General features: G+C 46.8%; 33 protein-coding genes. 24 read left to right on the top strand and 9 right to left on the bottom strand.

All coding sequences use genetic code 11. From position 1 onward, the window contains the following. The 5 genes from B4W65_RS14400 to lysS all read right to left on the bottom strand — a co-directional run. On the bottom strand, positions 1 to 202 hold a 202-nt coding region (locus B4W65_RS14400; protein WP_146697800.1), incomplete at its 3' end, for a hypothetical protein. After that, on the bottom strand, positions 199 to 1,623 hold the full coding sequence (locus B4W65_RS14395; protein ID WP_088655871.1) for a T9SS type A sorting domain-containing protein: 1,425 nt from the start codon (positions 1,621 to 1,623) through the stop codon (positions 199 to 201). The genes B4W65_RS14395 and B4W65_RS14400, both read right to left, overlap by 4 nt. A gap of 42 nt (positions 1,624 to 1,665) precedes the next feature. After that, complete coding sequence (locus tag B4W65_RS14390; protein WP_146697799.1) at positions 1,666 to 2,283, bottom strand: hypothetical protein; 618 nt, start codon at positions 2,281 to 2,283, stop codon at positions 1,666 to 1,668. Between the two features lie 108 nt (positions 2,284 to 2,391). Continuing rightward, on the bottom strand, positions 2,392 to 3,390 hold the full coding sequence (locus B4W65_RS14385; protein WP_088655869.1) for an NAD(P)H-dependent glycerol-3-phosphate dehydrogenase: 999 nt from the start codon (positions 3,388 to 3,390) through the stop codon (positions 2,392 to 2,394). A 6-nt stretch (positions 3,391 to 3,396) separates the two neighbouring features. After that, positions 3,397 to 5,121 carry a lysine--tRNA ligase gene (gene lysS, locus B4W65_RS14380; protein ID WP_088655868.1) on the bottom strand — a complete coding sequence of 575 codons (1,725 nt, stop codon included), beginning with the start codon at positions 5,119 to 5,121 and terminating at the stop codon, positions 3,397 to 3,399. Positions 5,122 to 5,309: 188 nt separating this feature from the next. Between lysS and lipA the strand changes: the two genes are divergently transcribed. The 6 genes from lipA to B4W65_RS14350 all read left to right on the top strand — a co-directional run bounded on the left by lipA (position 5,310) and on the right by B4W65_RS14350 (position 14,852). Beyond that, complete coding sequence (gene lipA / locus B4W65_RS14375) at positions 5,310 to 6,185, top strand: lipoyl synthase (RefSeq protein ID WP_088655875.1); 876 nt, start codon at positions 5,310 to 5,312, stop codon at positions 6,183 to 6,185. Continuing rightward, positions 6,182 to 6,895 carry a lipoyl(octanoyl) transferase LipB gene (gene lipB / locus B4W65_RS14370; RefSeq protein WP_088655867.1) on the top strand — a complete coding sequence of 238 codons (714 nt, stop codon included), beginning with the start codon at positions 6,182 to 6,184 and terminating at the stop codon, positions 6,893 to 6,895. Before lipA ends, lipB begins: the two co-directional genes overlap by 4 nt. Before the next feature lie 71 nt (positions 6,896 to 6,966). Then, entirely contained in the window at positions 6,967 to 8,709 is a 1,743-nt protein-coding gene (gene recJ, locus B4W65_RS14365) for a single-stranded-DNA-specific exonuclease RecJ (protein WP_088655874.1), read from the top strand. A gap of 73 nt (positions 8,710 to 8,782) precedes the next feature. Then, positions 8,783 to 9,616, top strand: a complete 834-nt coding sequence (locus B4W65_RS14360) for a hypothetical protein (protein ID WP_088655866.1) — start codon at positions 8,783 to 8,785, stop codon at positions 9,614 to 9,616. A 280-nt stretch (positions 9,617 to 9,896) separates the two neighbouring features. Then, positions 9,897 to 13,031, top strand: a complete 3,135-nt coding sequence (locus tag B4W65_RS14355; RefSeq protein WP_088655865.1) for a SusC/RagA family TonB-linked outer membrane protein — start codon at positions 9,897 to 9,899, stop codon at positions 13,029 to 13,031. A gap of 21 nt (positions 13,032 to 13,052) precedes the next feature. Further along, positions 13,053 to 14,852: a RagB/SusD family nutrient uptake outer membrane protein gene (locus B4W65_RS14350; RefSeq protein WP_088655873.1), complete on the top strand. Its 1,800-nt coding sequence runs from the start codon at positions 13,053 to 13,055 to the stop codon at positions 14,850 to 14,852. A gap of 95 nt (positions 14,853 to 14,947) precedes the next feature. Here the strand turns inward: B4W65_RS14350 and B4W65_RS14345 are convergent, their stop codons facing one another. Beyond that, positions 14,948 to 16,198 (bottom strand): carbohydrate binding domain-containing protein, encoded by a 1,251-nt coding sequence (locus B4W65_RS14345; RefSeq protein ID WP_088655864.1) that lies wholly within the window; start codon positions 16,196 to 16,198, stop codon positions 14,948 to 14,950. Between the two features lie 92 nt (positions 16,199 to 16,290). After that, positions 16,291 to 16,671 (bottom strand): YbaN family protein, encoded by a 381-nt coding sequence (locus B4W65_RS14340; protein WP_088655863.1) that lies wholly within the window; start codon positions 16,669 to 16,671, stop codon positions 16,291 to 16,293. A gap of 363 nt (positions 16,672 to 17,034) precedes the next feature. On the opposite strand from B4W65_RS14340, the gene B4W65_RS14335 reads away from it, so the two are divergent. From B4W65_RS14335 to B4W65_RS14285, 11 genes are all read left to right on the top strand, one after another. Next, the gene (locus tag B4W65_RS14335) at positions 17,035 to 20,277 is read left to right on the top strand and encodes a SusC/RagA family TonB-linked outer membrane protein (RefSeq protein WP_088655862.1); all 3,243 of its coding nucleotides are present in this window, start codon (positions 17,035 to 17,037) and stop codon (positions 20,275 to 20,277) included. Between the two features lie 18 nt (positions 20,278 to 20,295). Next, positions 20,296 to 22,005: a RagB/SusD family nutrient uptake outer membrane protein gene (locus tag B4W65_RS14330; protein ID WP_088655861.1), complete on the top strand. Its 1,710-nt coding sequence runs from the start codon at positions 20,296 to 20,298 to the stop codon at positions 22,003 to 22,005. A gap of 33 nt (positions 22,006 to 22,038) precedes the next feature. Beyond that, positions 22,039 to 23,286, top strand: coding sequence for a glycan-binding surface protein (locus B4W65_RS14325; protein WP_088655860.1), 1,248 nt, complete (start codon positions 22,039 to 22,041; stop codon positions 23,284 to 23,286). A 22-nt stretch (positions 23,287 to 23,308) separates the two neighbouring features. Further along, positions 23,309 to 25,588 carry a hypothetical protein gene (locus B4W65_RS14320; RefSeq protein WP_088655859.1) on the top strand — a complete coding sequence of 760 codons (2,280 nt, stop codon included), beginning with the start codon at positions 23,309 to 23,311 and terminating at the stop codon, positions 25,586 to 25,588. A gap of 134 nt (positions 25,589 to 25,722) precedes the next feature. Next, on the top strand, positions 25,723 to 27,117 hold the full coding sequence (locus B4W65_RS14315; protein WP_088655858.1) for a glycosyl hydrolase: 1,395 nt from the start codon (positions 25,723 to 25,725) through the stop codon (positions 27,115 to 27,117). A gap of 177 nt (positions 27,118 to 27,294) precedes the next feature. Next, the gene (locus tag B4W65_RS14310; protein WP_088655857.1) at positions 27,295 to 28,191 is read left to right on the top strand and encodes a hypothetical protein; all 897 of its coding nucleotides are present in this window, start codon (positions 27,295 to 27,297) and stop codon (positions 28,189 to 28,191) included. 30 nt (positions 28,192 to 28,221) lie between these two features. After that, a complete protein-coding gene (locus B4W65_RS14305) occupies positions 28,222 to 32,733 on the top strand; it encodes a hypothetical protein (RefSeq protein ID WP_146697798.1) in 4,512 nt (1,503 codons plus the stop codon). Between the two features lie 32 nt (positions 32,734 to 32,765). Continuing rightward, positions 32,766 to 34,022, top strand: coding sequence for a fibrobacter succinogenes major paralogous domain-containing protein (locus B4W65_RS14300; RefSeq protein WP_158522854.1), 1,257 nt, complete (start codon positions 32,766 to 32,768; stop codon positions 34,020 to 34,022). Positions 34,023 to 34,048: 26 nt separating this feature from the next. Next, the gene (locus B4W65_RS14295) at positions 34,049 to 42,217 is read left to right on the top strand and encodes a hypothetical protein (RefSeq protein WP_088655854.1); all 8,169 of its coding nucleotides are present in this window, start codon (positions 34,049 to 34,051) and stop codon (positions 42,215 to 42,217) included. A 234-nt stretch (positions 42,218 to 42,451) separates the two neighbouring features. Then, positions 42,452 to 46,723, top strand: a complete 4,272-nt coding sequence (locus tag B4W65_RS14290; RefSeq protein ID WP_158522853.1) for a fibronectin type III domain-containing protein — start codon at positions 42,452 to 42,454, stop codon at positions 46,721 to 46,723. 6 nt (positions 46,724 to 46,729) lie between these two features. Further along, positions 46,730 to 47,110, top strand: coding sequence for a hypothetical protein (locus B4W65_RS14285; RefSeq protein WP_088655852.1), 381 nt, complete (start codon positions 46,730 to 46,732; stop codon positions 47,108 to 47,110). Positions 47,111 to 47,146: 36 nt separating this feature from the next. On the opposite strand, the gene B4W65_RS14280 is transcribed toward B4W65_RS14285, so the two are convergent. After that, positions 47,147 to 47,413: a hypothetical protein gene (locus B4W65_RS14280; protein ID WP_088655851.1), complete on the bottom strand. Its 267-nt coding sequence runs from the start codon at positions 47,411 to 47,413 to the stop codon at positions 47,147 to 47,149. Positions 47,414 to 47,454: 41 nt separating this feature from the next. Beyond that, positions 47,455 to 47,790, bottom strand: a complete 336-nt coding sequence (locus B4W65_RS14275; protein WP_088655850.1) for a helix-turn-helix domain-containing protein — start codon at positions 47,788 to 47,790, stop codon at positions 47,455 to 47,457. 156 nt (positions 47,791 to 47,946) lie between these two features. Here B4W65_RS14275 and B4W65_RS14270 point away from each other — a divergent pair, with 156 nt between their 5' ends. The 7 genes from B4W65_RS14270 to B4W65_RS14240 all read left to right on the top strand — a co-directional run bounded on the left by B4W65_RS14270 (position 47,947) and on the right by B4W65_RS14240 (position 56,962). Further along, positions 47,947 to 50,610 (top strand): CHC2 zinc finger domain-containing protein, encoded by a 2,664-nt coding sequence (locus B4W65_RS14270; RefSeq protein ID WP_088655849.1) that lies wholly within the window; start codon positions 47,947 to 47,949, stop codon positions 50,608 to 50,610. Positions 50,611 to 50,688: 78 nt separating this feature from the next. Further along, a complete protein-coding gene (locus tag B4W65_RS14265) occupies positions 50,689 to 51,636 on the top strand; it encodes a tyrosine-type recombinase/integrase (protein ID WP_088655848.1) in 948 nt (315 codons plus the stop codon). Next, positions 51,630 to 52,586: a tyrosine-type recombinase/integrase gene (locus tag B4W65_RS17475; protein ID WP_205741292.1), complete on the top strand. Its 957-nt coding sequence runs from the start codon at positions 51,630 to 51,632 to the stop codon at positions 52,584 to 52,586. The genes B4W65_RS14265 and B4W65_RS17475 overlap by 7 nt, the downstream gene beginning before the upstream one ends. A 54-nt stretch (positions 52,587 to 52,640) precedes the next feature. Next, positions 52,641 to 52,853 (top strand): hypothetical protein, encoded by a 213-nt coding sequence (locus B4W65_RS14255; protein ID WP_088655847.1) that lies wholly within the window; start codon positions 52,641 to 52,643, stop codon positions 52,851 to 52,853. Continuing rightward, entirely contained in the window at positions 52,853 to 53,152 is a 300-nt protein-coding gene (locus B4W65_RS14250; RefSeq protein WP_088655846.1) for a type II toxin-antitoxin system RelE/ParE family toxin, read from the top strand. Before B4W65_RS14255 ends, B4W65_RS14250 begins: the two co-directional genes overlap by 1 nt. Positions 53,153 to 54,235: 1,083 nt before the next feature. After that, positions 54,236 to 56,512: a hypothetical protein gene (locus tag B4W65_RS14245; RefSeq protein ID WP_088655845.1), complete on the top strand. Its 2,277-nt coding sequence runs from the start codon at positions 54,236 to 54,238 to the stop codon at positions 56,510 to 56,512. A gap of 9 nt (positions 56,513 to 56,521) precedes the next feature. Further along, positions 56,522 to 56,962: a hypothetical protein gene (locus tag B4W65_RS14240; protein WP_088655844.1), complete on the top strand. Its 441-nt coding sequence runs from the start codon at positions 56,522 to 56,524 to the stop codon at positions 56,960 to 56,962. Positions 56,963 to 57,007: the final 45 nt, after the last annotated feature.

Here is a 57,007-nt window from a genome sequence, read left to right as displayed (position 1 = left end):
AGGAGTCTACGGCATTGTCTGAGGCGTTACCCATAAAGTCGTTAAAGTCATCGTAATAATTGATGTCTATATCGCTGTCCCCATAGGTGTCCTCGATGAAATCCCACCAGTTGGCCTGAGCTGTGCCGAGACAAAGGAGAAGCACAAGCGAAGTTACAACGCTGCGTTGTAACTTTCGAAATTTTCTTTGAAAACTTCTCATAACGCAGCTCCCTTTTTAATGATGACTTCTGATTCTGAAATGGTGCTGCCTGTGACCTGGACAAAATATACACCGGGTGTTCCACCTTCTAATTTTATTGGGAAGTCGTGCGTGCCTTTCTTGAATAGGAAGGGTGCTAGTTTGTAGACGCTTCTTCCTTTGGCATCAAAGACTTCAATAGTGAGAACTTCTTCGCTATTGAGTTTTATTTGTAAACGGAATTCGTTGTAGAAGGGGTTGGGGTAAAGGGTTAAGAGTCTGGTGTCTTGTGTATTGGAGGCCTTGGTTGGTTGAAGGGCAAAGGCCGAGGGAGGCATCCGATCTCCTGTATGGTTGGAGTACCTTAGGGCATTTCCATATAGAATCTTTTGATCATTTTCGGACTGGAGGGTCAGGCGCAGTTGGCGGAAATCAAAGTTTGGCTTTGCGTTGGGGTTCAATGGAATCATCTCTTCCACCTTCCAGCTGTTTTTGTCTTTGATCATTTTTAATCTGAATTGCGATTGTTGACCAAAGTTCCAGGTAAGCCAAAGTTCTTCTCCCGCAGATTGGGCTGATATCTGAATGGGCTCCTCTTGATCCAAGGCTTTCCCTGCCCAATCATAGGCATAGAACGTCCCTGCCCAGTCGCCTTCCAGTTCTTCTGCTTTCGCATTGTTCTCAAAATTTACAAGGGTGTCTAATTTAGAGGTTGTGCCACTTTTTAGTTTACGGTGTCTTTTTTGGTGTTTGGTCTCTTCTTTTGAAAATTCGTTATTTTCTATGAGGTCTTCCACCCATCCATGTCCTTTATGCATTGCCTTTAGGAAATGCTCTTTGCTTTTTTCGGTGTCGGGTTCCGTTCCATAGCCTTTTAGGTGTATTACCCCCAGCATGTAGATGCATTCTTTGTTTCCCAGGGCCGCGCCTTTCTCAAACAAATTGCGGGCTTTCTGATAATCTAACTGGGTTCCAAGTCCTTTCAGTGCCATCTCTCCGGCTTGATAACAGGCTGTTGGATGGCCTTTTTCAGCGGCCTCACGCGCCAGGTGGAAGGCGAGTTCGTAGTTTCTGGATATGCCATCGCCCTTGCGTAAGGCTCTGACGAAGTTGCTTGTTCCATGAAGTGAACCTAATTGGTGGGCTCTGTCGTAGCACATAACGGCTTTTTCTTTGTCAATTTCTACACCCAGTCCTTCCTGATATATTTTTCCCAGTACGTTAAATGCTTCGGCATTATTTTTTTTGGCGAGGTAATTGAGGAGGTTCCTTGCCTTGTCGTAATCTACGGTCCGGTTGATGCCCAGTAGGGCTGCCAATGCGTGCTTCATTACAGCAGTATCTGAGGGAGCCGCTGAGGGTGTCTGGCTTTGTGCGTTGGTTGTGAGAAAGGAAAAAGCAAGCACTAAGGCTGCAAAGCAGCCAGATATATATTTTTTCATTGTATTATTATTTGGTGATTATTAGGTCACAAAAAGTGACTCTTATTTTTCCCACTTAACTTTGCCTTTGTTGGTGCGGCCGTTGTGTTTGAGCTTACGATGGGATTCTGCGGCTTTTAGGTATGGGGGCTGAATGGCTTTTAGGCGATGGATGTTTTCCTTTTGTTTGCTAACATCGTGCTTGTCTCGCATGTAAACTACTTTTTCGAGCATCAGATAATTGAAGATTTGTTCTTCTATTTTCTTGAGTTCTGCCTCGTTGTAAGCTCCCGTTTCCCGCAAAAGATTTAATTTGTCTGCTGTTTTTCTCTTAACATCAGCATAGCCTTTGTTGTAGGCGTATTGTGTTGTTTGCTTGTCTGTTAGAATGGTGTAAAAAGTTTGTGTGAACTCTTTTTCGGCTTTGTTGATTTTGTTTACATAGCTTATGGGGTCGTCTTCAAAATACAAAGCGGAATCCAATTGGAGCTGATAAGTCATGCAGAGTTGCTTAAATTCTGATTCCTGCGCAGACGATAAATCGACAAGCTTTTTAATTTCGGTCATTCTTCTTTCAGCTGCCAGCCTTGTTGTTTCAACTTCAAGGACTTGTGCTCTGATCATTGTTCCTCCAAGGAGCATTATTCCCAGGAGTAAACACATTTTTGTGTCAATTCTCATAACTTTGGTTTTAAGGTTAATATAAATCGACACAAATTTAGGTTTATTAAGCTTTTGAGGGGGGTAGAAAATAACCAAATACAGTAGACGTTTTGGTTTAAAACTTTCTCAGCGCAGCGACTCGGTCAGGAGTTTTATTTCGATGGCCGGAGAGATGCGCTCGTAAATGATGTTGTAAACAGCGTCGGTAATGGGCATGTTCACTTTGTATTTGTCGTTGATCTCCTTGATGCTTTTTGCGGCGTAGTAGCCTTCGGCAATCATCAGCATTTCGAGCTGGGCACTTTTTACCGAGTAGCCTTTGCCTATCATGGTACCGAAGGTGCGGTTGCGACTGAATTGCGAGTAGCAGGTAACCAGCAGGTCGCCCAAGTAGGCCGAGCTTTTGATGTCGCGGGTGATGGGGTGTACGGTATCTACAAAGCGCTTGATTTCCTGAATGGCGTTGGAGATGAGTACGGCCTGAAAGTTATCGCCGTAGCCCAGTCCGTGACAAATTCCGGAGGCCACAGCCATGATGTTTTTCAGTACGGCCGAGTACTCGGTGCCGTAAATGTCGTCGCTCACTACGGTTTTGATGAAGCTGCACTGCAGGCGTTCGGCAAATTCGCGGCCGCGACGGGTATCCTGACAGGCAATGGTGAGGTAGGACAGGCGTTCGAGGGCGACTTCCTCGGCGTGGCAGGGTCCGGAGATGACGGCAATCTGGTCGAGGGGCACTTCGTGCATTTTGTGAAAGTAGCTGCCCACTACCAGGTTGTGTTCGGGTACCAGTCCTTTGATGGCCGAGGCGATGAACTTGTCCTTCAGCGGAACGGTGAGTCCCTGTATGGTCTCGATTAAGAAGGCCGATGGGTTGGCGAAAATGAGGATGTCCGAATTTTCGACCACTTCATTGATGTCGGCGCTGAAATCAATGCGGTCGGTATCGAAGCCGACGGAGGTCAGGTAGTTGGGATTGTGCCCAATGCGCCGGAACTTTTCGATTTGTTCGGGATTGCGGAAGAACCAGCTGATGCGTTCTGAATTGATCAGTACCATTTTGGCAATGGCTGTGGCCCAACTGCCACTTCCTACAATACCTATTCTCGCCGTGCTTAGGTCCATGATGTTTTATTTAATCCAGTCGGCCACCTGCTCCTTCGAGGGGTTGGTCAAGCCGAGCTTGTTCTTTTTGTTTACGCCGCACAAATCCTGGTGGAGTTTGTTGGGGTTTTCTACTTCGCTGAGTTGTTTCAGGGTTTGTAAGCCTGCTTTGCGCAGGGCCGGTACCCATTCGGCGGGAATGCCTTTCTCAATGAATTTTTCGTCGCTGTCTTTTTCGGCTTTCTTCTCGGGCCGCATTTGGGGGAAGAAGAGGACTTCCTGAATGGAGGCCTGGTTGGTCATGAACATGGTCAGGCGGTCGATGCCGATGCCCATGCCGGAGGTGGGGGGCATGCCGTATTCGAGGGCACGCACAAAGTCGTGGTCGATGAACATGGCCTCGTCGTCGCCTTTTTCGGACAGGCGCAACTGCTCCTGAAAACGGCCCAGCTGGTCGATGGGGTCGTTCAGCTCGCTGTAGGCGTTGGCCAGTTCTTTGCCGTTGACCATCAGCTCGAAGCGTTCGGTGAGTTCGGGATTGTCGCGGTGCTTTTTGCAGAGGGGCGACATTTCTACGGGGTAGTCGGTGATGAAGGTGGGCTGGATGTAGTGCCCTTCGCACTTTTCGCCGAATATTTCGTCGATGAGCTTGCCCTTGCCCATGGAGGGGTCGGTTTCTATACCCAATTGCTTGCAGACTTCCTGCAGCTGGACTTCGTTCATGCCGGCGATGTCGATGCCGGTGTGTTCTTTTATGGCATCGAGCATGGTCACCCGCTTAAAGGGGCGCTTGAAGTCTATTTCGCGCTCGCCCAGCTGCACTTTGGTGCTGCCGTGCAGGGCCAGGGCTACACGCTCAATCATTTCTTCGGTAAAGTCCATCATCCACTTGTAGTCCTTATAGGCTACGTAGATTTCCATTACGGTGAACTCGGGGTTGTGGGTACGGTCCATACCTTCGTTGCGGAAGTCCTTGGCAAATTCGTACACGCCGTCGAAGCCTCCTACAATGAGGCGCTTCAGGTACAGTTCGTTGGCGATGCGCAGGTAAAGGGGGATGTTGAGGGCATTGTGGTGGGTGACGAAGGGCCGGGCGGCGGCACCGCCCGGTATGGCTTGCAAAATGGGGGTCTCCACTTCGAGGTAGCCTTTTTCGTTGAAGAATTCGCGCATGGTGTTGATGATTTTACTGCGCTTGATAAAGGTGTCCTTCACCTGGTCGTTGACAATCAGGTCGACGTAGCGCTGGCGGTAGCGCTGCTCGGGATCGGTGAAGGCGTCGTACACCTTGCCTTCTTTTTCTTTGACTACGGGCAGGGGCTTGATGGATTTGGCCAGCAGGGTGAATTCCTTAACGTGTACCGATATTTCGCCGGTCTGTGTTTTAAATACGTGGCCTTTTACGCCTATGATGTCGCCGATGTCGAGCAGGCGCTTGAATACGGTGTTGTAGAGGGTTTTGTCGTCGCCGGGACAAAGATCGTCGCGGCGCAGGTACACCTGGATGCGGCCTTTGTCGTCCTTCAGCTGGGCAAAGGAGGCGGAGCCCATGATGCGGCGCGTCATGATGCGGCCGGCCAGGCAGACTTCCTGGTACTGGTCTTCGTTGCCTTCGAAGTTATCGAGAAGGTCTTGTGAGTAGTGACTTACGGGATATTCTTCTGCCGGAAAGGGGTTGATGCCCAGTTGCTTGAGTTCTTTGAGGCTGTCGCGGCGAATTTGTTCCTGTTCGCTGAGTTCGTGCTGCTCCATGGACGGTAGTTCTGTTTAATGGAATGTAATTAAGCTGCAAAGATAACCGCAAAATCTGCAATTTAAAAAAAGAGGGCAGGTAGATTTGTTGATTGTGAGTGGGATGCCTGAACAAAGCGGGTCGTGATTGGTTATCCCTGCACAAACATTGCGTGTGGATGTGTTGATTTTATGTTATTTTTGTGATTATGGAGCAAGTTAAAAAAAGAAGAGTAGCCAAGCCCGACTGGCTTAAGATACAATTGCCGAATACCTCGGATTATCAGTGGATGAACAAGACCATTCGCGACCACAAGCTGCATACCATTTGTACCAGTGGCAAGTGTCCCAATGCGGCGGAATGCTGGAGTGCGGGTACGGCCACTTTTATGATTTTGGGCGATATTTGTACGCGGGCCTGTAAGTTTTGTAACGTGAAGACCGGTAAGCCGGAGGCGGTTGATTTTAAGGAGCCTTTGCGTATTGCGCGGTCGATTAAGATTATGCAGCTGCGCCATGCCGTGATTACTTCGGTGGATCGCGACGATTTGCCCGACGGGGGGGCCGGCGTTTGGGTGGAGACCATTCTGAAGGTGAAGGAGTTGAACCCGGGTATTACTATGGAGGTGTTGATTCCTGATTTTCAGGGTACGACTTCGCTGGTGCAGCAGGTGATTGATGCACAGCCTGAGGTAATCAGTCACAATGTGGAAACGGTTCGTCGCCTGACGCCGCAAATTCGCTCGCGAGCCAAGTACGATGTGAGTCTGGATGTGCTCCGCTACATTGCTCAGGCCGGAGTGGTGGCCAAGTCGGGCCTCATGCTGGGACTGGGTGAGCAGCCGGAGGAGGTGCTCGAAACGATGGACGATTTGGCAGCTGTTGGGGTGAGTGTGCTGACCATAGGGCAGTACCTGCAGCCTTCGAACCAGCACTTGCCGGTGCAGGAGTATGTGACCCCTGAGCAGTTTAAGTTTTATGAGGAAGAGGGCCTTAAGCGCGGCTTTAAATATGTGGAGAGCGGTCCCCTGGTACGCTCCTCCTACCATGCCGAAAAGCACATCAATGCCTTAAAAAAGTTATGAGCAAACATACCGAATTTCGTGATCTGGGATTGATCGATTACAAGGAAGCCTGGGACCTGCAGGAAAAACTCTTTGATGAGGTGGTGGCGGCTAAGCTGGCCAAGCGGGATGCGCCCGATGCAGCGGTGGAAACCATTAATCATCTTTTGTTTTGTGAGCATCCGCATGTTTATACCCTGGGTAAAAGTGGGGCGCAAAGCAACCTCCTGATCAGCGATGCGCTTTTGCAGCGCATCAATGCCACGTTTTACAAAATTAATCGCGGCGGCGACATCACCTACCATGGCCCCGGTCAGCTGGTGGGCTACCCCATTTTCGATTTGGAGGCCATGGGCCTGGGCATCAGAGAATACATCCATCATTTGGAGGAGGCCATTATTAAAACCGTGGCGCAGTATGGGCTCCCGGCCAGTCGTCTGGACGGGGCCACCGGGGTGTGGCTCGATGCGGACGATCCCAAAAAGGCGCGGAAGGTCTGTGCCATCGGGGTGAGGGCCAGTCGCTTTGTCTCCATGCACGGTTTTGCCCTCAATGTGAATACGAACCTCGACTATTTCCGCCACATTAACCCCTGTGGCTTTGTGGATAAGGGCGTTACTTCCTTGCAACAGGAGCTGGGTCGTGAACTGTCGATGGAGGAGGTAAAGGACGACTTGCTGAAGCATTTAAGTGCGGAATTTGGTCTGGCCGACCGGATTGTTCATAAGTAACAGGCGGCTTTTTGCGCCGGCGGGCGCAAAAAAGCTATCTTTGAAGGTCGAACAGAGCGGTGCCCGAGTACATGGAAAAATGCTGGAACGTAAATGAACGGGGAGACGAGAACCTGATAAAAGAGCTCGAAAGCAGTCTGGAAGTCCCCTCTTTGGTGGCTTCCCTGCTGGTGCAACGGGACATTAGTACCCCGAAGCTGGCCTATGCTTTTTTTGATTCCCGACTGGAGCATTTGCACGATCCTTTTCTGATGAAGGATATGGATGTGGCCGTGGGTCGTTTGATGACGGCCCTGCGCAACGGTGAAAAAATCATGATTTACGGGGATTACGATGTGGACGGGACGACTTCTGTAGCGCTGGTTTACTCTTTTTTGCGTCGTTTTCATGCCAACCTGGAGTTCTATATTCCCGATCGCTATAAGGAAGGTTACGGCATTTCGTCCGAAGGCATTGAAGCCGCAGCCGATGCCGGCTGTCGGCTCATCATCTCACTCGATTGCGGCATCAAGGCGGTGAATAAGGTGGCTTACGCCCAAAAATTCGGCATCGACTTTATTATTTGTGATCACCATACGCCGGGCGAGGTTTTGCCGCCGGCTGTAGCCTGCCTGGATCCACGACGAGAAGATTGTCCTTATCCTTATAAAGAACTGACCGGTTGCGGTGTTGGTTTTAAGTTTATGCAGGCATTTTGTCGCCGCAACCACTATCCCGAAACGGCGCTGTATGCGTATCTCGACCTGGTGGCGGTGAGCATAGCCTCCGACATTGCCCTGCTGAGCGGGGAGAACCGGATTATGGCTTTGTATGGTTTGGAAAAGCTCAACACCGCCCCCCGGATTGGTTTGGAGAGCATCATTCGCGATGCGCACATGGAGCATAAGGCCTTTGTGATTTCTGACATTGTATTTAAGATTGGTCCACGCATCAATGCTGCCGGTCGCATCGAATCGGGGCGCGATGCCGTGGAATTGCTCATCAGCGAAGATGAGGAGCTGGCGCGCATGATGAGCAGCAACATAGGGGTGCAAAACAATACCCGCAAAGATCTGGATCGCCTAACCACCCAGGAGGCCCTGGAAATGTTGGCGGGCAGTCCCGACCTGCAAAAAAGCAGCGCTACGGTCCTGTTTAAAGCCGACTGGCACAAGGGGGTAATTGGCATTGTGGCTTCGCGGCTGACCGACCATTACTACCGCCCTACTGTAATTCTAACGGAGAGTCAGGGCCTGGTTACCGGCTCGGCGCGCAGTGTCGATGGTTTTGATTTGTATGCTGCCGTGGAGTCGTGCAGCGATTTGCTGGTGACCTTTGGGGGACATATGTATGCGGTGGGACTGACCATGAAGCATGAGAATCTGCCGGCCTTTCAGGCGCGTTTTGAAAGCTGGGTGAAGGCACACATTCAGCCGGTGCAGCAGGTACCGCGTCTGGATATCGATGCCGAGATCAAACTTAAGGACATCAACAGCGCATTCAACGGCTGGCTCAAGCGCATGCAGCCTTTTGGTCCGGGTAACCCCAAGCCTCTTTTTGTTACACGACGGGTTTTTGACTACGGTACCAGTAAGGTGGTAGGGCGCGATCGCGAACATCTCAAACTCGAATTGATTGAAGAGTGTTCGGGGGCCATTCTTCAGGGCGTAGCCTTTGGCATGGGCCGGCATTTGCAGGCCATTAAGAGCGGTCAGCCCTTTGATGTGGTTTACGCGCTCGAAGAAACTGTGGTACATGGCAAAACCATGCTTCAATTGATGGTACGCGATTTGGATTTTCCATACGGCGATGAGCACTTTGATTACCTCGACTAAAAATGCCGGGCCTGCCGTGCATAATAAATTATTATCCTTTATATTTGTGGAAACAATAAAAACAGCCATTGCTATGAGAAAACTCTTTCAACCCAAAAGTATGGTGGCCCTGCTGGGAGCGGGACTTATGCTTTTTTCGGCCTGCAACCTTAACCGAAAGTCATCGGGTGAGCAGAATGACGCCGGCGAGAAGCTCGAGAAAGCCCGTGTGGAGGAGGATGTCCGTGAGTTTGTTTATCCCCTGCCCACTTCTTTTGAGGTCACCGAGATGCTCAACCGGGTTGGTGCGTCATACATTCTTACCCTGTCCAACCCCGTTTCCAATGTGGAGCGTTACCTTACAGAAAAATCTAAGGCCCTGAACCTGGGTGTGTACAGTGCCGACCTGAGTTACGCCAGTACTTACAACCAGAAGCAGGCCACCATCGACTATATGGACGTGTCCAAAAAGCTGATTGATGCCCTGAACGTTTCTGCCGCCATCAGTCCCGATATTCTGGATCAGATTGAGGCCCGTCAGGACAATAAAGACGAGTTGGTGGACTTGATTACCAATACTTTTTTCGATACCTACGAATTTCTGAATCAGGCCGATCGTGGGGCTGTTTCGATGCTGGTTTTGGCCGGCAGTTGGGTAGAGGCCTTGTATATTGTTACCCACATCACCGAAGACACCTTTAAAAACAAGGAGATGGTGGCTATTGTAATGAATCAGAAAGCCTCGCTGAATACCTTAATGGGCTTGATGGAAGTGGCAAAGGATAACCCTGCCGTAGCAGATGTGATGAATGATTTACAACCCTTGTACAGCATTTACAACAGTATTGAGGACGGCTCCATTACCGAAACACAAATGTCGCGCATTACCGAAGAAGTGTATAAAGTTCGTACAAAGATTGTGGAATAGCTCTTTGTTGCGCGAATGCATGGTATTAGGGCGCATTGGTTTTTACCAATGCGCCCTCTTTATTGTGAATTTTTGTAAAAAAGTTCAACAATAATTAGGACATGTCGCCGCAGGTCTTTATTTTTGGCATCGAAATATAGCTCACCAAAAAATAGTTTGGAGAAGAATTTAGAGTGTGGAACCGTTCTGCGCTTGTTTTTTTAGCAGGCAAACAGAACAGAACAGACTAAAAGTTGTGTTCAATATAGTGTTCTCTAATTCTTAATTTAACTCTAAAACTATGAAAAGAAAAGAGCTGATTTTGATTCTTTGCTTGTTCTTAGGCTTTACCACTTTTGCCCAAAAAAGGGTCGGTGGTTTGGTTCTTGAGGAACAAGGTTCTCCGGTTCCTGGCGTTACAGTGCTTGAAAAGGGGACGACCAATGGAGTAATCACCGATATGGAGGGACAGTTTAGTCTCGAAGTAGCCGGTGAAACCTCTGTTTTGGTTTTCTCCTTTGTGGGTATGCAAACTCAGGAAGTGGCGGTTGGCAGCCAGGCCAACTTTGAGGTAACTATGCTTGCTACTTTCTCCGACCTGGATGAAGTGGTGGTTGTTGGTTACGGGGTGCAAAAGAAAAAGCTGGTTACCGGGGCCAACATCTCTGTAGGTGCCGAGGACTTGCAGCGTCAGAATTCGACCGAGGCCCTCGAGGCCATTCAGTCCCTGTCGCCCGGTCTAAACATTACCCAGGCTTCGGGTATGCCCGGAGAAGGTTTTCAGGTGAATATTCGCGGTTTGGGCACGGTGGGTAATTCGGCTCCGCTTTATGTTATTGATGGGGTAGCCGGCGGCGACATCAATAATCTGAACCCTGCCGATATCGAATCGATTGATGTTTTGAAGGATGCTGCATCGGCCGCCATATATGGTTCACGTGCTGCCAACGGCGTTATTTTGGTTACCACCAAGAGTGGCCGTAAGGGCAAAATGCAGGTGACTTACGATGGCTTTTGGGGTGTTCAGAATGTGGCCAACATGCCCGACTTGCTCGATGCCAAACAGTTTATCGAGATTTATCAGGAGGAACGACGTGGCGGAGACAATCCGGAAATTGACTTCAATGCCAAAATGCCTGATTTGTACCAGAAGATCATGAGTGGGGAGTGGAAGGGAACCAATTGGATGGAGGAGGTGGAAAATGCCAATGCCCCCATTCAGAACCATGCCATCAACATCAGTGGAGGTTCCGACCAGTCGGTTTTTGCACTTGGTTTTTCTTATGCTTCGCAGGAGGGTGTTTTGGGTAAGCCTGTTCAGCCCAAACACGACAAGTACACTTTTCGTATGAACAGCGATCACGTGATTTATGAAACCAACGGCCTGGAGGTGATTAAAGTTGGGGAGACCTTCAATTACAGTTTCAGAGAGCGCTCCGGTGTAGCCATTGCGGGTATGTATTACAACGACATACGCAATATGTTGGTGGGTAATCCCATGGTTCCTGTTTACAACGAAAGAGGCGATTTTTTTGCCCAGCCCGACATCGATGCTTCCGGCATTGGTAGTATTTCGTCCCGTTTGTACAACCCTTTGGCTCAGATGGTGCTGAATCGTGGAATGAACCAGACCCAAAATTACAACATCAACAGCAATGCTTACTTGCAGATTCAGCCGGTTCGGGATTTGGTATTCAGGAGCAGCTTTGGTTACCGTATGTTTGCCGAAGCCTATCGCCAGTATCAGCCGGAATATGCCTTAGCCGGTGATGCTCGCCTCAGCCCGGGACGCATTTCGCAGCGGGCGAACAGCGGCTATGCCTGGACTGTTGAAAACACGCTGAGTTATGCTTTTGATTTGGACGCCCATCGTTTTGATGTGATGGTGGGACAATCGGCCGAGAAATGGGGCTGGGGTGCTGAAATGGACGTTACCAACGCCAAGCCCACTTTTATTGGGTTTGAGTATGCTTATCTCGATAATACCGACGGCCTGACGCCCGGGGTTACTTCGATCAGCGGAAATCCCATGGACCAGGGCGCCCTGGCTTCGGTCTTTGGTCGTATCAATTACGACTTTAACGAGCGCTACTTATTGACGCTGGTTATGCGGGCCGATGGTTCTTCCAACTTTGCCGAAGGTAACCGATGGGGGTATTTTCCATCTGTTTCTGCCGGCTGGATTTTGTCCGAGGAGGCCTTCCTTACCGACAATGTGGTGGTTGATTTTCTTAAGTTGCGCGCGAGTTGGGGTCAAAACGGGAATGCCGATATCGATGGCAATCAGTTTCTGAATCTTTTTACCTCCGATGCGGAGAACAATTATACTTTTGGTAATACACGCAATCAAATGCAGATGGGTACTTATCAGGCCCATATCAAGAATGAGGACGTTTCCTGGGAGACTTCGGAACAGTTAAACCTGGGTTTTGATGCTTATTTCCTTGGTTCGAGACTGCAGACTACCTTCGATTACTATACCAAAACGACCAAGGATTGGCTGTTACGGGCACCGATTCCGGATATTTACGGACCTATTGGGGCTTTTGTTAATGCGGGTGATATCGAGAACAAAGGTTTTGAGTTGGGTTTGCGTTGGAACGACCGGGCAGGAGAACTTAATTATGGTGCGCACTTCAATATTTCCAAAAATACCAATGAGGTAACCCGTATGGGCGACAACAGTGGTTTCTTGCAAAGTGAAGCCAACATCATCTCTCAGGGAACCGATCCCGTATGGCGGGTTGAGGTGGGTTATCCTGTAGGTTATTTCTATGGTTACAAAACCGAAGGGGTGTTTCAGAATGAGGCGCAGATCGCTTCATGGACCGGCGGGTTTCTGCAGGAAGACGCCAAGGTGGTTCCCGGAGACCTTATTTTCTCTGACACCAATGGCGATGGCGATGTAACGCCTGCCGACAAAACCATGATTGGTAATCCGCATCCCGATGTACGTATTGGGTTTGGTATAAACCTGGCTTACAAAGGTTTCGACTTTTCATTAAGTGGGAAGGGAGCCTTTGGGCACCAAATCCTGAAATCGTACCGTTCGTTTGGCGACAATGAGTTCCATAACTATACGACCGATATCCTGGGCCGCTGGACTGGCGAAGGTACTTCCAACCGCATTCCACGCATGTCGCCCGGTAACAGCCCCAACCGCATCAACATCTCTGAGCTGTATATTGAGGATGGTGACTTTGTGAAAATCCAAGACGTCTCTTTGGGTTATGATTTTGTGAAGCTCTTTCCGAATCTTCCTTTTAGTCAGGCTCGTTTTTATGTGGCCGGTCGCAATCTTTTCACCTTCACCGACTATTCGGGTATGGACCCTGAAGTGGGTTATGGCGACGACCAACCTTTTGTTTCAGGCATTGACCTTGGTTTTTACCCGGCCCCCAAGACTTATTTGATGGGCATTAACCTTAAGTTCTAAAAGATTAAAATGAAAGAGATTATGAAAAGAATCAGCTATATTATTGCGGCACTGCTTTTGTTGAGCAGCTGTGAGGATTTTCTGAGTTTTGATCCCCTGACTCAGAAAACAGATGCGATTTTTCCGCAAACGGCAGAGGATGCCAAGCAAATGATCACCGGGATTTATACCACCATGAGTAATGAGCAGCAACTCTGTGATATGAGCTACCATTTTGTGATGGAGATTGCCTCTGATGAGAAGCTTGGCGGTGGTGGCAACAACGACCTTAAGGCGCAGGCTTATGAAGGCTTTATGTATTCGGATCCCAATATGTTGAGCCACAACTGGGAGACAACCTACGAGGGCATTCATCGTGCCAACTTTGCTATAGAAAAGCTGCCGGGTATGGATGAAACCATTTTGCCGCCTGCCCGCAACAACCAGTATCTTGGCGAGGCGCTTTTTTTGCGTGCCTTTTTCTACTACCGCCTGGTTACGCTTTATGGAAGTGTTCCGCTTAAGCTTACTTCGGAGCCTGTAAATATGGGTGGCGCTGCGGTGGACGATATTTATGCCCAAATTGCCAGCGACTTGACGCAGGCCATTGAATTGTTTCCCGATGTGGCTTATACTGCGGTCGAAGACGGCAGGGCCAACCGTTGGGCCGCTCAAGCTATGTTGGCGCGGGTCTGGTTGTTTTATACCGGATTTTATCAGAAGGATGCACTGCCTTTGGCCGGTGGTGGCTCGGTAAACAAGCAGGATGTGATTGACGGACTGGAGGAGTTGGTATTGAAAAGCGGTCACCGTTTGGTGGGCGATTTTCATGAGTTGTGGCCTTATACCAACTCCCTGACCATTGGTGAGTACGACTACATTCAGGATTATATGAACGAAACGGGCAAAGATCTGCTTTATGCCAGCGATAACGGCGCACGTAATCCTGAAAGTCTGTTTGCCCTTAAGTTTTCTAATTTTGCCGATTGGGACATTCGTCGTGGCTATGCCAATATGTACCAGTTGTTTTTTGGTCTCCGTGGCCTGCAGCCTGTTCAGAATACCTGGCCATTTGCCGGTGGATGGGGACAAGGCAACTCCATTCCCAAGCAGATGGTCGACGATTGGTTGGCCGATGAGCCCGGGGATTTACGTCTCGGTGCTTCGGTGCTCGATATTGAGGCAGAGCTTTACTGGGAAGAAGAGGTGAAGCAAGAAGATGGTTCCTATAAAACCGAGGTGCGTCAGTATGCCAAAGGCCAGTGGGATTTTGTTTGGGAAAGCAATTACTGGGGAAAGAAGTACCTGGGAGCGGCCTATCGTGAAAAAGAAGGCGACAAATTTAAATATTACAACGATTACAGTGTAAAAATGTACGGCAACCCCGACAACAATCAGTTGTCGCATGCCGACGACCTGATTTTTATTCGCTATGCCGATGTTTTGCTGATGTTGGCTGAGTTAAGTGAGGATGTCCAATACATCAATGCGGTGCGAGAGCGTTCTGGTTTGACCGAAGTCCCTGCCTATTCGCTGGAAGCTCTGCAAAAAGAACGTCGTTATGAGTTGGCCTTCGAAGGTTTGCGCTGGAACGATATGCGTCGTTGGGGTGCCGACTATTGCAAGGCGGCTTTGGAGAGTCAGGTGGGTACCCCCGTGCTTAACTTTGGTAATCCCGCTACCTTTAACGGCGTACATCCCGATGGTTATAGTGCCCGTTACGAGGAAACCAAGGGTTTTTATCCCATTCCTCAGGCACAAATTGATCTTTCAGACGGTTTGTTGGAGCAGGTTCCCGGTTACCGCGATGGCAAGGGCCTTTATCCTGGTTTTAGTCAGTAAGCACAAGAGGGCTTAAACCCCCAGGGGTTTCGGCAAAAATAAAAAGGAGCTGTCGATGTCGACAGCTCCTTTTTATTTTAAAATACCCTGTCGTTTTACTTAACCAATACCTTGCTTACCTTTTGGTCCACTTTTACCAGGTAGAGTCCGCCAGGCAGAGCAATACTCAGGTCGCCACTGGCAGCGTTTTGCTCAAACACCTTGGTGCCGGTGAGATTGTAAACAGTAATGCTGTTGTTTTGCAGTCCCGCCACTTGTAAACCACCTGCTTTTGAAAAGACGCTTGCGCCAGAATTTGTTTGTGGTGCATTGGGCAGAGAGGTGGCTGTTCCAACCAGACTTACATCATCGGCATACCAAATGGTGGTCACTTCGTCTTGCGTGCCGTTGCAATTGATGCCGAAGCCAATGAATACAGTACCCTCCAATTCCAGGGTGTTGGTAATGTCTATTTCGGTGTATTCCCAGCTGGTGCTTGCTCCTTTTTCGCGGTTGATACTTCCCAGCAAGGTTCCTGCTGAGCCGTCGTCATCGAAAGCGCCTGAAGGCAGCGTTGACCAGGCAAAAACCTTGATGTGTTTATAGCCTACATCGCCCTGGGCCCAATGGGCCTTAAAGGTAAAGGTACTGTAAGCGGAGAGCTTGTCGCCCTCGGGCAAGGTGAAGGCCAGAACCGGCGCTGAATTGTAATTGTTGGGTGTGAATTTCAGAACCTGGTTGCCGCTGGCCAAGGGGTCCTCTGCAATTACTGCCTCCATGCCTCCCCAGCCAATGGCGTGCTCGGTGTCGCCCAATTGTTTGTCCTCAAAATCGTTGGTTAATTTGGGTCCGCTGTTTTCGGGATAGCTTACGGTGATGTCGTCGAAGTAAATGACGCCTGCCGTTTTGGGCTGAAAAGCCAGTTGCTTGTATTCTGCCCAATTGACATCTCCCGCCAGGTTGAATTCGATGCGGGTCCAGGTGTTTTGCGCCACTGGTTTAAAGGTCTCCGTCTCGTTTTTCTCTTCCCCGGCGCCGCCATTTTCGAGGTAAATTTTAATCTCATTTTCGGCATCGGTGGAGTATACCAATACCGAAATCTTGGCCGACTCTTTGGTCAGGAAGCCGTCTCCCATCCATTTGGCGATGGAGCCCCAAGCTGTCTCCGGGGTCAACTTTAATGCTTTTGATGAGGTGTTGGGCTCTGTTGCAGAGGGGTTGTCCACCACTTCCACGGAAGCTCCCCCTTGCCAGGAAGCCCAGCTGTCCGCGGCACCATCTTCAAAATCATTCAGTTTGATGTTCTGTGCTGTTACGGTGGCTGCTGCAAAAAAAACAGCTGCACAGGCTGCGTAAAATTTTTTCATAAAATAATAATTTGGTTGTTAAAGAATGTGAATAAAATTCGTTTACCTTTAGGACAAATACAAGTATTTTTTCAACAAAAACCAATATTATTTTATTCTTGTGAAGCATTCTTTCTACCATCAGGAACCCACCACCAGATGACTGCTGTTCCCAATATTGCGGATCCGGCAGCCACCCACCTTAATATGGGCTGGGCTAGGAGGAGCATGGACAGGCCAATCATCACCCAAGTGAGGAGTATGGCATAAATTTTTTCTTGTTTGAGCATGCCTTTGTGCTGGTGATAGCGTTTGATACGGGCACCCAGGTACCTGTGGTTCAGCAGCCAGTTGTGTAGGCGGGCAGACCCTTTAAGAAATAGGGTGGCGCTGAGCAACAAGAAGGGCGTAGTGGGCAGTCCCGGCAGCACAATTCCTGTTACGCCAAGCGCCAAAGAAAGGGATCCCAAGAGTATGTAAAGGGTTTTGCGCATATTAATTTGCTTGCTTTTGCTGGGTGCTAAATTACCCTTTTGGCGGGATCGGTTTTTTTATAAAGATGTAATAATATGTAAAAATGATAAAAAAGTATTAGCCTGCTGAGTCAAGTAAGCTTAATTTTACATCACCTATAAAGTGTATTTGTTACACTAACAAAAATTGGATGTGAAGTTCTTCTATAGGTTGTCGGGGCAAAGAAGGGGGTGTTTTTAATGATTGGCGGCATTTATAGAATACTATAAAATTTGGATCGAATTGTATTAGATAGAGTGCAAACTACACCCTATGTTTGTAACATAAATTAACAGTTTTTGATTAGCCCAATGTGAAACCAATTTTCAATTAAACTATTAACTATGACAAAAAATCTGCGTTTGTTGTCTTTATTGCTGCTCCTTTTTGGCCATTTACTGGCTTTTGGGCAGACAAAGACAGTCACAGGTACGGTGACTGACGACAGCAGTTCACCCCTTCCCGGAGTTACCGTTGTGGTAGAAGGTACCGCCATTGGTGTGGTTACCGATATCGACGGCAATTACAACATTAGTATCCCTCAGGAGGCCGAAACCCTGGTGTTCAGTTTTATTGGTTTTGAAAACCAGATTATTGAGGTGGGCGGTCGTTCTGTAATCAATGTAATGATGCAGACTTCCGACTTGCGCCTGGATGAGGTAGTGGTTGTTGGTTATGGAACCATGAAGAGGAGTGACCTTTCGGGTGCTTCTGTTTCTGTAGGTGAGGACAAAATTAAAGGTTCGGTAATAACCAACATCGACCAGGCCCTGCAGGGGCGTGCAGCCGGTGTAACTTCCATGGCTACTTCCGGTGCCCCCGGTGGTTCGGTATCCATCAGGGTACGTGGACAAAGTACCATCAATGCCAATGCCGAGCCGCTTTATGTGGTCGATGGCGTTATTTTGCAAGGCAGCAGCGCCAGCGGTGCTTCTTTGGGTCTGGGTGATCGACTGGGTAATGGTTCCGTTTCTTCGGTCTCTCCCATTTCTTCTTTGAACCCTGCCGACATCGAGTCGATGGAAATTCTTAAGGATGCCTCTGCAACCGCAATTTATGGTGCGCAGGGTGCTAACGGGGTGGTATTGATTACCACCAAAAAAGGCCGCAGTGGCCAAGCCAAATTTTCCTACGACGGGATGTACGGTATGCAGCGTCAGGCCACCCGCCTGGAAATGATGAATTTGCGCGAGTTTGCTGAGTACAGCAATACGGTGGCGATGGACTTCAGTACAAGAGATGAGCGTGCTGAGTTTCAGGATCCTTCTCTCTTGGGTATTGGAACCAACTGGCAGGAGGCTATTTTTCAGTTTGCCCCTATGCAACAACATCAGGTCTCTGCCCGTGGAGGTACCGAGGCGGTTCGCTATTTTGTTTCGGGCTCCTACATGGACCAGGACGGAACCATTGTTGGTTCTGAGTTTAAGCGTTATTCTTTCCGGGCCAACTTTGATGCCGACTTGAAGCCCTGGATGAAGCTGGGTGTCAACACAGCTTATTCGATGACCGATGAGAAACTGGGTCTGGCTGAAGGAACCGAGGGCATCATTACCTTTTCTCTTTTGACCCCTCCGGATATTCCTATTTATGACCTTGAAGGAAATTATGCCAGTGAGGTGAGGGAAGGTTACAGTCGCATCAACCCCATCGCCAAGGCGCATGATGAAGACCTCTTGCTGGAGCGTTCTAAACTAAATGGCAATATTTATTTGGACCTTACACCCATTGAGCAACTCACCTGGCACACTGAACTGGGTTTTGATATCGGAGGCACACGTGGGGAGGTCTTTCTGCCCGAAGTTGCCTATGGCAACTGGTCCAGAGACATCAACGAGAGTTCCATCCAGAGGAACAACAGCAGTTTTATGCAGTTTAAAAACTATCTGACCTATGCAGATTCATACAATCAGCACTCCTACTCCGTAATGGTGGGTCAGGAGGCCTGGGAATCAAAATGGGAGAATCAACGTGTGATTGGTATTGGTTTGCCCGGCAACGAGGTGCGTAATCCGGTATTGGCCAGCGAGAATAAAATCAGCTCTGGTTTTGGCAGTTCTGCCATGGCTTCCTTTTTTGGTCGTTTAACCTACAATTTTGACAGTCGTTACGGCCTTACCTATACCTTCCGTCGGGATGGTTCTTCCAACTTTGGTCCCAAGAACAGGTGGGCTAATTTTCATGCCTTTGCCGGTTCCTGGCGATTTACCGAGGAGGACTTTTTTCAGGGGCTGGACCATATCGTAAGCAATGGTAAGTTGCGTTTTGGCTGGGGACAGACCGGTAACTCCAACATTGGCGGCTATGCCTGGGGCGCTGCCATCAGTCGCATGCCTTCGGGCCTGGGTATGGGTTACCGCCAAAGCAACATTGCCAACCCCTATATCAAATGGGAAACCCAGGAGCAGTTGAACCTGGGCGTAGATGTGGGTTTGTGGCGTGATCGCATTAATCTGGTCGTGGATGTGTACGACAAAACATCTAAGGATATGCTGATGGATTTGCAGTTGCCCTCTTATATGGGAACCCGGGGCAACCAGTCCTCTGCACTTGCACCACCCAAAGGAAACTATGGTACCATCAACAACAAGGGGATAGAGATTTCTTTGAATACCCGAAACATGGTGGGTGCCTTTGAATGGGATACCGACATTCAATGGTCGGCCAATAAGAACACCCTGGAGGCTTTGGATGGAACGGCCAATGCCTTTATAGAAGGCTATGGCCAGTGGAGCGACGTGGTTACCATAACCAATGTAGGTGAATCCTTGTACAACTTTTATGGCTATAAGGTGGTGGGTGTTTACAAAGACCTCGCAGATCTGCAGAGTTCGCCGAAGTCGGCCAAGTATCCTGAGGACGGCCAAACTTTTGACCGCTACAATACGGTTTGGGTGGGCGACTTGAAGTTTGCTGATTTAAGTGGTCCGGATGGTAAACCTGACGGAGTGATTGATGAGTACGATCGCACCAACATTGGTTCGCCCATGCCCAAATTTACTTTTGGGGTAACCAATACCTTCCGTTACAAAAACTTTGATTTGGCTTTGTTTCTGAATGGATCCTACGGCAATAAGATTTTCAATTATACGGCCATGCAACTTTCCAATATGAAGAGTGTATGGGACAATCAGCTGGCGGTGGTTAACGATCGTGCGCAGCTGGTGCCAAAAGATGATCAAATTGCTTATCCCGGTCTGGCCATTGACGGAGTCACTGAGGTGTATGCCTGGAATGAAGACATCAGCAATATTCGGGTGGCCAATCCAGGTACAAAGGTGCCCCGGGCTATTGCCAACGACCCCAACGACAACGACCGCATCAGCGATCGTTACGTGGAGGACGGTTCTTATTTAAGGATCAAGAACATTACGCTTGGTTATACCTTGCCCGGGCACTTGACCCGACGCTATCAGGTAGATAATGTTCGGATCTATGTAAACCTGCAAAACCTGTACACTTTTACCGAATATTCGGGCTACGACCCGGAGGTGGGCGTAAGCACCTTGAGTAACAATGTGTATGGCCTCGATAACGGTCGTTATCCGGCACCCCAGGTTTACACTGTGGGCTTGAATTTGTCTTTCTAAACAAAAAAACACAAACAGATGAATAACAGAACATTAAAATATCTGGCATTGTCTCTGGGGGTACTGGTAGGCTTGAGTTCTTGCGAGGACTTTCTCGATCGCCCTACGGAAGACAATTACAATGTGGATAATTTTTACCAGACCGACGAGCAGTGCTTTCAGGCGGTAAATCCCATCTACAATTCGCCCTGGTACGACTTTCAGCGTGGCTTTTTCAAAGTTGGAGAGGTCCTGGCAGGCAACTATTACTGGGGTGGGTCGCCCTATATGACCTACACCATGAATTCGAGCGACGAAGATCTGGTAAATATGTCGGCCTCTTTGTGGTCGGTGAATGCTTATTGCAATGGCATTTTGGAAAACATTGATCTTAAGTCGGGCCCCGAGGTAAGCGAAACGACCAAACAAACCGTTAAGGGTGAAGCCCTTGTTTGGAAGGCGATGACCTATTTCTACCTGGTTCGTGTTTTTGGAGAGGTGCCCATTGTGCACAATAATTCTGCGGAAATTGCCGCTGGCAATTACAACGAAAAGTACAAGGCCACGATTCCCAATATTTACGATTACATCCTCATGACCCTCGATAAGGCCATTGAGTGGTTGCCCGAAAAGAATGCGACCGGTCGCATTGACCGTTATTCGGCCTATGCCTTAATGTCGAAGGTTTATCTGACCAAGAGTGGTTACGGCATGGACGGCAGTCGCAACCAGGACGACCTGGATAAGGCAGCGGCTTATGCTTTGAAGGTGATTGATGAAAGTGGTCGGGAATTGGTTCCCGTGTTTTCAGACATCTTCCGCTTGCAAAACAACTTTTCTTCAGAAAGCCTTCTGGCCTGGCATTGGCGTGGCGATCGGGATCCCTGGACCCAGCAAAACACCTTGCAGTCCGATTTGGCCTTAACCGGATTCACCGAGTTTGGCGACAGTTGGGGCGGTTATGCCGGTCCCTCCGTTGACCTCCAGGAAGCCTTTGGTGAAGACGCTCTGAGTCTGGACCGGGTGAATCGGGATACCCGACGTAAGGCCACCATGATGATGTATGGCGATAAGTACGAGTACTTCTGGGCCGATAAGGGTGGTTTCGACTGGGCCGATTACAACTTAAATGTTTTGGAGGAAGTGCAGAGCGGAACCGGAGCCAACCAGGTGAAGCACCTGGTCGGCAACAACAACGACCATGTACTTGGTCTGGGCTATGGTATGGCCAATATGGCAACCGGATTGAGTACGCATTTGATTCGACTGTCTGATGTTTATTTGATTTATGCCGAAGCTGTTTTGGGCAATCAAGGTTCCAGCAGCGATGCCAAAGCCCTGGAAGTATTCAACCGCGTACGGGCGCGTGCTTTTGGAAAGCCTTATGACGAGTTTCTGAATACTTCGGATGTGGCGACTTCGCTTACCTTCGACCTTATTTGGAAGGAGCGTCGTTTGGAATTGGCCACAGAGGGCGATCGTTGGTACGATTATGTGCGTCTGCACTACTTCAACCCCAATAAGGCCATCAATGAGCTGCGCGATCAGGCCCGAGGTACTTACAACGGATTGAAGGCCTTTTATGAGACGGGAACATTGGATCCTTCGACCACCTATTACAACGAGGTGCCCAAGCCCAATATCAACGATTCTCACTTTAAGCTGCCCTTCCCCGATACGGACCTGACAATGAACAAGCATTTGTTGGAAGAGGCCGTTGAAGTGGACATCTCTCAATTCAGTTATTAATGGGTCGTGTTGTTAATGTTTAAAATGATTTTTATGAAGCGATATAATAGCAATCATCTGGGTCGTTTGCTGCTGATTGTGGCGGTGGCTCTAATGGGAACTGCCTTTCATTCGTGCGAGGAATACCCTGATGCCTATGAGAGCACAGGTGGGGTCCCCGAGGTAGTGTATGTTCGTCTGCCGGCTCCTGAATCTGCGGATTCACTGATCACAGCCGCCTTTATGGAGAATACGGTTGTTCTGGTTGGAAAAAACCTGACCAGCATTAAGGAGATTTATTTCAACGATCAGAAAGCCATTCTGAACAACAGTTTTATTACTGCCAATACTTTGTTTGTCAATGTGCCCAAAACCATTCCGGAAGTGGTGACCAACAAAATCTATATGGTGACCACCGGAAAGGATACCGTTGATTTTGATTTCTCGGTTTTAGTGCCTGCTCCTGCAGTGAATAGTATTTCTAACGAATACGCCCATGACGGACAGGAAGTGGTGCTGAGGGGGGATTATTTCATTGATGACCCCAACAGTCCCTTATCGATTACCATGGCTGGGAACTTGTCGGTGCCTGCGGAGAATATTCTCAGTGTGGAGAAAAATGCCGTACGTTTTGTTGTGCCTGAAGGCGCCGAGAAAGGCTACATTAATGTGAGCAGCATTTATGGAACCAGTCGCTCCAAGTTTCAGTTTCGCGACGATCGGGGGATGATTCTCGATTGGGACAATCTGAATGCCAACGGTGGCTGGCGTGCCGGTAATTTGCGTACGGATGATCCTGTGGAAGGCATATCGGGTCAGTATGTTTATTTCTCAGGCGCTATCCCTGGTGACCTGAGCGATTGGAACGAGGATGGTTTTTCCTTTAATTTGTGGGGTTCTGCCAATGGGCGACCCGAAGGAGATTTGTTCGACATCGACCCATCTACCGCTCTGCTGAAGTTTGAGGTGAATGTGCTTGACGGCTGGTCGTCCAATGCCCTGCAAATGATCTTTACCCCCTGGGAAACCAACGGAACCAACAGTTACATTGCCGATGCAAGTGTTCCGCGTGGATTGTGGTCGCCATGGAAAAATGAAAGTCCCTTTACTACCGATGGCTGGATGACCGTCGTGGTTCCGCTTAAGGACTTTAAATACGATCATACGGGTAAAGACATTGGTGCTGCAGGTCCCGGTAATTTTGGCGGATTGACCTTCTTTGTTTACCATGGTGGTGTTGAAGGTCCGGCTAGTTCGCCTCAGATTTGCATCGACAACATTCGTGTAGTTCCTGCTGAGTAATTGACTAAAAAAATATTGAATTATGAAGAAGAAAACATATAGTTGGTCGGCATTGCTGCTGATGTGTCTTCTGGTGTTTGGTGCCACTCTTTCCTCTTGTGATGAAGGGGAGGACTTGGATACCAACCAGATTAAAGCAGGCGACATTGCTTTGAATGCCTTTGGTCCCTCCCCCGCCATGCGTGGGGGAGAGCTCCGCTTCATTGGAACCAACCTGGACAAGGTGACCAGCATAGATTTGCCGGGTGCCGAGGGCATTACAGAAATCACTAAAGTTGGAGCGTATGAAATACGGATTATCATTCCGCAAACGGCCCAGCCGGGTGTGATTGTTCTGAATACCCCGGAAGGGAAAATCACAACCAAAACACCTATTGGGTTTTCTGAACCCATTTCTATCTCGGGTATGACCCCTCTTGCCATTAAGGCGGGTGCTGTATTGTCGATTCAAGGCGACTATCTTAACACCGTGGAAGAAGTGATTTTTGCCGACGGGATTCACGTGCTGAAAGCTGATTTTGAGTCGCAAACACGTGCTAAGATTGAAGTTAAAGTGCCGATCACTGCGCAATCCGGGAAGGTCATTGTTTCTGATGGGGCGGATTTGCTTTCTGATGGCGAGGAAATTCCTGCCTGGGTTTACAGTGAAGAGGAACTGGCGGTTACGCTTCCCTCTTTTTCGGAACACAGTCCCGAGACCCCGAAAGCGGGTAATACTATGAGCATTTCCGGTGCCGATCTGGACCTGGTGGCCAGTGTTCGTTTTGTCGATGCAGAGGTGGTGGAATTTGAGGTGGCCGAGGATGCCAAATCATTGACTTTGGAGGTCCCGGCAACAGCCAAAGATGGTGCCGCCAGTCTGGTTGCTTATTCCGGTCTGGAAGTAGCTTTAGGTGATCTTGCTTTTGTAAAGCCAAGCGCTGTTATTGAGGAGATGAAGGAGGCTTACGGAGTGGGTGAGGCGCTGGTCTTGAGCGGAAGCGATCTTGATTTGGTGACTAAGGCTGCCTTTACCAATGGAGAGGAAACCGAGGTATCGGCTACTCAGGATGGAAAGATTAATCTGACCGTAACGGAAGCTGCACAAAGTGGTCTTATCACCTTGATACTGGCCAATGGTGCCACCGTCACTGTGGATGGTTTTGAGACGCTGAAGCCTGTGGCCGAGCTTCCTGCCGATGCTACGCCGCTTGATGAGCTCGATGTTGTTTCAACCCTCGGAAACAGGGTGAAAACTGTGCTCTTTGGCGACCTGGAAGCAGTGGCCACAGCTGGTGGAAGCGGCTTCCTGGTTACTGTGCCACTTGCAGCCGAAACCGGTGACGTGACTTTGGTTATGGACAACGGGGAGACCGTTGCAGCCGGAAGTATTGTAATCAATGCCTATACCTTTGCTGCGATTTCTGAATTTGCTGAGGAATCCACCACGATAGGGAATTTACTGGAATGCTCTGTTGTTAATGGAGAGAGTCTGACCAATGTGTTGCTCAATGGTGTCGAGACCCCATATTTGCTTGTAGGAACCGTGCTTTACGTGGCTGTGGGCGTCAATGTAGGGGATAATGTAATCACCTTGGTGTCGGACGAAACCAACGTGGATTATACGATTAGTGTTGTTGCAGCCGGAGAAGTAGAAACCATTCTGTACAATACTCCAGTTGATTTGACAGCCTGGAGTACCAACTATGAGTTGAATGTAGATTTCTCGGGTGCACCGGAAGATGCCGTGGTGCGTATCAGATACACCAAAACCAACGATGCGCCCCAGTTTAAGGCGTTTAATGGTCACTGGGAACCTCAATACGATGGCTCAGCTGACGGTCATGCTGCCGATGTGGCTGCTGCCGATTACATTGATCTTCCCTTGTCGATGTTCCCTTACAGTGATTGGGGGTATTCGATCATCCTGCAGGGTGATGGTATGATTGTTTCGTCTATTTCCTGGGTGAAGGATTATTCTGCACCAAAAGCAATTTGGGAAGGTTCTTTTGATAATGCAGGATGGGCAGGAAACCAAGACTTAGCTTATGGAGCTTTCGATTGGTCAACTGTAAAAGCGGGACAGACTCTCTATTTCACCTTTACTGTGAATGAGGGAAAAGACTGGGCATGTATATCTCTTAGACATGGTGAAGGATGGGGTAACTTACCTACTCCGGAGACAGCTCAATTTGATTTTGGGCCAGGCGATACAAGTTTGGCGTACACCCTGACTCAAGCTGATGTGGACGACCTTGTGGCGAATGGAGGATTGGTGGTGACTGGTGATGCGTTAACATTAACTAAGATTGCCCTGAAATAACCGGCCATTGGAATTTAATTATAAAAGAGCCACTCCGCTAAGGGGTGGCTTTTTTTATCGCACAATGACGAAATTGTACTAGGGAAAAGCTTCTGCTCCTGTTATTTTTGCCATTGAACATTTTATGCAACAGTATGAAAAAATTTGTTTATATCATTTTAGCCTTGGCTTTGACTGCTGCAGCCTGTGACGATAAGAAGCAGGAGCAGCATGAGGCCCCCGTTTTATTGAGTACCTCCCCCGCCGATCAAGCTGTGGATGTTTTGTCGGATCAGGTGATTCAGCTTCGCTTTGATGAAGTGATTACACCTGCCTCTCCATACAATATTACCGTAAACAATGAGGCGGTGGAAGTCCGGGTTTCCAACTTGTCGCTTACCACCCTGGAACTGGTTTTGGTATTGGAAGCAGGTCGGACCTATACCGTGCAGGTACCTGCCGGTGCGGTGGTGAACAGTTTTGGCGTGGCTTTAGAAAATGCTTTTTCATTCTCTTTTACCACCAAAGCAGTGCAGGTGGTGGCACCCGATGAGCAGCCGGTGGTAGCGAACCCCAGTCCGGAGGTCGTAAAGGTGTACAACTACCTGAAGGAACAGTACGGCAAGAAGTCCCTTTCAGGAACGATGTCTAATGTGTCGTGGAACATTAACGAAGCGGAATGGGTGCATCTGCATACCGGAAAGTGGCCGGCTATGACAACGGTGGACTATGGTCATTTGAATCACTCTCCCGCGAACTGGATTGATTATAACCACACCCAGTTTTTGGAAGACTGGTGGTTGGCTAACGGGCTGGTTGGAGCAGGTTGGCACTGGGTGGTGCCTAAAACCGAGTCGGTGGTTAGCGATCCCTTTACCTACACCTATAAAACTGAGGAAACAGTCTTTAGACCGGGTAATGCGCTTACAGAGGGCAACTGGGAGCATGAAGTCTTACAGGCCGATTTGGCTGAGATGGCCGATTACCTCTTGTTGCTTAAAGAGAAGAACATCCCGGTGCTGTGGCGTCCCTTGCACGAAGCCGCCGGCAACATTTATGAATACAACAATGGTACCGCCTGGTTTTGGTGGGGTGCCGGAGGTGCCGACAACTACAAGGCTTTATGGATACATATGTTTGAGTATTTTGAGTCGCGTGGTCTCAACAACCTTTTGTGGGTGTGGACTACCCAGACCAAAGACGCTGCCTTTTACCCGGGCGATGCCTACGTTGATATAGTGGGGCGCGATATCTACAACAATGGTTCAGGCAGCGATATCGCTGCACAGTTTGCTTCCATTCAGGCCGAGTACCCCAATAAGATGGTGACTTTGAGTGAGTTTGGCTCTTCAGCGTCCTTTTCTAAGCAGTGGGAAGCTGGTGCTTCCTGGTCTTACTTCATGCCATGGTACGATTACCATCGCACCTTAAATCCCGGTTCCGAGGCTTTTGCCGGAAGCAGTCACGAACACGCCGATGTGGCTTGGTGGCAGGATGCCGCTGCGCATGCCGACGTGCTGTGGCGGGAGGATCTCCCCAGTTTGAAATAGTCAGACGCGTAAATGCTTAAAGTTGGATTGAATCTAAATTGTATTTTCTAACTGTTATTCAAAAGGTTGCTGTTGCAGCCTTTTGTTGTTTAATTGACTTTATTGTTAATGAGGGTGTTTGGAAAAATTAAAATAATACTTAATATTTGTATCTGTTATGCACCTTTCCCTTAACGTATGAAACACTTATACCTGATCGCCCTTTTTCTTTGGAGCCTTTCTGTTAACGGACAGGTGAATGCCTATATGGATGACTTCCGCTTGTCTGGCCATTCTGATTTTGAAACAGAACAAGAACTCCTGGCTCAAAGCGAGTCGCTTTTACCTCAGATGCTTCCTTATTTGCAAGATTCTTTGTCGCAGGTTCGGCAAAAAGCTTATTACTTGATTTACCGCAAGGGTCTTCAGCTGCCTTCAGCTGCACGCGACCCCTTTGTTATGACCTTGCTTCAGGGCTGTAATGATGAAGATGGGAGTGTGGTGGGGCAAAATATAATTTGGTTGCAGGGTTTTGATAAGTCAGATTTTTCGCCTCCGGCTCATGATCTGTTGGAAACGTTAATTAGAAAACCGCGCTTGCCTCACCGACAGCACTTGCTGATGTTGGCCGGATATGTGGAAGCCGGCAAGGAATTGATGAATCGGTATTTGCTGCAGTCCGACCTTGTGGCCAGGGACCGTTGGTACATGAATTTGGCTTTGGCCAGGATGGGTAATTCAAACAGTGTTGCTTTTTGCCTTCAGACTTTTGAGCAAATGACGCTCAGCAACGAGTTTGTGGAATATGCGGTTCCTGAAATGATTTACACCCGTCACAAAACCATCGTGGATTTATGTGTTACTTACCTTAACAGCAATGAGCCCCTTTGTTCTTCTGCTGATCCGGATAACGAAGGTGCGATGCTTTGTGGTTATCGAATTTTGGAGTTGGTGGCTCCTGTGATAAAAGACTTTCCGTTGAGGGTAAGTGCTCTGGGGACTTTGGTTACCAATGATTACGAGGCAGCACTCTCCGCCGCCCGTATTTGGTTTGAGCGACACCCCGATTATGTGGTGAATAACGAACGATTTTAATTGAATGACATTGTTAACCTGAACCCGGTTATGCGCTTATTTTCTAATCTTTTCTGGCTGCTTGTTTTAACCCTGCACATTTTTGGGGGGACTGTAAGCTTTGCATCTTCTACACATGACAATTTGTTGGCACGGGTAAAACAAAAGGAGCTGCTTAATGAGGAAAAAGTTGCTGCAGCTTTGGCAGCGATGGAAACGGTTCAGCAGACCGGAGCTTACATTGATGCAATTTCCGATTTGTTTGAAGATGGTGTGGTAACGTTGCCGGTAGGCATTCGCAAAGGCGAGTATGAGCTGATTATTCGGGAACTCTCCTATAATAAAGAAACCGATAGGAATCGGGTGCTGGCCTCTTGTGCTTTTCGGTTTAAAGACGATGGACAGCCTGTTGCTTTTGAAGGTTATGTAGATGTGGAGGGGCAGAAGGGTCTGGGAACAACAGGGATGCTGGAGTTGATTACCCCTGTCAGCAGAAGAATGGGGTCTGAGCTGGCTTTGGTCTTTAATGAGGGAACCCGGGTGAATTTTGGGTGTGAAGGGGTTGAGTCTTTTTATGCAAACATGGTCCTATTGGTCGATTCTGCAAAGATTAAGCCGGTTGATGCTTTGGGGAAACCCACGGGTGGCATGCTTAGAGCTGATTTCGAGGGTTATTTTGAGGATTTTGATAACTTTTCGGTCGACTTTGATTTTGCTCAGTCCTTTGGTTTTGCGGGACTGGACGGTTTTGTCTTTACTTTACACGGTGCAACTCTGGATCAAAGTGATGTGTTTACTCCTACTACCGCACGTTTCCCTGATGGGTACGGCGTGCAAGAGGAGGAGGCCCTTCGGAATTTATGGAAAGGGATAGCCATCAGTAGTGCAAGCGTAACGCTTCCCGCTTTTTTTAAGAAGCCGGATATGCAACTTGCAGAGGGCCAGGGGCCCACCATCCAAGATCGTTTGATGCTTGGATTTGAGCAGGTCATTTTGGACCAGAATGGCTTTTCGGGAAAGGTTAGTACCGATAGTGAAATATTTAGCAGTGAGTTGTTGGACCAGACGCAATGGGACCTTTCACTAAGTGGCTTTTCGTTGGAACTTTTAAAAGGAGCGGTCTCGGGCCTTTCTTTTTGGGGGGATATGAATATTCCCCCTTTCGGAAAAAATTCGCTCCTGCCCTATGAAGCCAGTTTTAATCACAGTACCAACAGCTATGAATTTGAGGTGGGTATATCCGGGGCGTTTGATTTGCCTGTTTTGGGTGCTTCGGTAGATTTGAACCGCAACTCGTATGTAGAAATTGTTGTTGAGGACGGCGGCATTTATCCTACGATAAATGCTTGTGGCTTGTTGTCGATAAACGCTGCCTTGGGTAAGGGTGATGGGGCTAAAAAATTGAAGATTCCTGACATTCCCTTTGAAAATATGCGTATCAGCAGGGCCGCCCCCTATTTCGAAATAGGGTCAGTGGCGCTAACAGGGGATTTGAGATCCCCTGAGTTGGCCGGTTTTGAACTTTATTTGGAGGAGATAGCACCCTTCACTTCTGAAAAGGGTGGCGGCTTGGGTTTTAAAGGAGGAGTAAAATTGAGCGATGTTTTTGGCGGGGAAGCTGGCGTTCAATTGTATGGCGATTATGCAAAATGGAAGTTCGACAGAGTTGGTGTAGATCAGATTTCTGTTGATTTTAATTCCGATGCTTACAGCGTGTTGGGGGCGGTTGAATTTAAGAATGGAGACGAGTTGTATGGCAGTGGATTTCGTGGGGAGGTTACTTTTACTTTATTGGATAAGTTTAAGTTGGATGCCGTTGCTGTTTTTGGAAAGAAAGACGACTACAGGTATTTTTTGACCGATGTGTTTTATGAGACTTCCCCTGCTGCCGGGATTATTATACCCCCGGTACCGATATCTTTTTATGGTTTTGGAGGGGGGCTGTACCGCCGAATGCAACAAACCTACAATCCAGAAATTGACAGCGATTTTGGAAAGTCCTTATCGGGGATTGGGTATATCCCGGATAAGAAAGTAGGTATGGGTTTTATGACTTCTACCAAGTTTGGCATGGCTGGAGTGCCTTCGGCCTTTAGTGCTAAGGTGGGTTTTGAGATACAGTTTAATGACCATGGGGGACTCAACTTTGTGCAATTGAGAGGTGATGCCACCTTTATGGACTCCCCGGATAAGTGGGGGAATTTGGCCGACAACATTAATGGGGCCGTACAAAAGCTGGAAAAGACCGGAGGGGCCATTGAATTGGCTGCCAAAAGCGACTTGAAAGTGCCTGAAAACATCCAAAGTGGGTTTTTGACAGCATCCCTTTTGATGGAGTACGATGCTGCACACAAGGTGTTTAGTGCCGACCTAAACTCCTATTTGAATGCCGGATTTATTAAAGGGGTTGGGGAGAACAATCGAATGGGCTGGGCATCCATACGTATGGCGGAGGATTCCTGGCATGCCTACCTGGGAACGCCAAATGATCGTCTGGGAGTAGAGATTCTGGGCCTGGCACGCACTGATGGTTATTTTATGATTGGCGACAATATTCCGGAGTTGCCGCGTCCTCCCGAGAAGGTGTTACAGAACTTTAGTCAGGCCAAGCAGGATAAGTTGAACAATCGTTCGACCTACGACATGGCCCAAGGCAGCGGTATCGCTTTTGGGCAATCGTTGCAAGTCGGATTTAAAGCTAAGTTGACCCCTTTTTATGCCAGCATGGGGGTGGGCATGGGCGCTGAATTTTTGTTGAAGAATTATGGAGCCAGTGCTTATTGTGCCGGAAGTGAACCTCCTTTGGGGATTAATGGTTGGTACGCACGCGCCCAAGCCTGGGCCTATGTAGAGGCCGATATAGGGATGGAGGCCACTGTCTTTGGATCGACCCGGAAATTCAGCATTTTGGATTTGTCAGCCAGTACCTTGCTGGAGGGTGCCGGTCCCAATCCCTTCTATTTTTCGGGTGCCGTAGGGGGGCGGTTCAGTGTTATGGGCGGTTTAATTTCTGGTAGGTGCAACTTCGATTTTGAAATTGGAGATGAGTGCAAAGTGATGGGGGGTAGTCCTTTTGGCGAAGAAATTATCGCGCAGTTGACTCCTTCTACCGGAGAGAAGGATGTGAATGTTTTTGTGGCACCGCAGGCAGTGTTTAACATTCCTGTGGGCTTGGAGATGGAAGTGGAAGAGGCTGAAGGGAAAAAAGCCTGGTACAGGGTTACCCTCGAAGAGTTCAAATGCTATTACAAAGAGACAGGAGAGGAGATTTTGGGGGCCCAGGAATTTACTGAAGAAGGCCGGGTGTTGGTGCTGGATCCGGAGGAGGCCTTAGAAAGTCAGAGGGACTTGGTTGTACGAGCAAAAGTGGGCTTTGAACGACGCGTAACAGGCAACTGGAGCAAGGTGCTGGGCTACGACGGGAAACCGGTATTTGAAGAAAAGGAAGTGGCCTTTACGAGTGGAGATCGCCCCGATCATATTTTGCCTGAACACGTAAAATACAGTTACCCCCTTGATCGGCAGTACAACTTCTATTCTCAGGAGTACGACCAGGGCTATTTGCTGGTGACTGAGAACTATGCTTACCTGTTTTCTGCCGACATTCCCGAAGGTTATACCCAAACCTTGAGGCTGACCGACAGTGATGGGAAGGCTCAAAATACTTCTTTCGCTTACAGCACGCGTAGTGCTGGGAGCGACATTCGTTTGGAAATCAATTTTTCTACTGCCGGGTTCTCCTTTAAAAATGACGAGGTCTATCGCATGGCCATTTTGAACGTGCCGGAGACTGTTTCGGGGCTCAACGACAATATTGCCACTACCACCACCGGACTTGGCGACTCCGATTCGCTTTTTGTTGAGAAAAAGCAGGCCGAAGGCTCTCTGGACTTGTTGGAAGAGGATCAGATTTATGCCCTCCATTTCAGAACCAGCTCCTACGATACTTTTGTGGAGAAGATGAAGAATGTGAAAAATTTCGAGGGTGGTAAATGGCAACTTTATCCTTATGTATACAGGGTGGTATCTAATCTTAATGAGACAGGCCAAACCCCTGAGATGTTCGATTTTTTTGAACACAATATGCCGCAATCGGAACAGAACCTTATCGGCATCGTCCCTGATTATCGGAATACTCAATGGTATAACTTCCAGGTTAAGGATTTAATCTATGAAAATGAAGCTTTAAAACAGTATTTGGGAGTGGAGTCCTTAAACCCTCCAGTGCAGGAAAAAGTGGTTCTCTTGGCTCTGTATTCAAATAATATCACTTTAACTGATGAATATTTAGGATCAGGGGGCAGACCATCAGTGGTTAATATAGGCGCGATAAATTTTAATGCAGCTAAGTATGTTGATGGTGATTTTGTGGATTTAAAGAATCAATTGGCTAATATGTTGATTGCCAAAGGCAAATCAAATGCCGCGATAGAGGATTTTTTGAAGGTAAACCATGTTCCAAGCCTTGGGAATGGAACCTATGCACTTAGTTTTAATTATCGTTTGCCTGGAAAAGAAATTCAAACGTCAACGGTAAGTCGGCAGATATTGGTGAAAGAGTAATCAGGATTATTGTTGTAATTAAAATGGATAGAATGAAAACATTAAAATGGTTAGTCCTGCCTCTATTATTAATGGGGGTATGGAGTTGTGAGAAAGATCCGGAAACAATTATTGAGATTGAATTGATTTTTCCGAAAATGGATCAGTTACTTCAAGATACCTTGAAGCAAAAGTTTGTGTATACAGCTAGAATGATGAAAGACGGTAATGAGGTTAAGAAGATATTTTTTGATCATATATGGATGGGTACGGATCCTGATAACCTAATGAAGCAATCTGGTGATCTGATTGACTTGGAATCCGGTAGAACTTATTACTGGCAAGTTAAAGCTACGCTAGACAGTGGGAGAGAATTTGTTTCAGAAGTCAGGCGTTTTTATACTGCACTGCCAAATGTGACGAAACTTCAAACCAGCACTGGGAATATGACTCTTAATATTACCTGGGAGGATAGTCCCTTAATGAGATATGTGGAATTCACTTTTAGTCCCGAGTTGCTCGAAGAACCCAATCCCATCAGGGTGGAGAAGGGGGTTGAGAGCCTGGTGCTCAATGGGTTGAGTAATTATGTTGAGTACGACATTCACTATCAAGCGATAGATGCCCTGGGGCACATTTCTTTGCCTGATTCTACCTGGGACGTTGCTTTTGATCCTTCGGTCAGCATACAAGACATTGATAAGAATGTTTACAACATTGTAACGATTGGTAAGCAAATTTGGATGCGCGAGAATCTAAAGGCTACAAGATACAGTGACAGTCGTGAGCCTATTCCAGCTAAATATCATACTGCTGTGACTACACCATCGGGCAATAAAGAGCGGTATTATGATGCATATAGGTTTGGAGAACTAATGGAATTGGGCAACCCCTGCCCCTGTGGTTTTCGGGTGCCTACTGATGAGGATTTTATTGAACTGGAGCGTTACATTCAAATGTCCGAGGAGGATTTGTATTTGATGGAATACCACAGGGATAGGGGGGCTGAACAGCAGGTTGCTCGGTACCTTAAGAGCGAGGAGGGTTGGAAAGCTTATGAAGGGGTTGAGTCAGGAGTGGATTTTTATGGGTTTAATGTTTATCCGGTAGGATTTTATGGAGGCCCTAACGCTAATCAACTCGTAGGGTATGGGGAAACTGCAGTTTACTTAACGCAACCATTGAATGACGAATATGGTACCATATTGTTTCGAGAGTTTTCTTACAAGGACAATGCCATTGAAAGGTGGAGGGTTGCCACTAGGACGAGTGATTATAGTATTCGCTGTGTCAAGGATGTTGAAGAATAAGGATACGCTTCGTAAAACGTAAGAAAATGAAAATTGCTTTTACCCTGCTTCTGCTTGGACTGTGCTTACCCGGAATATCTGCACAAGGGGCTCTTGATGAGGAGGCCTGGTTTAGGTATTGTATTGGGGTAAAGGGGCGGTTTCATTCCGGAAGCGAATGTCTTACGGGTCGAAAACCGGCTTTTGAGAGTCTTAAAATTGAATTATGGGGTGGAAAGGAGGCAGGATCCCTTATTGAGCAAAAGGACGGGCTTACTCAAGATGCCTTGAACGAGGGGGTGTATTTTGATTACTTGCTAAAAGGGGCAGTTGATTTTAGTTCGGACTCGTTTAAAGTCCATTTGCCAGATAATAGAGACTTAACCCTTTATTATGACCTGAGGGTTAGTGAAATTAAGAACGACACGCGTAGTCATGGCACTTTCTTTAATGGCATAGATGGTGTTGTCGGCTTAAATGTCTTAGAGGAAATCAAGGCAAGCGACCCTTGTTCCAACAGCTTTAATTGGCTTGGTAAGGATGAGTTTTATAGCATGTCTTTTGATGTAATAGTGGATGATCCTGTTCCATTAAGTTATTTAAATGGAGAGGACGATAAGGGACTTCGATTGCATCCGGAGCAAGATCAATTGACGTTGATTGTTGGGGACTTTTATCAAAACTCAAATGGAAGTCCCCGCCTGCAGGTGGCGGTTGGTAATGACCTTTCAAAAGCTCAATGGGTGACCATCCCCTATATCAATGTTCTTCCCAATACTACGATTAATTTGGCCTATGCTCAAATTTCCGGAGGAAAGACTTCGGCCAGGTATAAGGATTGGTTGGGAGAAAACCTGATGTTCAGGGTGTCCAAAATATTGATGAATGGCAAGGAGAGTTACAGCTCTCTGGTTACGGGTGTTCAGTTTGATCCGCCCGGTCCACAGTTTTATATTCGGGAAGTTACGCGTAGTGCTTGCGAAAGTTCTATGGTTAATGTTTTTGTTTGTCTTTCTGATGCCCGGGATGCTTGGTACATGAAGGAGGAGAACAGTAAGTTCAAGTGGATGTACGAAGTTAGAAGGCAGGGCGAGAGTTCTCTTGATAATCCATTTAATACTGGAACTTGCACCATGGAATTTGATCGGGTTTTAGAGACCGGTGAAACTCAATATAAGCTGAAACCTCATCCTGAAGGGGGAGGTTTGAGTCCCTTTACAATTGATGAGGAATTGGTGTATTTGTTGCAATTACAAGACCTTGACAATGATAGCGTTAACTACTGCACTCGGGAATTTACTGTGCCTGCCAGACCGGATTCGGTGGAGGTGAGTCAACAAGCTGCAGCTTTTTCACTGAATGGCTCCAGCTACAATTTGCTGAGCTTGGATAAGCCTTATGCAATACTTGATATTAAGGACACCTGGGATTTGGCACACCTTCGTCAACCCTATAAGATCTATAAGGGAACACATAGAGAAGGGGGGCCTTTGCTTCTTGTCAACGGGGCGTCCTCAACTTATGAGGATTTGAGTGTGGAGGAGAAGTACCAGGTATATCTTCTTTTTATGGAGGATTTTAACAGGCAGTTCTATCATGGCACCATGCCAGTTAGCAGGCTTAGTCCATTTGGTCGCTATTTTGAATCGCGTTTTGCGATATGGAGAGCTCAGAAATCAGGGCCAGCTGAATATAAGGGGGACTATACAGAGCCGCCAAGGTCCTATTCTCTGCCTTCCATTAGTAAAGAGATAAAACTGCTTTCCAGTAATAAATTGTTTTTTGTATTTGGAGATATGGCAGACCAATCTTTCGATGCTATTAATTTCTCATTTCCTATAGGGAAAACTGGTTTTGGAGGCTATGGAAGCAGCACCACGAAGGATAGTCACGTTTTTGCTGTAGATGACAATGGGAATGTTTACGATGTATTTGATGGAGCTAAAAAATCTGTTAAAGTGAATATAATCGCTGATGTTTTTGTGGAGGACTATAATGCAGATGTTTTAATTACACGTGATCCCTCGAACACTGCCAGCACAGCCCCATTTTACTGGACAAAGATTAGTTCAGACGGAAAGGTCAGCAAGACAAAAATTGCAGATGCGGGAAAGAATATAAAGTTGACCTCTGATGGGAAATTCTGCTTTTATACTTCCATGGACGGCACGATTCTGTATGTTTTTAATGGGACCAATACAACTACGCTTAATAGTGCTTACCAAATAGCAGAAATTGTGGGAGTGGATGTAAAAAACAAACTGTGCTTATTTCGTAGTGGAGGGATAGTCTATTCCCAAATTTATGACATGAATCATTATTACAATGACTTTTTCCACCTTAGCTACTTTCGCTCCTGGCGCAATGATTTTCAGAATGATTTTTGGAAGCGATGGATTCAAAATAAGTACGGGCATCGCCTTTTAGGGGTAACCCCCAATGTTAAAGAAACCTATATCTTAGTCGACCAGGATGGCTGTGATGTGTCTTTTGATGTTGAAGTACGGATTCCGGAATTGCCCAATCTTGACGTTTCGATTTCAAAAATTCCAACAGATCGTTGTGCGGCAAATGGTGAAGCTGAATTGAAGTATTTTGGAGGTGGCAATCCCCCATATTCTTACGGGCAACAAGCTTTTCGGACTCCGGAAGATGTGATTACCATTGATGATCTCAGATATGGTGAGAATTGGGTGGACTTGTTAAACGATAAGGGGGAAATTGCGGCAAGAAAACTGATTAATATCGAATTGACCGATGGGGCCTCCTCTCATAAGAAAGATGCAACTTGTTATGATGGGGCGGATTATAATGGGCGCATAGAGTTGGTGCTAACCTCAGAATTTGCGAATACCGATAACAAAGTGCTCATTTTAACAAATCTTGCCACCAGGGAAGTGAAAACCCTGGCAGTTGGATCCACTTCTTTGTCGGGGGCCTTTGATAATCTGGATCCTGGCGAGTACGAGATTAAGGCTGAGGTTGGTGGATGTACTGTTCATCAGGAATCTATCGTGATTGAGAATCGCCTGTTTTCGGTTATCTGTCAGGCTGATGATGCTGAGACTTTTGGTGGTACAGGAGCCTTGGAGTTTGATTTTTCACATCGGAGTGGAAATGTGTCCTGGGCTGGTGATTATCCGGTTCAATTAAGAACTGTTTCTGTTCCTAACTTTAGTTTTTCCGATGTGCTACCAGATGTGTATGACGGTATTATTGCCGTTCATACCGATGATTATAATCGGACTTGTGAATATCCCGTGCCTCAGGTTACTGTGCAGGCGCCTATGTTTTCTGCCGAAGTAACACTAAACGCTATTAAAGAGGAGGGTGAGGCTGCTGTTAACTTATCATGTGTTTTTACTCAAGTGAACGAATTGGCTTCTGACGAAGCGAGCGTGTTGTTGTATAAAGATGGAGTCCTTTTTCAACAGAGGGAGGTTGATTTAAGGGAGAATGAACTTGGGTTTTCTAATCTGTCCATAGATGACGGTGCCTACAAGGTCGTTTTTTCGTGTGTAAAGGGGGCGATAGATTTGGCTGAATTTAGTCTTCCCTTGCCTGAAGTTCACTACCGAAGGGAACTAACTCCGGCTGCTTGCCCCAACGGAAGTAATGCGTTGGCCTTAAGTGAGCTGTCAGGAGGATTTGGCTCAGGGAGTTATTTGTTGAGCATTGATGGGAGTACTTTTTCCAAACAAAACAGCTGGTCCTTTTCCGGTTCAAATGCAAAGGTGTATGTTAGGACCAGTGAAGTAGCTACATTTCATGTTCATAACAGCGAAGTCGTTTTTTTTAAAGAATATACACACATTGTTGATGAGGCCTTGAGTTATCCGGAAAGAGTCTCTGCCGATTTCTCAGATTTTGACGTCAGCTGTTTCGGAAGGAACGACGGACATATATCCATCATGAATGCGCAGAACGGCAGTGGCAGCTATCAGTGGCGTTTGGGGAACAGTGATGTGTGGAAGGATACTTTTGATACTTTTGGTTCTTTGTCGCCCGGAGTGTATGAGGTGTTTTTACGGGACAGTGGGAATGAATGTCCGGAAGTAAAGATTGGAACGGCTAACATAACGGAGCCGCCTGTATTGGAGGTGATTGCTAAGGACAGTATTGTCCCGATTTGTGCTGATGGTACCGGCTCTGTGTCTTTGCGCATTGATGGGGGTAACGAATTTTATAAATATCAGTTATTGGTCAATAATGATTCCATTGTGGCGCAATATCCTTCTGGAGGGCAGCTGGACGAAGACAGCGGTGAAGAAGTGTTTTTTGCAGCGGACAGTACTTATGAGGTTTCCGGTTTAACTGCGGGGTCGTACAGAATATTGGTTCAGGATGTGGCCGGTTGTGAACTTGCTGAAAGCTTTGAGTTGCCCAGCTACCAGAATCCTACCGCAGGGCAGGTAAAGGTGGAACCGGCTAAGTGTTTTGCTGATGCAAATGGGTTTATTGAATTGGATGGTGTTTCGGGAAGTGATGTATTAGATAGCTTGTTTTTGACGGCTGATGATGGCAGCCGAATGGATACCCTAAGATGGCCCAATGCTCGTTTTGATGGACTGGCGGCTGGCGGCTACAGCTTGTATTTGAAGGATAAAAACGGCTGTTTGTCCGACCACATGAGGAGAACGGTGCTTCAACCCGAACGCCTAGAAATTCATGAGGACACGATTGTCCCTGTAGTGTACACGGGTGCTGAGACCGGAAAGATTATGGTGCATGTAAGTGGGGGCAACAATCCTGCCTTTATGCATGCCCGCTTGTTGGAGTTTAATGCGGAGGATGGAGAGGAAGTTAATATTGTGGCTGAAAGGGAGGGCCGGATTACCGGCTTTGAGGGTTTAAGAGGCGGGACCTACACGCTGGAGGTGCGGGATGTTAAGGGTTGCCTTGCAAGTATGTCGCCCATAAAGGTTGACGAGCGGGAAGATGCGTTGCGTCTGGAGCAAAGAGTCGTGACCGATGCGCTTTGTAATGCCGGGGTTGGTAGTTTAAGTGTGGAGGCTTCTGGTGGTTGGGGTGGATACACCTATCGGGTGCTTGGCCAGGGAGGGGCGTCCAAGGTGCCTACCTTCGAGTCTTTATATGCGGGCACTTATCTTGTTATGGTTGAGGATTCGCTTGGTGCTGTGGACAGTGTTAGGGTTACCATTAATGAGCCAGGATTGCTGCAGGCCAGGTTGATTGATGAGGTGTTGCCTACCTGTGAAGATAATGGCGCATTGACGTTTGAGGTTTCTGGTGGTGTTGGTCCTTATCAGATGTTTAATGAGGGTGGTACGGCATTGGCCGGGAGTGATTCGGAGGCTTTTACTGCGCCTGAATTGGGGGTTGGAGATTACCGGTTTACCGCCCTCGATGCCAATGGTTGTCGGACTGATTTTACCGGCTCTCTGAATGGTGAAAATCTGTTGGATGTCTCCCTTGTTGCAGTGCATTTTGTTTCCTCACCTGGTGCTGAAGACGGCAGTTTGCGTGCCTTGGTTAAGGGTGGGGTTGCGCCCTATGTGTATCGTTGGACCAACCTGTTTGAACCGGATCTTGCCTTGGATGCTGCAGGCGACGAGTTGAATGGTGTTGGTTCGGGTTATTATAGAGTTCTGGTTAGTGAGGAAAATGGCTGTGAAAAAAGTGCTGCTTTGCTTCTTCCTGACTTTAATGATGGCTTTATGGTGGTGGACACTATTGGACATGAAAGGGGTTTGGGTGCCAGCAATGGTTTCGTGCGTTTGTTGGCACAGCAGGCCGGCCTTGATTCTGCACATGTGTTTTTTCCGGATGATTCTGTTGTTCGTTTGTATGGTGCTGCCGATGGCCTACATGAGGGTGTGCTTGCGATTAATGGTTTAGGGGGTGGAACGTATGCGGTTGTTGCTTATGGGCCTGCAGGGCGCGAGGTGGTTGATTTTGAAGTGATCGCTTATGAGCCTTTTGTGTTTGGCAGGGTGGATGTTTCGCATGTTTCGAAGGTAGGAGCTGGTGATGGCAGTATGGTGGTTTCGGTGCAGGGTGGTGCTCCTGATTTTACTTTTGGATGGGAAACACTTGATGGTGATTTGGTACCGGTTCCTAATGGGGTACTGGGTAATGAGGGCCGGATCTCGGGTTTAGCCGCCGGTACTTACAGGGTCCGTGTGCGCGATCGTTACGATAACGAAATTAACCGGGAGGTAGAAGTTGACGAGCCTCAGTCTGAATTGGAGCTTGTGATTACTGATTCGGCCAATCAGTCTTGCTTTAACTATACGGATGCATGGGTGACTGTTGAGGCGCAGGGTGGCTGGGGTAACTATCATTACCGCCATGCCAGCGAGCCGGAGTTTTTGAAATCGTTCCGTTGGTCCGATTTGCCTGTAGGAGAGCATAAGTTCTTTACGATGGATCAAAAAGGAATCGTGGACAGTGTGGATATAAACATAACTGAACCGGACTTGCTTCGGGCCAATGTGGCATTGGTAGACAGCGTTGATTGTTATGGCGGAGGGGATGGAAAGGTCTATTTTGATGTGGATGGCGGAACGGGTCCTTACCGTTATGCTTTATTGGAGGAAGGGGCTGCCTGGAGGGCATCTACCGCTGTACTTGGTACGGATACTGAGGATGGTTTGTTTTTGTTTGCCGACAATCTGCCTGAAGGGCGGTACGTTTACCGTTTTACGGATGCCAATAATTGTATGGCTGCCGACACGCTTTCGGTGTATGTGCCGCAACCCGATGAGCTGATTTTTGGTGTTGCCGATGTTGTGCATACCACCTGCGATACCGATAATGGCAGCATTGAAGTGCTTATGCAGGGTGGTTCTGCGCCCTATAGGTATGAGTGGACCGACAATTCGGGAACTGTTTTCAGTTCCGGGTCTTCAGTAGATGGCTTGGAGCAGGGAGGTCATTACAGCTTGAGGGTGTGGGACAAAAACAATTGTACAACGGGTTTGGAGCAAACCGTTAATGCATCTACACTTCCTCAAATTTTGCAAGTCGTTACTACTCCTGTGCTTTGTTTTGGCGACAGTAATGGTAAGGCTGCTGTAACCGGGGTTACTCCTGCCGAGCCTTTTGCTCCCTATGGTTTTGAATGGTCGAATAGTGCGGAGGGGGATAGTGTTGATGGTTTTTCTTCGGGACGCCATTGGGTGACTGTACGTGATTCCAATGGTTGTGAAACAACCAGGTATTTTGATGTGGCTAGTCCCGATACGCTGGGATTGAGCCTTGTTGAATTGAGGGATGCGCATTGCTTTGGTTACAGTGACGGTCGCATTGAGATTCGCCCTTTTGGAGGGGTGGGCGACTATCGTTTTTTGTGGAGTAACGGGGCCGACACCCCGGCTGCTGAGAATCTTAGTAAGGGGCTTTATACCTTGTCGTTTACCGACGCCAATAATTGTTTGTTTGAGGAAAGCTTCGAGATTAATGAGCCGCCCAAGGAGGTGGTTGATGTGGGTGAGGACTTAAGTATGTGTCCCGGTAACTCCATAGTGATTGATGGCCGTGATTTTATGGCCCATCGCTGGACCAAGGGGGAGGAACTTTTGTCTGAAGAACGCTATTTTATGGTAGCTGCTGAAGGTGAGTATGCGCTTAGGGTGACCAACGATCGGGGATGCTATGCCTACGACACCCTTTCGGTAAGCATCGGCAACGATGCTTTACAGGCTGATTTTTTGATGACTTCTGAAGCTGTGCTCGGTGATACCCTTATGCTATTCGAACTTTCTAACCTCCCTCTGGACAGCCTGAGTTGGGCGTATCCCGACGCCGCGTTCAGTAAGGAGCTGGCTGGAGAGGTGGATGACTATGTTTTGCATCTGAAAACGCTGGATGAGGGGATGTATAATGTGACGCTTTATGCTTATTCGGGGGGCTGTTTTTCACGGAAGGTGAAGCAGGTCGAAATTATGGTTGATGGCGATGTCGACCCGGAGGATGAGCTGTTGGGCTATCAGGATCCGCTGATAAAGCGCTTTGGTGTATCGCCCAATCCCAATGATGGTCGTTTTAATGTGGATGTTGAGCTTCGTGAGGCAGCAGACATTCATTTGGCTGTGTTTGGCGTTAGCATGGGCCAGAAGTTGGCTGAGCGGAGGAGCAGTGGGATGGAAACTTATGCCGAATCGTTTGTGTTGGCCAATGCGAATACTGGTGTTTATGTGGTTGTATTATCGGCCGGCAAGGAGAGAAGACAAGTTAAAATAGTAATTGAATAAGATCCTGAAATGCGCCAAGCCCTGCTCATATTCGTCTTTTTAGTGCAAATGGTAATTGCGTCATTTAGCGCCTTGGCGCAAAGTAATTACCCCATTTTTGTTAGTCCCTCTCTGCTGCCGCCCTACTCGCTGCAATTGAGCGATTACAGCGCCCATGGTTCGCAGCGTCTGATGGTTACCATTGTGGTGAACGATTTGGAGGTGGCTAACCTTCCGGTTAAGTTGCGCTTGACGATGGAAACGGCAGGGGCGACTATTGAAACCCCCGTTACGCTTAATACTACCCCCATTTATCTGGATGGGGGCAGCGCTACAGTGCTGTTTGGTGAAGACCTTTACGATTATTTTAATTTGAACAACCTGCAGTTTAAGGGTTTTAGTAAGGAGGCTTACCAAAGAAGCGGGCAGATGCCCGAGGGTTTTTACAGGTTCTCGATAGAGGTATTGCACTTCCATACCAATAGGGTAATTTCGAATACCGGTACAACCAGTGCCTGGATGGCTCTGGGTCATCCACCTGTTTTGCGTTTGCCCGCCAACGATGCAGAATTGGGACAATATGTGGGTGTCCCAATCACTTTTTCCTGGCTGTCCAGCAATGTTGGCAGTCCCGTTTCGGCCGGCAGTATTCGCTATAAGTTTGAACTTTGGGAAGTGCGTGTAAAGGGAGTTAATCCCTATAATATTGTTGGCTCCATGCCGGTTTTTTACGAGCATGTAACCAGTACCAACAGCTATTCCTTTAATCCTGCTTCCGTTATGATGGAAGAGGGGATGACTTATGCCTGGCGGGTAACGGCCTTCGATGAGAGCGGCCTGGTACCCTTTGCACAAAACGGACAGAGCGAGGTGCGCACCTTTACTTACAAGTCGCGTTGCGAAGCTGTAAGTGATATTAGCGCTACGGCCGGGGGGCAAAAGGGCTCTTTTGTCTGGACGCCTGAAAAGAACCATACTTCTTTTAACGTAGAGGTACGAAATGCCGCGACCGACTGGTTTTCAGCTAGTGAGACGTACGATAGTAAGGTGGAGTTTTTTCAGTTGGAAAGGGGACAGACTTACGAGTTGAGGGTGCAGGCCGTTTGTAATGGAGATGCTGCTTCGGTAAGCGATTATTCTTCCTGGACTTCGCTTCTTATTCCTGACAAAAAACCGGATGAAAGCAACGATGATTGTCCCGATTGTGCCTGCAGTGACGATTTACCCGATGTTGAGCTGACCAATTTTGAGCTGCGCCATGACCTGACTGTTGGAGATACCCTGACGAATAAAACGGGCACTACCCGATTTATTGTGCGCGAAGTGAATGCTCAAGGCAACGGCATTTATAGTGGCATTTTTTACTTCTGGGGCGAGTTGTGGGGCATGAAAGTCCCCTGCGAGTTCTCCGATTTGCAGGTGAACACCGACAATGTTATTGTAAACATGGATTACAAAAGCATCAACGACCCTAAATTTTTAGTTGGAGTAGATGTTTTGGTTGAGAAGGGAAACGATTTTTTGGATCAATTGGCTACTGTGACCGCCAAAACCCGCATAGTGGACACCATTTCCGTTCAGCAAGAGTTTGATTACGTTGTTGTAAAAGACGGTGAATTGTATGCCGTAGTTGTTGAACAAGACGCCGTTGTTGAGCGACCAATGGGTGTTAGCCTTGAAGAAGCCAAGCAGAAATTGATTGCCAATGCCGATGGAGATGAGGTTGTAATCAGCTCCAAAGGGGAGCCTATGGGTGTACAGGAGTTTAAAGCAACCGGTGGGAACAATCGTTTGGTGAAAAGCTACAATGAGCAGAAAGAAAAGGAGCAACTTACCGAGGGCTCCATGGTTGGTTTTTTACCCTACGATAAGCAGAACTATGGTTTTGATGCCTACGACCCTCTAAAGCAAAGGATTCAACGTTTTTATCCAAGTCTGGATAATGGGTACCGACCCGCCTTTAAGAGTGTTGAAAGTTTCAGGTACGATAAGGTTTTGACCGATGCCTCAAGCGACATCAGTTTCCGGGATGAAATGGGTATTCCCGCACTATCTGCCACTGGCGCGCTTAATGTTCAGGGTCATATAGCCGGTAGTAATCGGGCTCTGTATGCTTACCGGGCCCTCAGCGACAGCACCGAAGAAGTTGTAGGAAAACTCAACGTTGTAAGTTTTGACAACACACTCAAACGCGTGCATGTTGTACCTGTAAATGGGGCAAAGATGCCCACCCAAAGTCAGTTGGAGCATACCCTGAAGCAGGTTTATAAGCAAGCCATTGCCACATGGACCGTAGTCTCTGAGCCCGGTGTAAGTGTCCATTTCCCTGGAGGACGAATGACTCATGAGGGATCCGGTACATTCAGCACCTACAACGACGACCAAACTGCCATTGTAGATGCCTATGTAGCCACCGGTCGTAAAATTGAGCGAGGTGACCTATACCTTTTCTTTGTGGAGGGAGCCACCTTTAAAGATCGCAGTCTGGCCGGCTACATGCCCCTTAATCGTCAGGTAGGTTTCATTTACGACAATCCCTCCCCCATTATTGTAGCCCACGAACTGGGTCACGGCGCCTTCAATCTTCGCCACACCTTTAGTCCCGAAGAATTTATACAGGATGAGTCCAAAACCCAAAATCTCATGGACTACAACGGCGGCACCGACCTGTGGAAATACCAATGGGACTTGATTCATAACCCGGAAAGTATACTGTTTGCTTGGGCGCAGGATGAGGAAGAGGGGGCGTATAAGATTAACCTTGCAAATTTAAATTGGATTAAGGCTCCAAAAGCTTCGGGTTTGTATTTAGCTCCGTCATTGTTTCCGATATGGCTTGAGGGTGTTTCAGAAGTTGCTGTTTTAAAAGATGCTGAACATGGGATTGATGTAAAACATATTTCCTCTGAGGCTATCTACGGCTTTAAAACTTCAAGTTTATCTTTTCAAGCTGAGGTTACAACGGATTTGTTCGCCGGGTATAAAGAAGAAGGTGGTAACACGAATATTTCTTTCATGGGGACAGGGAAGGAAACTCAAACTGAAACTGAAAAATCAAGTTATTCCCTGCTTTTGTGGGATATTGACAAGGATGAATTTATTTCCCGGCAAATTAATAATAACAAATGGTTTCCAGAGCCAAGCTCCTGGGGGAGTTATAGCGCAGCTGGTACTCTTGTTTCAGGTATTGATGAATTTACCTTCATGCCTTGCGGTCATTTGCTGCGTGATTATGCCGAATCGCCAATAATGGATAGCCGCATTTTAAGGACAGCTATATATAAAGACCCTTGTTTGCTTGAGCATCCATTTGTTCCAATGGGTGAAGGTCTTGGCTACGAGACTGAGTTTATGAAGGGGCTAAATACTATGGTGGGAGCTGGACTTGGTGCAGCGTTTTTCCCAGCTGCAGTAGAGATCCTTCTTGTTCCTATTTTAGAGCAATCACTTCCGGCAATTGTAAATGAAGGGGGCTCATTTTTTACCGGTTATTTAACTCGGAAGAAGGCTATTGATGTAGCTGTTGGAGTTACTCTGGATGTGACCCTTCAGAGTTTTATACTGCATGTTTTTGAAGATGTCCATTTGTCTGAAGTTCCTGGCAGAATTGATTATTATCAAACGACCATTTCTGGCACTGAGGCCCTAATTGACAATCAGTTTCTTGAGACATTTATAACACCTCTTTATGGAGCTTTCTTTGATAATGGCAGAATTAAAGAGGATGTGCAGTTTGATCGGGTCTATTCGGATTATTTACAGGGAGCAGCGACTGCATTATTAATACGTATTGCTACTGAAAGAGCCCCTGGAGCAGGGAAAGCACTTAAGAATAACCTGATTAAACTTAAAGGGATAGCCAAAAAATCGCTTCCAGATTTCAGAATAAAATTAAGAAGTAAGGGGGTTAGTGATGCCGATATTGATGAGATAGTTAGGTATTTAGATGAGTTGGATGATGATGCTGCGAGATTTAGGGAAAGTGCTTCTGTTGGGTTAAGTGAGGCAGAGTTGCTATTTAAAACAATTAATCGGACAACAATAAAGTTCAAGCCAGGGACTGTTGTTAAGAGAGCTCATAATGAGCTTTATGCATCTTATAAAATTGAAAATCCCCGATATGAAAACTATCCGTATCATAGGGGGATGCCTGTAACTGATATGGAGCTAGAGGAGACAGCCTATTTTGCTCGGATTTATACTGGTGAACGTATGCAAGGGGAATGGATTATTCGTATTGAGGATTTAAAAAAGTATGATAGTATTGATGATATTATTGAAGAGCTTGCAATACCTTATAGCGGAGGTTTTGGTGAAAAGCCTACCAAGGTAGCTCTTGTGGAAGTGCCAAAGGGTACAATTATAAGGAAAAGTACCGCTGGTTTCCAAGAATGGAGTCATGTTAGTCCAGCGCTGATTCAAGAAGGTGGAGCAATTCAGTATCAGATTGTTGGTTTTGATTCAGGTAATCCGATGTATGATGCATGGTTTAAGCCCGTTGGCGAGTTTGAAAGACTAAATGATTAAGAAGATATGAAATATGGTTATTCGAATAATGTGCTAATTGTCAATGAGAAGCCTGTTTGTTTTGTGCTTAGTATAAATAGAGTTGTGGAGTTTTCCAATGTGTTAGTGGTTCAAGTTCGAGCAAAAGATGCGGTGGAATTTGAAGCCCAAAGGAGTGAGCTCCTGAAGATGGATGGAGGATTAGTGTATGGGGTAGATTCTTGTGCAGAGATTATTTGGCAGGTCCCCTATAAACATGCTGCTTTTGTTAATTGTCGGACTGATGATTGGTTTAGGCAGGAATATGCTAATCGTGATGTTGTTGAAATTCATGATGGTTCAATGATGAGATATCATATCGATGTAAATACTGGGGAGGTTTTAGCTGAAATACATGGCCGGGTTTAGTTTTTCTCCCTATTACGTTGGATAGCCGGCATTTTGTTAGTCTGCTTTTTTTAAGTAGTCATTGAGTATTATCAGTAGTCCAATTCCAATAAAAATACTTATTAAAAGAACCTTGCCACCCCAATCATCAATTCTAGAAAAAAGAGCGAGAATCATTTTGTTTTTGGCAAGTAGGGTGCTTTCAGCGTCAACGGTCACCCATTTGTCATAATTCCAGTTGATAACTAATGCGAAAAGCATAAAAGCAAGCCCTCTAAATGAGGGTTCAATGATGTTGTATATTTTCTTAAAAGAACAGGCCATAACTAAACTGTCTGATATTTAATTGGAATAGCAGCATAATTTTACAAAGCAAAGGCCTTTCTGCCTTTAGATTCCCGTATAAATGTGTCAATCACGTCAAACAATGTTCGTTTTTTATCTTCTTCCAGGAGTTCAATTTCTTCGATACGCTTAAGCGTGTTTTTATCAAATTTGCTGTTAACTCCCTCTCCAACCAGATAATCGAGAGAAACCTCAAGAGCATCAGCAATTCTTTTGGCCACTTCGATTGATGGTATGGCATCGCCACGCTCGTATTTACCCACCATAACCTGAGATATGCCAGTCTGGCTTGCCAGGTCACCTTGTGACATGTTTTTGGACTTACGTAAGTCAGCAATAATCTTACCTGTTTTCATAACTACAAGATGCTAAAACATACAATAGTTCTCATTTGTTGCAAAATTACATAATTATAAGACAGGAATAAAGTGGATAGTTTTTGGAGTTCTAAAAATTATAAGATGTTTTTGTATCTGATAGTTTTATTGAAAAGTTTTTAAAATAATTTTCCAATGCAAATCCCCGACATCAAAAAACATCTGCCCATAACCAAGGTTTTGTCCCATTACAACATCAAAATAGACAAAAACCACCACATCAAATGCCCCTTCCACCAAGACGACAAACCAAGCTGCAAAATATACCCCGAAACCGGTACCTTCCATTGCTTTGGATGTGGTGCCACCGGTGACCAGATAGAATTTATTGAGAAATACGAAGCTTCGACAGGCTCAGCTTCCGGTAAGCATGAAGCTTTGAAGAAAGCTGCAGCACTTGCAGGAGAAGAAACCAACGCTAAAGATGTAATGGGGATTGCATCCAAAGGAGCTGCCAAGGGGAAGGCCGAAGATTTTGCAGGGCTTTTTGCCCGGCAAATAGCAAGCCTTCCCCGCAGCCCCAAAGCGTTAGACTACCTTAAAGGCCGTGGCCTAAACCCCGAAATGGAAATCGGCTATAACAGTGGCCAGTACTGGAACAAACTCAAGCAGTGCATCACCTTCCCGTTGAAAGACCAGGCGGGCAATATCACAAGCCTTTACGGCCGCAGAATAACAGAAAGCAACGGCTATAACATAGAGTACGGCCGCCATTACTACAGCGAAAACCGCAAAGGCCTTTATCCAAGCTATCCGCCACAAGACACCCATACATTAATCATCACCGAAGCCATCATCGATGCTGCCAGTCTTATCCAAATCGTAGAATTAAAAGATGCTTCGATACTCTCCGCCTACGGCACTAATGGCTTAAGCGCAGAACACAAGAGGGCCATAACAGCATGGAGCAATCCTTTAGGAATAAACACAACAACAGAAAAGGAAATCATCTTCTTTTTTGATGGCGACCGGGCCGGCAAAGAAGGAGCCCTTAAATACGCCGAGGAACTGGCAGGGCAGGGCGTCACAATCAGCATTGTTGCCACGCCCCAAGACGAGGACATCAACAGTCTTTGGATGAACTACGGAAAGGAAGCCATACTGCAACTAATCGAAGAACGACAGCCGGCCTGCAGCACCAACCACCAACCTTTACCACCATCTTCTTCTTCAACTGAAGATTTTTCAAATGTTGAGCGAAGCGAAATCCCGACCTGGAGCCTCGGGAAAGAAAAAGGAAGCCACCCATCCAAAGCTTTGCAGATGGCGCAAACCCAATCACCCTTAAATACAGAGCAGCCCAACAAAATCACTTATACTACCCAAACCGCCCGTTATATTGTAAAAGGCAGCCTACCCAAAACCTTCGACCGCATGACAATCAGTCTGGACGTCCAGCATCTGGAAACCGCCATCAAATACCGCACAAGACTGGATTTGTACGAAGAAAAGCAAGTCAGAAAAGAAGCCCGGGAAGCAGCCGAGAAACTGGAACTCAGAAGCGACCTTATAGAAAACGACCTGTCGCAACTAACCGACCTGCTGGAAGAATACCGGGAAAACCAGCTACAGCAAAGCACCAAAGATGCAGACAGCGATAAAACCCTAACCCTGGCGCAGCAGGCCAGATGCAAAGCTTTTCTGCAACAAGCAGACCTAATCCAGAAGCTAAACCAACTCATCGGCCAAAGCGGCATTACCGGAGAGGAGAATAACCGTCTTTTTTTGTTTGTGATAGCTACCAGCCATAAAATGCCCGATACCCTGCACGCCCTGATACAAGGCAGCAGCGGCAGCGGTAAAACCCACCTACTCTCCAAAATAGCCGAACTGATGCCAGGCGAAAGAGTGGTGAAATTTACCCGGGTAACCGAAAACAGCTTTTACAACTACGACGAATACTTTTTTAGAGGCAAGCTCATCTGCTTAGAAGACATTGATGGCCTAAAAGAAGAAGCCCTCTTTGCCTGGCGTGAGCTGATAAGCAACAACCAACTAAGCAGCTCCACCAGCCAAAAGGACGAAAACGGCAATATCCGTAGCGCCCAAAGAATCGTAAGAGGTCCCATGGCCAGCATCTGCGCCACCACCCACGGCCAAATATATGAAGACAACATGAGCCGTCTTTTCATCATTGCTGTTGATGAAAGCCAGGAACAAACCGCCCGGATAATGAACTACCAAAAGCAGAAAGCTGCCGGGCTCATAGATGCAGAGAAAGAGCGAGAGGCAAGCACCCTTTTGCAAAACCTTGTAAGAATGCTCAAGCCCTGCAAAGTCATTAATCCTTTTGCCTACCAAATCCATTTGCCCGAAAAAGCCCATAAAATAAGACGCCTGAACGAGCTCTATTTAGCTTTTGTTAAGCAAGTCACCATCATCAACCAGTACCGTAGAAAAAAGGACGCACAAGGCCGGATAATAACCGATACCGAAGACCTTAAAATCGCCAATGAAATCATGTTCGACAGTATCTTTTTAAAAGTGGATGAACTCGATGGCTCCCTGCGCCAGTTTTACGAAGAACTAAAGCACCATATCAAAACAAAATCCAACCCCGAACAATACGAGTTTATGCAGCGTGAAATCCGCCACGCCCTGAACATCAGCAAAAGCCAGTTGCAACGCTACATCAGCGATTTGATAGAACTGGAATACATCCAACAAATGGGTGGCTACCAAAACCGGGGCTACAAATACAAAATACTCTGGTGGGACGATATCGCAAAGCTGCGTGAAGATGTAAAACAGCATCTTAAAAATCAAATAAATAAGCTCAAAAACGAAATCCGGCGATAGGCTGGCGACCCTCTGGCGGTTCATGCGATTTGGGTCACAGAAATAACTCATTAACAATACTTAAAGCCTTGGCGACCCGTGACCCAGAAAAGTGTTAATAGAGAAATTAAAAGCAAGCAGTTTCTGCACCTGGTGGAAAGCTTTACCATCTGGCTCGAAACATTAGGCTACAAAGCCCGGAGTATAAAGCAAATGAACTGGAACGCACAAGAGTTCTTTGCCTTTTTGGAATCCCAAGGCACCCGCAGCTTAAGAGACTTTAAAAACAAGCAGGTAGGCCAGTATTTAGAATACCTGCAACACCGCCCCAACTGCAACAAAACAGGCGGTTTAAGTCCGGGTTACATCAACAAGCACATCACAACGCTACGTCTGCTCGGCAAATACCTGCAGCAAAGCGGGAAAGCCCTGATTAGCTTCAAGGCAGAACTGTTAAAAACCACCGAAGCCGCTACCTACCTAAGCAAAGCAGAAATACAGACCCTTTACCAAGCAGCCAAAGACGAAAACAACCTGTACAACCAAAGAGATACCGCCATGCTTGACATCTTCTATGGTTGTGGCCTTAGAGCCAGCGAAGGCGCCGCCCTTAACCAGAGCGACCTTCTTTTTGAAAAGAACCTTTTGTATGTACGAAAAGGCAAAGGCTACCGGGAAAGATACGTACCCATGAGCAAACAAGTAAAAGCCGACCTTCAAGAATACATCATTAACCAAAGAACCCACTTGTTAAACGCAAAGCAATCCAAAGCCCCCGATGAATCAGGGCAAGCTTTATTACTTGGCCGGGGTGGCATAAGATGGAGCATACAGGGCATGTACCACCGCTTGCAGCTCCTGAAAAGTAAAACCAACAATGAAATGCTGAAACAAAAATCCTTTGGCCTGCATATTTTGCGGCACTCCATTGCTACGCATCTTTTGCAAGATGGTATGCGCTTAGAAAACATAGCCCTGTTCCTGGGCCATAAATCAATAGAAACCACACAGAAATACACCCACTTAGCAAAGGAGGAGGAATGCTGAGTAAAGCGAAATCCAAAGAGCAAGGCGAAACAGAAAGCTTTGAAAAGTACCTTACAAGCAAAGGCTTTGGTAAGAACACCATCCTTGATTACACTCTTTTCATTGAAAAGAAGTTCAAACCTTATTTGAATGCATCTGCCAATATGGACTTAAGTTCTTTTTCTTCAATTGAAAGAAAAGAACCAATTGAATTAATTGAGCCAATTGTTGAGCCAATCGACCATGAAACGCTGATGGGGTACATCCGCTACCGGAAAGGCCAGGGAATAGGTCCCAAAACCATCAACATGGAGCTAAAGAAAATCAGTTATTACCTAGACTTTAAAGCCTTGCCCAATGTAGCGGAACCCATACGTGTAAAAGGTGTTCAACGAAGAATACCCCACGATTTATTTACCCAAAAGCAGCTCGACCACATCTACCAGAACTTCCCGGAAAGCCAGAGCCAGTGGACACATAAAAAAACATTAAGAATCTACCACCTTATTTTAGGCCTGCGCATTTATCAGGGCTTGCAGGAACAAGAGCTGGCAAAGCTTGAAATACACCACCTGCAGCTTGATAAAGGCAAGATTTACGTTCCATCAACCAAACGAGCCAATAAGCGGATATTAGACCTAAAACCCTTTCAAATACTACCCCTGCACGAATATCTTTTAACTGATAGAAAGTCTTTAAACGATAAAATAGAAGGGAATTACCTGTTCCACAAAAAGCGTCTAATTCGCGGCATGTCCAGAATCAAAGCCATGATAAAACGCTATGAACCCAGACTCACAAACATGGCCCAAATCCGTGCAAGCACCATTACCAATTGGCTCAAACATTACAACCTCAGAGAAGTGCAATACATGGCCGGCCACAAATATGTTAGTAGTACTGAACGCTATAGAATGGACACTCTGGAGGATTTGCAGAAGGAGTTGGAGAAATATCATCCTTTAAAATAGAACTAAAACCAAGTTTAAATCGTTAAATTTGTAGGAGATAAAACAATGGAAGTTATGAACGTAGTTGAAAAAAGAGACTTCATCCATAGTTATTTGCATCGAGCAAATGAAAATACTATTAATGAGTTTTACGAGAAGCTCCGTAAAGAGGAAGTCTTAAAAGCTAAGCTGGGAAATAGAGCCAGAAAATCAGAAGATGATATCCAGTCGGGGCGGGTCTTTTCAAGAGCAGAAATGGAGAGAAGAACTGCAAATTTAGGGTTGTAATGAAGCTTGTTTACACAGAACAGGCTTTGTTTAGCCTTGAAGAAGCTTTGAGTCTTATTGCTCCTAAAGTAACTCCTGAAAAGTTAATGGAAATCAGGGATAGTATATTTGATACTGCAGATACCCTATTGCTGCATCCATTACAAGGCCAAAAAGAACCCTATTTAGAAGATTTAGGATTAGGCCATCGTCGCTTAATTGAAAGTCATTATAAAATTATTTATAGGGTTGTTGGAGAATATATTTACATCACAGATATTTTTGACTCCAGACAAGACCCCGATAAAATGAAGGGATAAACCCCCCGCACAGACCCGGTAAAGCGGTGTTCGTCCTCGTCAGTCAGCAAAAAAGCACGCCAAACCGTCCGGCACTTTTTTTAAAAAGAAAGTTTTATAAGGTGAAAACAAGCGCCGTCCGCCCTTCGGTTCCCTCCGGGTTACGCTACGCTCCAGTTTGTCATGATTTTTGCCTTCCTTCCTCTTCCTCACTGCAGCTCCTTTGTCTGCTTAGGCCACTTGGTCCAGAGCTCCGTTCGTGCCTCTCTACGCTATGGCCCAAGCCGCCACGCATCCAACCGCTGCTGTGTTAGGCTCGCCTGCTAACTCCCTCGGTTCGCCTTTGTCATGGTTATTGTCCGCCCCACAAAAGCCAACCCAAAAATCAATAACCACGCCAAAGCCTCAGCGTAAACGCCACTGCCGGCTTCGCTTCCTCATTCTTCGTCAGCTCTCACCGTCAGGCCTCGGTCATACTCGCAGTCGGCTCGCGCGCACAGCGTCTGCAAACCGCTTCGTTCGTGCCTCACTCCACTTTTTTGCAGCCACTATCCCAGCGCTGGCTCAAGGCTGTTTTACCTTCGCACAGTTTCATATTATCAGCAGGTTGTAATCAAAGAAGAAAAGAAGGAAATCACTCATTTACAATAACACTTCAACCCCTAAAAAAACCGCCATTTAAACCTCTTCGGCCAAGTTAAAGCCCACCGGCCAACCCCGCGCAAGGCCAAGCCCTTCGGGTTTTGAAAAAAATCTCCACCCGTCGTTCCTCAGGGTAGTATTTTTTCCAAAAGCCTTGACCTGCCAACGCCAGGCTTAAGAAGTTGCCTACGGGTTGTAAATGCCTGGTTCCGCTCAAATCCGGGCACCACTTCACCCTTGAACTTTTTTTTCAATTGAAAATCCCTTCAAATGAAAAACCCTTCAAATGAAAAACTTCAATTGAAGAAAAAAGTAACTAAGGGAATTTTTCTATCTTGCAGAGCATTAGATGTAACGTTCTTTGAAATAAGGCTTAAAAGGCCATTTAGTGGAGCTGGTGGCTACCGGTTTTTACCGTGCTGATGATAACCTCAATGGGATTTGATTCATAACCCGCAGACGATGTTGTTTGCATGGGCGCAGGATGAGGAGGAAGGGGCTTATATTGACCCTGCTTACCTGACAATGGAAAACATTTCTATCGGGAACAACCCCGATGAAACCCAAAACGCATACACCTGCCTAACCCCCGCGGGAATCCCGATAACCATCCATGACAATGTAACATCATTGAATTTTGCCTCTAGGTTCACGGACAACATTGCCGATGGCGCATTGACAGGCTTTAAAAACAAACAGGGGAATTATGTTGCCCTCTACAACTTTGAAAAGAAGAAATTCTTGGGCTATGCCCGGATGATCAACCCCGGTGCCGAAAAACCTGTGGACAGGGTAAAAGATAGCGATGGGAATATCGCATTTTATGAAGAAGACCTGACCGCATCAAATAACATTCCTGCCACTTTGGTTTATTTGGGCTACCGTAAAAACTGCGCCATAGAGTTTAAAACAGTGATGCTTTCTGAGGCTGGAAATAAACCAACAGCGAAGCATAAAGGGGATGGCGATTTAAAGCCGTTGGACGGGTTACAGTTTACTACAGCAAAATTCTTAAAAACCATCACGGATGATGATGCCTGTATACTTCCACCGCTCAACCTTACCGAACTTGATTTAAGGGAAAATGCCAAACAGTCAGTATTTAACATTTACGGGCAGGGTGGTTTGCTGATGATGCTTTCCATCGGCAGCAAAACCGAATACATATATACAAATGCAGACCAGGAACTGAACAATTACTTCTACCGATGGGACGAGGCCAAAAACATGTGGGTGGACTGGTCGCCACAGACCCAGCCACAACTGGAGGCCAAAGACATTATCCTTGCCGTTTTTGCCATTTGGGGCGAATTCTTCAAAGACCCTCATTTCACCCTTGATGCACTTGGCACAGTACCTGTTTTTGGTGCGCCTTTTGACCTTGCCAATGGCTTTCTTTACACCCTTGAAGGAAAATATTTTTACGCCTCGCTTTCTTACCTGGCAGCGATACCATTTGTATTTGAGGGGGTAACCTATGTGAAGTATGTTTCCAAGGTTGGTGGTGTGGTAAAAACCATTGACTTGACTGTAGAGGGCGCTGCTGCGGTAAGCAAGATTGGCAAAAAGTTCAAAGCGGCCAAAATTGCGAAACTGGATGACGAACTGTTCGAGGTGGCCAAATTGGTTGACAGGAACCAAAACCACATAAGCACCATAAGCAAACTGGCCGATGAAATACCCACAGGAAACCAGTTAAATGCTGTTTTAAAGAAGCTAAACGGGCTAAGCGAAGCAAAACAACCCGAATTCCTTGCCGATATTGCCAAAGCTGATGGCCGGGTAAGCGATGCAGCCAACCTGCTTAAAAACAACCTTTCCAAAATTGACGAGGGTATTGTAGAGGCTTGGGGGTTGCTTGATGGTTCACCTGTTGTAAGGTTGGATATTAAAAACCTTGAGAATCTAAAAACGGTAATCAAACACCCGGATTACACGTTTACAGCTGACCAACTGACGGATCTTTCAACAGCTATTAATAACAGCAATAGCAAAGCTAAATTACTGGACGAATTATCAGAAGCCAAAAAACATACGGACAACTATCCTGATGCAAGCAGCATAATAAGTTTGGCAAAAGGAACCAATCCCATAAAATACGGGAAGCTGCATATCGCCTCGTTAACCGGCTTTTCCGACAACATTGATGCCCTTCTTGCAAAAGAAGGTATTGATATGAATACTTTTAAAGAGATCCAAAAAACACCTTTTGCAGACTTATCTATAAAGCAAAGATCTTTAATTAACAAGGTTAGAAATAGCATCCCAGAACCTACATCAAATACTTTGATGCAAAAAACAATTCCTTATTCTGACATTGCCAATTATACATCAGGTAAATATACAAGTTGCAAGGGATACGTAACTACAGCTGCAGATGCAAAGCACCTTTCCAACGTGGAAGATATTTATTATGGCATGCGACTGGATTATAGTGGGACTAAATTTTCCGCTGCAGATAAAAGTTGTGGGATTATCCGCTTTAAGGCGGATAATATTACTAAAATAGAGGTCCCAAAAAGTCCTGCCAACCTTGGCACAGTTACAGATCCCCCTCCATTTACCGGCCATGGTTTTACTGCAGCCAACAAGGGAAGGCTGGCCGTTCCGGAATGGAAGATGGATGACTGGTTTGAATTACAGGAAGGCGCTGAGCTTTGGGAAGTGTTTTCGGATGGTGCTGAAAAACTCCGTGCAGTTTATTCAAAAAGTGCAGGAAAATTTGTGCCAATAAACTAAAGGATCGTTATGAGAAACAGTGATTATACGTTTTTTAAGGGGCTACACCTTGAACTTTCAAACATAAGAGATGATGATGAAAGAGTACTTTTAAGTTATAAAGGTGAAAATAGCCCATCCCCCGGGTTTGAAAAAAGTATACATAGAAAAGATACATACGAGCTAATAGTAAACGTGAAAGATATTGATAATGCTTACCAGGTAAGGACATATGGTAAGTATAGGGGTTATACTTTTGGTGTTTTTAAGTTAGGTAAAGAAGGTATGGTCTTTATTGGCACTACAGATAAAGCAGCTTACAAAAAACTAAACTTAACGGAAGTAAACCAAAATTGGTATGGTGATGACATCCAAGGTACTGAATTAGATAAAATATGGGAAGAGCGAACACCAACAAGGGGGCTTCCAATGCCAGAAGGGCTGGAAAGAATAAAGGTTGTTAAAAGTTAGCGGATTAAGTTGTAAGTAAATGTAGCCTTCCCCAAAAATAGGACA

Source organism: Geofilum rhodophaeum (genome assembly GCF_002210225.1).
In the GTDB taxonomy this organism is placed as follows: domain Bacteria; phylum Bacteroidota; class Bacteroidia; order Bacteroidales; family Marinilabiliaceae; genus Geofilum; species Geofilum rhodophaeum.
The sequence above is the reverse complement of the archived record's forward strand: the minus strand, read 5'-3'. Positions and strand labels throughout refer to the sequence as shown.

Bases quoted from the DNA above. Each gene is read 5' to 3' on its own strand.
- B4W65_RS14290 (WP_158522853.1), top strand. From the start codon at position 42,452: ATGGAAACGGCAGGGGCGACTATTGAAACCCCCGTTACGCTTAATACT.
- B4W65_RS14305 (WP_146697798.1), top strand. From the start codon at position 28,222: ATGCGCTTATTTTCTAATCTTTTCTGGCTGCTTGTTTTAACCCTGCAC.
- B4W65_RS14280 (WP_088655851.1), bottom strand. From the start codon at position 47,413: ATGGCCTGTTCTTTTAAGAAAATATACAACATCATTGAACCCTCATTT.
- B4W65_RS14285 (WP_088655852.1), top strand. From the start codon at position 46,730: ATGAAATATGGTTATTCGAATAATGTGCTAATTGTCAATGAGAAGCCT.
- B4W65_RS14330 (WP_088655861.1), top strand. From the start codon at position 20,296: ATGAATAACAGAACATTAAAATATCTGGCATTGTCTCTGGGGGTACTG.
- recJ (WP_088655874.1), top strand. From the start codon at position 6,967: ATGGAAAAATGCTGGAACGTAAATGAACGGGGAGACGAGAACCTGATA.
- lipA (WP_088655875.1), top strand. From the start codon at position 5,310: ATGGAGCAAGTTAAAAAAAGAAGAGTAGCCAAGCCCGACTGGCTTAAG.
- B4W65_RS14255 (WP_088655847.1), top strand. From the start codon at position 52,641: ATGAACGTAGTTGAAAAAAGAGACTTCATCCATAGTTATTTGCATCGA.
- B4W65_RS14340 (WP_088655863.1), bottom strand. From the start codon at position 16,671: ATGCGCAAAACCCTTTACATACTCTTGGGATCCCTTTCTTTGGCGCTT.
- B4W65_RS14315 (WP_088655858.1), top strand. From the start codon at position 25,723: ATGAAAAAATTTGTTTATATCATTTTAGCCTTGGCTTTGACTGCTGCA.
- B4W65_RS14295 (WP_088655854.1), top strand. From the start codon at position 34,049: ATGAAAATTGCTTTTACCCTGCTTCTGCTTGGACTGTGCTTACCCGGA.
- B4W65_RS14350 (WP_088655873.1), top strand. From the start codon at position 13,053: ATGAAAAGAATCAGCTATATTATTGCGGCACTGCTTTTGTTGAGCAGC.
- B4W65_RS14395 (WP_088655871.1), bottom strand. From the start codon at position 1,623: ATGAAAAAATATATATCTGGCTGCTTTGCAGCCTTAGTGCTTGCTTTT.
- B4W65_RS14325 (WP_088655860.1), top strand. From the start codon at position 22,039: ATGAAGCGATATAATAGCAATCATCTGGGTCGTTTGCTGCTGATTGTG.
- B4W65_RS14270 (WP_088655849.1), top strand. From the start codon at position 47,947: ATGCAAATCCCCGACATCAAAAAACATCTGCCCATAACCAAGGTTTTG.
- B4W65_RS14300 (WP_158522854.1), top strand. From the start codon at position 32,766: ATGAAAACATTAAAATGGTTAGTCCTGCCTCTATTATTAATGGGGGTA.
- lysS (WP_088655868.1), bottom strand. From the start codon at position 5,121: ATGGAGCAGCACGAACTCAGCGAACAGGAACAAATTCGCCGCGACAGC.
- B4W65_RS14355 (WP_088655865.1), top strand. From the start codon at position 9,897: ATGAAAAGAAAAGAGCTGATTTTGATTCTTTGCTTGTTCTTAGGCTTT.
- B4W65_RS14250 (WP_088655846.1), top strand. From the start codon at position 52,853: ATGAAGCTTGTTTACACAGAACAGGCTTTGTTTAGCCTTGAAGAAGCT.
- B4W65_RS14320 (WP_088655859.1), top strand. From the start codon at position 23,309: ATGAAGAAGAAAACATATAGTTGGTCGGCATTGCTGCTGATGTGTCTT.
- B4W65_RS14360 (WP_088655866.1), top strand. From the start codon at position 8,783: ATGAGAAAACTCTTTCAACCCAAAAGTATGGTGGCCCTGCTGGGAGCG.
- B4W65_RS14385 (WP_088655869.1), bottom strand. From the start codon at position 3,390: ATGGACCTAAGCACGGCGAGAATAGGTATTGTAGGAAGTGGCAGTTGG.
- B4W65_RS14345 (WP_088655864.1), bottom strand. From the start codon at position 16,198: ATGAAAAAATTTTACGCAGCCTGTGCAGCTGTTTTTTTTGCAGCAGCC.
- B4W65_RS14335 (WP_088655862.1), top strand. From the start codon at position 17,035: ATGACAAAAAATCTGCGTTTGTTGTCTTTATTGCTGCTCCTTTTTGGC.
- B4W65_RS14240 (WP_088655844.1), top strand. From the start codon at position 56,522: ATGAGAAACAGTGATTATACGTTTTTTAAGGGGCTACACCTTGAACTT.
- B4W65_RS14275 (WP_088655850.1), bottom strand. From the start codon at position 47,790: ATGAAAACAGGTAAGATTATTGCTGACTTACGTAAGTCCAAAAACATG.
- B4W65_RS17475 (WP_205741292.1), top strand. From the start codon at position 51,630: ATGCTGAGTAAAGCGAAATCCAAAGAGCAAGGCGAAACAGAAAGCTTT.
- B4W65_RS14245 (WP_088655845.1), top strand. From the start codon at position 54,236: ATGTTGTTTGCATGGGCGCAGGATGAGGAGGAAGGGGCTTATATTGAC.
- B4W65_RS14310 (WP_088655857.1), top strand. From the start codon at position 27,295: ATGAAACACTTATACCTGATCGCCCTTTTTCTTTGGAGCCTTTCTGTT.
- B4W65_RS14390 (WP_146697799.1), bottom strand. From the start codon at position 2,283: ATGAGAATTGACACAAAAATGTGTTTACTCCTGGGAATAATGCTCCTT.
- lipB (WP_088655867.1), top strand. From the start codon at position 6,182: ATGAGCAAACATACCGAATTTCGTGATCTGGGATTGATCGATTACAAG.